47 protein-coding genes (1 of these 47 running past the window's edge) are annotated in these 57,671 nt (G+C 45.4%); 23 read left to right on the forward strand and 24 right to left on the reverse strand.

From position 1 onward, the window contains the following. Positions 1-163 precede the first annotated feature (163 nt). The 3 genes from aroH to QT990_RS20660 form a co-directional block, all read right to left on the reverse strand. Complete coding sequence (aroH, locus tag QT990_RS20650) at positions 164-571, reverse strand: chorismate mutase (RefSeq protein WP_333141973.1); 408 nt, start codon at positions 569-571, stop codon at positions 164-166. A 139-nt stretch (positions 572-710) separates the two neighbouring features. Next, the gene (sppA, locus tag QT990_RS20655; protein ID WP_333141974.1) at positions 711-1,529 is read right to left on the reverse strand and encodes a signal peptide peptidase SppA; all 819 of its coding nucleotides are present in this window, start codon (positions 1,527-1,529) and stop codon (positions 711-713) included. A gap of 39 nt (positions 1,530-1,568) precedes the next feature. Beyond that, the gene (locus QT990_RS20660) at positions 1,569-1,799 is read right to left on the reverse strand and encodes a hypothetical protein (RefSeq protein ID WP_333141975.1); all 231 of its coding nucleotides are present in this window, start codon (positions 1,797-1,799) and stop codon (positions 1,569-1,571) included. 134 nt (positions 1,800-1,933) lie between these two features. Between QT990_RS20660 and QT990_RS20665 the strand changes: the two genes are divergently transcribed. Further along, complete coding sequence (locus QT990_RS20665; RefSeq protein WP_333141976.1) at positions 1,934-3,007, forward strand: DMT family transporter; 1,074 nt, start codon at positions 1,934-1,936, stop codon at positions 3,005-3,007. A gap of 13 nt (positions 3,008-3,020) precedes the next feature. Here the strand turns inward: QT990_RS20665 and QT990_RS20670 are convergent, their stop codons facing one another. From QT990_RS20670 to QT990_RS20685, 4 genes are all read right to left on the reverse strand, one after another. Further along, positions 3,021-3,323 carry a PIN domain-containing protein gene (locus QT990_RS20670; protein WP_333142030.1) on the reverse strand — a complete coding sequence of 101 codons (303 nt, stop codon included), beginning with the start codon at positions 3,321-3,323 and terminating at the stop codon, positions 3,021-3,023. 113 nt (positions 3,324-3,436) lie between these two features. Beyond that, the gene (locus QT990_RS20675; protein WP_333141977.1) at positions 3,437-3,736 is read right to left on the reverse strand and encodes a hypothetical protein; all 300 of its coding nucleotides are present in this window, start codon (positions 3,734-3,736) and stop codon (positions 3,437-3,439) included. A gap of 51 nt (positions 3,737-3,787) precedes the next feature. Next, complete coding sequence (locus QT990_RS20680) at positions 3,788-4,465, reverse strand: phage tail protein (RefSeq protein ID WP_333141978.1); 678 nt, start codon at positions 4,463-4,465, stop codon at positions 3,788-3,790. 1 nt (position 4,466) lies between these two features. Beyond that, positions 4,467-5,606 (reverse strand): AAA family ATPase, encoded by a 1,140-nt coding sequence (locus tag QT990_RS20685; RefSeq protein ID WP_333141979.1) that lies wholly within the window; start codon positions 5,604-5,606, stop codon positions 4,467-4,469. A 47-nt stretch (positions 5,607-5,653) separates the two neighbouring features. Here QT990_RS20685 and QT990_RS20690 point away from each other — a divergent pair, with 47 nt between their 5' ends. Together QT990_RS20690 and QT990_RS20695 are read left to right on the forward strand one after the other, a co-directional pair. Beyond that, complete coding sequence (locus tag QT990_RS20690) at positions 5,654-6,502, forward strand: M28 family peptidase (RefSeq protein ID WP_333141980.1); 849 nt, start codon at positions 5,654-5,656, stop codon at positions 6,500-6,502. A 186-nt stretch (positions 6,503-6,688) separates the two neighbouring features. Beyond that, a complete protein-coding gene (locus tag QT990_RS20695) occupies positions 6,689-10,660 on the forward strand; it encodes a hydantoinase B/oxoprolinase family protein (protein ID WP_333465695.1) in 3,972 nt (1,323 codons plus the stop codon). Between the two features lie 157 nt (positions 10,661-10,817). On the opposite strand, the gene QT990_RS20700 is transcribed toward QT990_RS20695, so the two are convergent. Both QT990_RS20700 and QT990_RS20705 read right to left on the reverse strand, forming a co-directional pair. Further along, entirely contained in the window at positions 10,818-11,759 is a 942-nt protein-coding gene (locus QT990_RS20700) for an XcyI family restriction endonuclease (RefSeq protein ID WP_333103799.1), read from the reverse strand. A gap of 9 nt (positions 11,760-11,768) precedes the next feature. Then, positions 11,769-13,106 carry a hypothetical protein gene (locus tag QT990_RS20705; protein WP_333141982.1) on the reverse strand — a complete coding sequence of 446 codons (1,338 nt, stop codon included), beginning with the start codon at positions 13,104-13,106 and terminating at the stop codon, positions 11,769-11,771. A gap of 344 nt (positions 13,107-13,450) precedes the next feature. Between QT990_RS20705 and QT990_RS20710 the strand changes: the two genes are divergently transcribed. Together QT990_RS20710 and QT990_RS20715 are read left to right on the forward strand one after the other, a co-directional pair. Next, the gene (locus QT990_RS20710; RefSeq protein ID WP_006634336.1) at positions 13,451-14,098 is read left to right on the forward strand and encodes an RNA polymerase sigma factor; all 648 of its coding nucleotides are present in this window, start codon (positions 13,451-13,453) and stop codon (positions 14,096-14,098) included. Between the two features lie 112 nt (positions 14,099-14,210). Beyond that, positions 14,211-14,531 (forward strand): 2Fe-2S iron-sulfur cluster-binding protein, encoded by a 321-nt coding sequence (locus QT990_RS20715; protein WP_333046751.1) that lies wholly within the window; start codon positions 14,211-14,213, stop codon positions 14,529-14,531. Positions 14,532-14,731: 200 nt separating this feature from the next. Here QT990_RS20715 and treS read toward each other — a convergent pair whose 3' ends face one another. Further along, positions 14,732-18,103: a maltose alpha-D-glucosyltransferase gene (gene treS / locus QT990_RS20720; RefSeq protein ID WP_333300529.1), complete on the reverse strand. Its 3,372-nt coding sequence runs from the start codon at positions 18,101-18,103 to the stop codon at positions 14,732-14,734. A 743-nt stretch (positions 18,104-18,846) separates the two neighbouring features. On the opposite strand from treS, the gene QT990_RS20725 reads away from it, so the two are divergent. After that, positions 18,847-19,077, forward strand: a complete 231-nt coding sequence (locus QT990_RS20725; RefSeq protein WP_333306869.1) for a photosystem II protein, Psb35-related — start codon at positions 18,847-18,849, stop codon at positions 19,075-19,077. A 141-nt stretch (positions 19,078-19,218) separates the two neighbouring features. On the opposite strand, the gene QT990_RS20730 is transcribed toward QT990_RS20725, so the two are convergent. Next, positions 19,219-22,170 (reverse strand): AAA family ATPase, encoded by a 2,952-nt coding sequence (locus tag QT990_RS20730; RefSeq protein WP_333141985.1) that lies wholly within the window; start codon positions 22,168-22,170, stop codon positions 19,219-19,221. Positions 22,171-22,261: 91 nt separating this feature from the next. Here QT990_RS20730 and QT990_RS20735 point away from each other — a divergent pair, with 91 nt between their 5' ends. Genes QT990_RS20735 through QT990_RS20745 form a run of 3 tightly spaced genes read left to right on the forward strand, consistent with a single transcriptional unit; the run spans position 22,262 to position 25,007 of the window. Beyond that, complete coding sequence (locus QT990_RS20735; RefSeq protein WP_333308956.1) at positions 22,262-22,570, forward strand: hypothetical protein; 309 nt, start codon at positions 22,262-22,264, stop codon at positions 22,568-22,570. Positions 22,571-22,575: 5 nt separating this feature from the next. After that, positions 22,576-23,991, forward strand: coding sequence for an MBOAT family O-acyltransferase (locus tag QT990_RS20740; RefSeq protein ID WP_333308958.1), 1,416 nt, complete (start codon positions 22,576-22,578; stop codon positions 23,989-23,991). Positions 23,992-23,996: 5 nt separating this feature from the next. Beyond that, positions 23,997-25,007, forward strand: a complete 1,011-nt coding sequence (locus QT990_RS20745) for a DUF459 domain-containing protein (RefSeq protein WP_333308960.1) — start codon at positions 23,997-23,999, stop codon at positions 25,005-25,007. A 96-nt stretch (positions 25,008-25,103) separates the two neighbouring features. Here the strand turns inward: QT990_RS20745 and gloA are convergent, their stop codons facing one another. The 4 genes from gloA to QT990_RS20765 form a co-directional block, all read right to left on the reverse strand. Beyond that, positions 25,104-25,499 carry a lactoylglutathione lyase gene (gloA, locus tag QT990_RS20750; RefSeq protein ID WP_333308963.1) on the reverse strand — a complete coding sequence of 132 codons (396 nt, stop codon included), beginning with the start codon at positions 25,497-25,499 and terminating at the stop codon, positions 25,104-25,106. 110 nt (positions 25,500-25,609) lie between these two features. Continuing rightward, entirely contained in the window at positions 25,610-26,122 is a 513-nt protein-coding gene (locus QT990_RS20755) for a cupredoxin domain-containing protein (RefSeq protein WP_333308965.1), read from the reverse strand. A gap of 19 nt (positions 26,123-26,141) precedes the next feature. Next, a complete protein-coding gene (locus QT990_RS20760; protein WP_333308967.1) occupies positions 26,142-28,397 on the reverse strand; it encodes a heavy metal translocating P-type ATPase in 2,256 nt (751 codons plus the stop codon). Between the two features lie 292 nt (positions 28,398-28,689). Next, complete coding sequence (locus QT990_RS20765) at positions 28,690-28,890, reverse strand: heavy-metal-associated domain-containing protein (protein WP_333103811.1); 201 nt, start codon at positions 28,888-28,890, stop codon at positions 28,690-28,692. Positions 28,891-29,137: 247 nt separating this feature from the next. Between QT990_RS20765 and QT990_RS20770 the strand changes: the two genes are divergently transcribed. The 7 genes from QT990_RS20770 to QT990_RS20800 all read left to right on the forward strand — a co-directional run bounded on the left by QT990_RS20770 (position 29,138) and on the right by QT990_RS20800 (position 35,602). Next, the gene (locus QT990_RS20770; RefSeq protein WP_333141990.1) at positions 29,138-29,641 is read left to right on the forward strand and encodes a helix-turn-helix domain-containing protein; all 504 of its coding nucleotides are present in this window, start codon (positions 29,138-29,140) and stop codon (positions 29,639-29,641) included. 43 nt (positions 29,642-29,684) lie between these two features. After that, positions 29,685-30,233 (forward strand): RNA-guided endonuclease TnpB family protein, encoded by a 549-nt coding sequence (locus QT990_RS20775; RefSeq protein WP_333142031.1) that lies wholly within the window; start codon positions 29,685-29,687, stop codon positions 30,231-30,233. 249 nt (positions 30,234-30,482) lie between these two features. Then, the gene (locus tag QT990_RS20780) at positions 30,483-31,205 is read left to right on the forward strand and encodes a DUF305 domain-containing protein (RefSeq protein ID WP_333141991.1); all 723 of its coding nucleotides are present in this window, start codon (positions 30,483-30,485) and stop codon (positions 31,203-31,205) included. 348 nt (positions 31,206-31,553) lie between these two features. Next, on the forward strand, positions 31,554-31,751 hold the full coding sequence (locus tag QT990_RS20785) for a hypothetical protein (protein WP_333141992.1): 198 nt from the start codon (positions 31,554-31,556) through the stop codon (positions 31,749-31,751). A 202-nt stretch (positions 31,752-31,953) separates the two neighbouring features. Continuing rightward, complete coding sequence (locus tag QT990_RS20790) at positions 31,954-33,897, forward strand: efflux RND transporter periplasmic adaptor subunit (protein WP_333141993.1); 1,944 nt, start codon at positions 31,954-31,956, stop codon at positions 33,895-33,897. Positions 33,898-34,006: 109 nt separating this feature from the next. Then, positions 34,007-34,225, forward strand: a complete 219-nt coding sequence (locus QT990_RS20795) for a hypothetical protein (protein WP_333300771.1) — start codon at positions 34,007-34,009, stop codon at positions 34,223-34,225. A gap of 135 nt (positions 34,226-34,360) precedes the next feature. Continuing rightward, positions 34,361-35,602 (forward strand): ABC transporter substrate-binding protein, encoded by a 1,242-nt coding sequence (locus QT990_RS20800; protein WP_333141995.1) that lies wholly within the window; start codon positions 34,361-34,363, stop codon positions 35,600-35,602. A 63-nt stretch (positions 35,603-35,665) separates the two neighbouring features. Here the strand turns inward: QT990_RS20800 and QT990_RS20805 are convergent, their stop codons facing one another. Beyond that, a complete protein-coding gene (locus QT990_RS20805) occupies positions 35,666-35,824 on the reverse strand; it encodes a hypothetical protein (protein ID WP_333141996.1) in 159 nt (52 codons plus the stop codon). Positions 35,825-36,252: 428 nt separating this feature from the next. Here QT990_RS20805 and QT990_RS20810 point away from each other — a divergent pair, with 428 nt between their 5' ends. Then, positions 36,253-39,366, forward strand: a complete 3,114-nt coding sequence (locus QT990_RS20810) for an efflux RND transporter permease subunit (RefSeq protein ID WP_333141997.1) — start codon at positions 36,253-36,255, stop codon at positions 39,364-39,366. Positions 39,367-39,405: 39 nt separating this feature from the next. Next, positions 39,406-39,909 carry a hypothetical protein gene (locus QT990_RS20815; RefSeq protein WP_333141998.1) on the forward strand — a complete coding sequence of 168 codons (504 nt, stop codon included), beginning with the start codon at positions 39,406-39,408 and terminating at the stop codon, positions 39,907-39,909. A gap of 106 nt (positions 39,910-40,015) precedes the next feature. Here the strand turns inward: QT990_RS20815 and QT990_RS20820 are convergent, their stop codons facing one another. The 3 genes from QT990_RS20820 to QT990_RS20830 all read right to left on the reverse strand — a co-directional run bounded on the left by QT990_RS20820 (position 40,016) and on the right by QT990_RS20830 (position 43,439). Next, entirely contained in the window at positions 40,016-40,969 is a 954-nt protein-coding gene (locus QT990_RS20820) for an FTR1 family protein (protein ID WP_333141999.1), read from the reverse strand. An 87-nt stretch (positions 40,970-41,056) separates the two neighbouring features. Further along, a complete protein-coding gene (locus QT990_RS20825) occupies positions 41,057-42,274 on the reverse strand; it encodes a helix-hairpin-helix domain-containing protein (RefSeq protein WP_333465696.1) in 1,218 nt (405 codons plus the stop codon). A 160-nt stretch (positions 42,275-42,434) separates the two neighbouring features. Next, complete coding sequence (locus QT990_RS20830; protein WP_333465697.1) at positions 42,435-43,439, reverse strand: multicopper oxidase domain-containing protein; 1,005 nt, start codon at positions 43,437-43,439, stop codon at positions 42,435-42,437. 206 nt (positions 43,440-43,645) lie between these two features. Between QT990_RS20830 and rppA the strand changes: the two genes are divergently transcribed. From rppA to htpG, 5 genes are all read left to right on the forward strand, one after another. Continuing rightward, entirely contained in the window at positions 43,646-44,335 is a 690-nt protein-coding gene (gene rppA, locus QT990_RS20835) for a two-component system response regulator RppA (protein WP_333465698.1), read from the forward strand. Between the two features lie 86 nt (positions 44,336-44,421). Then, complete coding sequence (locus QT990_RS20840) at positions 44,422-44,652, forward strand: hypothetical protein (RefSeq protein ID WP_333103822.1); 231 nt, start codon at positions 44,422-44,424, stop codon at positions 44,650-44,652. Beyond that, positions 44,649-44,996, forward strand: a complete 348-nt coding sequence (locus tag QT990_RS20845) for a type II toxin-antitoxin system PemK/MazF family toxin (protein WP_333142003.1) — start codon at positions 44,649-44,651, stop codon at positions 44,994-44,996. The genes QT990_RS20840 and QT990_RS20845 overlap by 4 nt, the downstream gene beginning before the upstream one ends. Positions 44,997-45,016: 20 nt before the next feature. Further along, a complete protein-coding gene (gene rppB, locus QT990_RS20850) occupies positions 45,017-46,348 on the forward strand; it encodes a two-component system sensor histidine kinase RppB (RefSeq protein ID WP_333465699.1) in 1,332 nt (443 codons plus the stop codon). Positions 46,349-46,625: 277 nt separating this feature from the next. Continuing rightward, positions 46,626-48,614 carry a molecular chaperone HtpG gene (gene htpG / locus QT990_RS20855; protein WP_333465700.1) on the forward strand — a complete coding sequence of 663 codons (1,989 nt, stop codon included), beginning with the start codon at positions 46,626-46,628 and terminating at the stop codon, positions 48,612-48,614. A 240-nt stretch (positions 48,615-48,854) separates the two neighbouring features. On the opposite strand, the gene QT990_RS20860 is transcribed toward htpG, so the two are convergent. From QT990_RS20860 to trhO, 5 genes are all read right to left on the reverse strand, one after another. Then, entirely contained in the window at positions 48,855-50,759 is a 1,905-nt protein-coding gene (locus tag QT990_RS20860; protein WP_333465701.1) for a response regulator, read from the reverse strand. Between the two features lie 148 nt (positions 50,760-50,907). Continuing rightward, a complete protein-coding gene (iscB, locus tag QT990_RS20865; protein WP_333147520.1) occupies positions 50,908-52,185 on the reverse strand; it encodes an RNA-guided endonuclease IscB in 1,278 nt (425 codons plus the stop codon). Between the two features lie 452 nt (positions 52,186-52,637). Beyond that, the gene (dpdE, locus tag QT990_RS20870; protein WP_333310290.1) at positions 52,638-56,006 is read right to left on the reverse strand and encodes a protein DpdE; all 3,369 of its coding nucleotides are present in this window, start codon (positions 56,004-56,006) and stop codon (positions 52,638-52,640) included. A 424-nt stretch (positions 56,007-56,430) separates the two neighbouring features. Further along, entirely contained in the window at positions 56,431-57,087 is a 657-nt protein-coding gene (locus QT990_RS20875) for a glutathione S-transferase (protein WP_333310292.1), read from the reverse strand. Positions 57,088-57,215: 128 nt separating this feature from the next. Beyond that, positions 57,216-57,671: the 3' end of an oxygen-dependent tRNA uridine(34) hydroxylase TrhO gene (gene trhO / locus QT990_RS20880; protein WP_333465702.1), read on the reverse strand. It continues 492 nt past the right edge of the window; only the last 456 of its 948 coding nucleotides appear in the window; the start codon falls outside the window, past its right edge; it ends in the stop codon at positions 57,216-57,218.

Here is a 57,671-nt window from a genome sequence, read left to right on the forward strand (position 1 = left end):
TGCCCTATGCCCTATGCCCTATGCCCTATGCCCTATGCCCTATGCCCTATGCCCTATGCCCTATGCCCTATGCCCGCGAGAGCACCTCATGTGACTGAGAAAGGCTATAGGAATGTTTGACTTTTTGAGTTGTCGGGGCGATCGACATTCACAATCGCCAAGTCTAATTTTCCCCAGCCACCGCCACCGCTAAATTCCTATCCGGGCGCAAATTTTGAGCTCCCCGCAAATAAGGATGATAAATTTCAGTATGTGCGGGCCAGTTAACGTGAATTAAAAACCGAATGCAGCGTTCCAAAGCACCCTCTACGTGCATTTGCTGCACGTCCAACAAAGGAACATTACACCAGTGAGGACGTTCGCGGGCGATCGCAGCCGGAAACACAGCATCTAAATCACGAGTAGCAGAAAACGTAGCACTAATAATTAAATCTGGATTTATATCATTTTTTGCTTCTAATTCATCTAATAATTCTCTCACCGCTTCTCGAATTGCTGCCACCGAATTCTCGCTAGCAGTAGTTGCCCCACGAATCCCCCGCACTTGCCAATCCACGCAAAATTCCTCCATTTTAGTCAGTTGTTCAGTAGTCAGTTGTCAGTTGTTAGTTGTCAGTTGCTAGTTGTCAGTTGCTAGTTGCAATTACCAATTACTAATTACCAATTACCACTGCCAACTGACTACTGTCCACTGCCAACTGACTATTTAATCACGGGCGATACATCCACAGCGGCAAACCGCTAGTAGAAAGCTCGAATTCCAGCAAATTATTGTAAGCTGAAAGCCCGGATATATCCAGACTACTCCCCAAGACACGATTTAGGAAAGGTTTTTGTTTTTCTAGCGTGCAAGACTCGGTTTTTTCCGGGTCGAGGCCTGCGAGTTCGGCGGCAAGGCGGCGAGCGTCCTCTTCTGTTCCCAGTCGATCGACCAAACCCAATTCTAAGGCTTGCTGACCAGTAAAAACGCGACCGTCGGCAAAACTTTTCACTTTTTCAACAGCCAAGTTCCGGGCTTCCGCAACGGTTTCCACGAATTGCTGGTAGCTGGTGTCGATCAAATCTTGCAGAATTTGCTGTTCAGGATCGGTCAATTCGCGATCGAATGCCAAGATATCTTTATACGGCCCCGATTTAATCACCTGAAAAGAAACGCCTACTTTTTCTAACAGCCGTTCTAAATTGTTACCCCGGATAATCACGCCAATGCTGCCGGTAATTGTACCGGGATTAGCAACGATATGTTCGGCTCCCATGCCGATGTAAACTCCACCAGAAGCTGAAATATTGCCAAAACTGGCAACAATTTTGACTTTTTCGCGCAAACGCTTGAGCGCGCTGTAAATTTCCTGGGAATCGCCGACAGTGCCGCCGGGGCTGTCTATCCGCAGCAGCAAGGCGGGAAATTTGCGTTCTTCAACGGTTTTGAGAGCTTCTAGCACTCGTTTACGGGTTTCTCCGGCAATGGCTCCGGTGATTTCGATACGGGCGATTTGTTTGCGGTAGCGGGGCTTGAATGGCCAAATCATGGGCAGTGTACAGGCAAGGTGAAATTTTGTAGCTAACTTCTAGTGTGCCTTATTCATCGGGGTAGATGTTGTGCCATTTAGCAACAGGCAAGATGCCTGTTCCACAAGAAATTGCTTGATTGTGGAACGGGCATCTTGCCCGTTCCAGATTGTTGGCAACAGGCAAGATGCCTGTTCCACCTTGATTTTGTGCAACGGGCATCTTGCCCGTTCCAGATTGTTGGCAACAGGCAAGATGCCTGTTCCACCTTGATTTTGTGGAACAGGCATCTTGCCTGTTCCTAATGGCCGAGATTTGTGCGATCGCATTTAACTCAACACCAATATATAATTGTAAAAATTGCTTAACAAAACTACATCATCCCCACGAGAATCAATCTCATCAATTATCTGGAGTCTCCGCCATGCAGCTAAAGCTTACCGATTCAAAACTGCCTTTTGCCCCGCTGTTGCTAATTGCGCCGTTTTTCCTGTGGGGAACCGCGATGGTAGCGATGAAGGGGGTGATGCCACACACAACGCCGCTGTTTGTGGCATTCGTGCGTTTAGTACCTGCGGGCGTGTTGGTGCTGCTGGCGGCGGCATTCATGGGAAAGCCACAGCCGCAGGGTTGGAAAGCTTGGCTGTGGATTTCGCTGTTTGCTTTGGTTGACGCTACTTTGTTTCAAGGCTTTTTAGCCGAAGGTTTGGCGAGAACCGGTGCGGGTTTGGGTTCGGTGATGATTGACTCTCAACCGCTAGCTGTGGCGATTTTGTGTTTGTGGCTGTTTCAAGAAAAAATAGGTTTTTGGGGCTGGTTGGGATTAGTTATTGGCGTTGCGGGCATCAGTTTGATCGGGTTGCCCGATGGCTGGATTTTGGGGCTTTTTCATCCTGAAAACAGGCAGGTTTCTGGGGGTATCGAACAGTTGTTTCAGGGTGGAGAATGGTTGATGCTGTTGGCTGCTTTGTCGATGGCTGTGGGTACGGTTTTGGTGCGCTGGGTTTGCCGTTATGTTGACCCGGTGGTGGCGACTGGTTGGCACATGATTTTGGGCGGTTTGCCGCTGTTGGCAATTTCGGCGGCCACTGAGTCTGAGCAGTTTGTGAATATCGATTTTTCCGGCTGGATGGCGTTAGCTTATTCTACTGTGTTCGGAAGTGCGATCGCCTACGGTTTATTCTTTTATTTTGCTTCGAGTGGCAGTCTAACAAGTTTAAGTTCTCTTACCTTTCTTACGCCTGTATTTGCTTTGCTGTTCGGCAATTTGTTTTTGGGCGAAGTGCTCAATCCGCTACAATCGATGGGAGTTGGGCTGACTTTGGTGAGTATTTATTTGATTAATCAGCGGGATACTTTGGGTGATAAATTGAAGAAAATGCGGCACGGTGAAGCGAGTGCAGAAGTTGAAGCAACAGGATTATTAGAGTCGTCAGAGTTGAATTCTGTAGAATTACCCGTGCAGTTGCGGGTTAGCGAATTGGAATCAGAAGTTTAGCGCTTTAAGAAATTTAGGGAGAATTGGTTAATTCTTGAATTAACTGATTTGGAGTTACAATCCTAGGAGTAGTAACCGGAAAATCTCGCGGGTTGCGGGTGACAATGGCATCAATTAGATTGATGACAGCAGTGCTGTACTGAATCGCATCTTCAAAATCCTTGAAGTTGCAAGTTAATGCCATTGAAATAACAGAGTTATCTACTGTTGCTACTTGACAAAATGTGGCTAACTGCCGCAAAAAATCCAGCGTCCAATCGCGGCCTCTGTCTCTGCGGATAATATAGTAAAGGTCGCTAAAAGTTGAGGCTGAAATATAGCCTTAAATTTTTGCTTCTTCCACAAAAGTTAAAATGCGATCGCTCTCAGCAAAGAAAGGTTCTCGTTCGATCGCAACATCTACTATTATATTGGTGTCTATCAGGATTTTCACAAGTTATGTTTTTCCTTTAAATATTCCCATTTTGCTTGTTTGTCTGGATCGTCAAAATCCAGCGGTTCCGGTACAGCATCTCGATCGAATAAACCTTGAAATGCCTTCACGTTAGTTTTAAACTTTTTTTGAGGTTCTTCAGGTGCGATCGCATTTTCTGACGCGCTGGCTTGTTTAACCGTATCAGGTAGCTGCAAGACGATGATTTCTACATCTCCCGGCGGCATATTCACAGGTTCCACAACTACCAAGTTGCCAGTTGCATCGATTTTACCTCTAAGTTTGTATGCTTGCATGGTAATCTCCGATAACTATGTTTCTATTATATGACATAATAACTTGCTTCCTTACCAATCCTCTTCACCACCAATCTTAATGTCTCTGCTTTGAATCTCTTCTATAAAAGTTTTTAAACTGGGATTTTCTGAGTAATGCTTCATCAAAATTTTATGCTTGCGATATGGTTTTGAAATTATTCGATAATATTCAGGATTTTTAGCATTAGCGTCGATCGTAAACTTGTGTTTTTTCGTAAGTTCCTGATTAAAAGTATCGAGGCAGTTCTTAACTTTAGCTTGTTTCTTCTTGTCTGTATAATACAGGGGCAGCAACCAACACTCAATAGAATGTACGGAGATGGCAAATATAATTTGTTGTTGATATCTGCTGTAAAAATCATCGCCGATCGCATCTCTAAACTTTTCAATAACTTTTTCAATGAACTGCTGAGGAGTAAATTCACCGTTTTCATCTTGTTTTGCTACACCATAATCTTCTGAAACATCCGTATCTATCTGAATAATGATATAGTCAATAAATTGCAATGCTTCTTGAAAATCTCTTGACTTACAATAATCAAAAACTAGAGTCCAGCCGCCGTATGTGGATTTATTCTCATTGTCTTTATCTCTTTCTGGTTGAAGCGGTCTAATATCTAGATCGGGATTCTTGAAATATCCTGCTAAAATATTTTCAATCACAATCTGGTCAGTCAATCCCTCAGTAATTAATCCAAAACTAATCATATTAAAAATTTTTAGGAAGCCCTCCGATATAGCCCCTCAAAAACGCCTCGGATAATTTTACAGGTTCTTGTCCCTCTAGAGGTTTAGGTTTGAGAATGCGTCTAGCTTTAGTGTAACCTAATTGGTTGCGGGAAATCACAAACAGTCGCTGTTCGTCATCATCTAAATCCAAACCGTCCAAAACTGCCGGGTTGTGAGTGGTAAAAATTACTTGTTTGTCGTGTTTTTTTGCTAATTCGACTAATTCTTGGATTAATCGGCGGCATAATCTGGGGTTGAGAGAAGCGTCAATGTTATCTATTGCAAAAAATTTAGGCGTGATATCGCTAATAAATAAAGCGAAGTAAAAAAGCAAGAATAAAAAGCCTTCATTAGAACTTCTTTGATCGAAGTAAGCTAAACCTGGATCTAAGTATCTATCTTTAATTTGGAGAGAGTTTTGAATACTTGATAAATTGGGAGGAGCTTCAAAATCTTGAAACCAATCTATCAATTGCAGTTTTTTATTGATTTCATTAAGCTGCTCCTGGTTATCTGAATTCAAAACTTTTAATAGTTTAAACAAGCCTTCTCCATTAATCCCTAATGGTTGAATTTGCCCTTCTTTTTCAAAAGTACGTAAGGCGATATTTTCAGGAGAGTAAATGATAAATTGCTGTATTTTAAGTGTTCTGATATTTGTTTTGCGGCTAGATTGATATTGTTCATTTCGGCTGTCTAAAAAACTATTATATTCCCAAGCAGGAAGCTGCCTATATGCTTTTTCTAAATTCCGTTCGTATTCTGAAACCCCATAGTAAAAATGATTTCTCCATCGACCATAGGGTGTATTATCGTTATTTAAAATAAAGCTTATTTTTATTGTGTCATTATTTCCTCTAATTTCAATGCTGATATCTTTATCTAAATTTTCCTTTTCAAAAGCCGATCGCATAAATTGAGGTTCTGTCACTCTGATGCCCCGAGAAGCTAAAAACTCGTTATCCAGCTTATCATCTGCCGCAGCAGAAGCAAGGGCGATCGCCTCTAGGATATTGCTTTTGCCACAGCCATTTTCACCAATCAATACGGTGACTCGTCCTAATTCTAGCTTCAGCTTTTGAATGGACTTATAATTTTCGATTCTGACTTCTCCAATCATAATTCAATCCCATATAATCTTAGTGTACTCATTGTATCTCCGATCGCATGAATCTCAAAGAACGCTTGCACAGCCATCTGATTCAAATTGTACGCGATCGCAACCCATACCTCGCATCCGAAGGGCATTTTTATGCCCAGCAATACATCCGCGAACAGTTGGCACAGTGGGGAACTGTAGAAATTGACGATTTTTCCGTGCGCGGCCGAATTCATCACAATTTTATCTTGGATTTACCCCCCTTCGATCAGGCGAGTAAGAAGCGGTTGCCGCCGATCGTAATTGGTGCTCATTACGATACTGTACCCGGATCGCCTGGGGCCGATGATAATGCTACTGGTGTTGCTGTTTTGCTGGAACTCGCAAGGGATATCGCATCTGGGCCGCTCAAATATCCAGTGCAATTAGTCGCCTTTGATATGGAAGAATACGGTTATTTGGGAAGCAGTCATCATGCAGCTAAATACAAGCAACAGCAAGAGTCAATCCGGTTAATGATTTCTTTGGAAATGGTGGGTTATTGCAACCATAATCCTAATTCTCAAAGCTATCCGGCTGGCTTGAAATATTTTTATCCAAATAGTGGCAATTTTATTGCTTTAATTGGCACTTTGCGGACGGTTCCCGATTTGATTAATTTGAGTGGGAAAATTCGCAAGTCTGGTCAGCCCTGCGAGTGGCTGCCGGTGCCGAATCGAGGTTTAATTGTGCCGGATACTCGCCGCAGCGATCATGTTCCTTTTTGGGATAATGGTTATCCGGCTATTATGGTGACTGATACTGCTAATATGCGAAATCCGCATTATCATCGAGAAAGCGATAGGATTGAGACTTTGGATTTGGATTTTCTGGCTGGTGTTTGTCAGGGATTGGTTGAGGCTATTCGATATATATAGCAGTTTTATTTTAACGAACCGCGAAGGCGCGAAGGGCGCGAAGGAATAAGAAAGAAGATGAGAGAGAAACAGATATGAGTTTTATGAGTCTGAGGTTCTGAATTTTATGAAATTTATGAATTGACTTTCCGATAATTTTGTTGAATAATTCGGAATCAGTCAAACAACAAAACTCAGGAAAAAGATATGAATGCTGATTTTTCCGATCGCACTCGCTGGCAATTCTGGATCGATCGCGGTGGCACTTTTACCGATATTGTCGCCCAGAGTCCCGACGGTAAGTTAGTTATTCACAAGCTGCTGTCGGAAAACCCGGAACGCTACACAGACGCAGCAGTGCAAGGAATTCGCGACATTTTGGGAATTGCCGCAGATGTCCCCATACCCGCTGCACAAATTGAAGCGATTAAAATGGGGACGACGGTGGCGACAAATGCTTTACTGGAACGAAAGGGCGATCGCACAATTCTGTTAATTACTAAAGGTTTCGGCGATGCGCTGAGAATTGGCTATCAAAACCGCCCGAATATTTTCGCGCGTCACATTGTTTTGCCCGAGATGCTGTACGATCGAGTTATTGAAGTTGCAGAACGCTACAGCGCTCAAGGTGAGGAGTTAACTGCTGTCAATCCCGAGTTTATCGCGTCTTTGCAGCAAGCATACGATGAGGGAATTCGCAGTTGTGCGATCGTATTCATGCACGGCTACCGCTACTCGGAACACGAAAAACAAGTTGCTAAAATAGCCCGAGAAATTGGCTTTACTCAAATTTCAGTATCTCACGAAGTTAGCCCGCTGATGAAATTAGTTTCGCGGGGAGATACTGCGGTTGTCGATGCTTATTTATCTCCGATTTTACGTCGATACGTCGAACAAGTAACCAGTCAATTATCTGTAGGGGCGGTGCCCCCGTGCCCGCCCTCTTCCTCCCCGTGCCCGCCCTCCCCGTGCCCGCCCTCATCCTCCTCCCCGTGCCCGCCCCCCAAATTAATGTTCATGCAGTCGAATGGCGGCTTAGTGGACGCGGCACAATTTCAAGGAAAAAACAGTATTTTATCCGGGCCTGCTGGGGGAATTGTCGGTGCAGTTCAAACCAGCAAAAAGGCAGGTTTTGATAAAATTATTACCTTTGATATGGGCGGAACTTCGACAGATGTTGCCCATTTTAACGGCGAATACGAACGCGAATTTGAGACGGAAATTGCTGGGGTGAGATTGCGATCGCCCGTGATGGCAATTCACACTGTAGCAGCCGGCGGCGGTTCAATTGTCTTTTTTGACGGGACTCGCTACCGCGTCGGGCCGGAGTCTGCAGGGGCCAGTCCTGGGCCTGCTTGCTATCGCAAAGGCGGCCCCTTGACGGTGACTGATTGCAATGTGATGTTGGGGAAAATTCAACCGGATTTTTTCCCGAAAGTATTTGGATTGAATGGAGATTTGCCGATCGCCCCTGACGTAGTACGGCAAAAATTTGTGCAATTAGCGGGGGAAATTGGGGGCGAGAGGACGGCCCAAGAGGTGGCGGAGGGTTTTTTGGCGATCGCTGTGGAAAAGATGGCAAATGCTGTCAAAAAAATCTCGCTTCAGCGCGGTTACGATGTTTCTGAGTATACATTGTGCTGTTTCGGCGGTGCGGGCGGTCAACACGCTTGTGCGATCGCCGATGCTTTGGGGATGAAACGGGTATTTATTCACCCTTATGCGGGTGTGTTGTCCGCTTACGGTATGGGTTTGGCTGATGTGCGGGCTATTCGCGAAAGGGCGATCGAGCAACAATTAAATGCAGAATTATTACCTGATTTACATTATATTTTAACCGAATTGGAGGCTGAGGGAAAGAGGGAATTGAACCGCAGAGGCGCAGAGAACACAGAGAATGAGTCAGAGGTTTTAGTTGTTAGCAAGTTGCACTTAAAATATCAGGGAAGTGACTCGGTTTTGGCGGTCAATTTTGCTGACAATATTGAGGCGATGCAAGCTGAATTTGAAGCAGCCCACCGACAGCGTTACAGTTTTATTATGCCAGAAAAACCGCTGATTGTGGAAGCGGTTTCGGTGGAAGTTGTAGAAAGAATGGATGTGCCGGAAGCATCCACAATTTCCCCCTCTTGTGGCACAGGCATCTTGCCTGTGCAACCACTTTTGCAGACAATGGATGTGCCGGAAGCATCCACAATTTCCCCTTCTTGTGGCACAGGCATCTTGCCTGTGCAACCACTTTTGCCGACAATGGATGTGCCGGAAGCATCCCAAATTTCCCCCTCTTGTGGCACAGGCATCTTGCCTGTGCAACCACTTTTGCCGACAATGGATGTGCCGGAAGCCTCCACAATTTCCCCCTCTTGTGGCACGGGCATCTTGCCTGTGCAACCAATTTCAACGGTGCAAATGTATGTTGCTGGCGGGTGGCGGGCAACGCCTGTTTATCAGAGAGACGATTTGCGATCGGGCGACTGCATAGAGGGCCCTGCTATGATTGTTGAAGCAACGGGAACTAATATCATAGAACCGGGCTGGGAAGGGGAAATCACCGAAAATAACGATTTAATTTTGAACCGCAGATGCACGCAGATGGACGCAGATAATATCCGCGTTCCTTCGGGTTTATCTGCGGCTAAATCAGATCCGGTTTTGCTGGAAATTTTTAATAATTTGTTTCGGGCGATCGCCGAACAAATGGGCGTCACATTGCAAAACACAAGTTCCTCAGTCAACATCAAAGAACGTCTCGACTTTTCCTGTGCAATTTTCGACAAAAACGGGCAATTAGTTGCCAACGCGCCGCACATTCCCGTACATCTAGGCTCGATGAGCGAAAGCGTTGAAGCTTTAATTTTAGCACAAGGCAATGCGATTCAACCGGGCGATGTTTATGTTTCTAACAATCCCTACAACGGCGGCACGCATTTACCAGATATCACCGTTATTACTCCAGTATTTGCTCATGATTCCTCCCTTCCTTTGTTTTATGTTGCCTCGCGGGGACACCACGCCGACATCGGCGGCATCACTCCCGGTTCCATGCCTCCTAACAGTACAACAGTAACTGAAGAAGGTGTATTGCTTGACAATTTCCTGTTAGTAAGCGAGGGCAATTTTCGAGAAAAAGAATTACTAGAAATTCTGACAGCGGGTAATTTTCCTGTTCGCAATTCCGCTCAAAATATAGCAGATTTGCAAGCACAAATTGCTGCTAACAAGCGCGGCGCAGAAGAACTTCTCAAGAGGGTAGAGCATTATGGATTAGAGACTGTGCAAGCTTATATGGGCTTCGTACAAGACAATGCGGAAGAGTCGGTACGCAGGGTAATTGATGTTTTGCAAGATGGCGACTTTACTTATCCGATGGATAGTGGCGGACAAATTAAGGTAGCGATTACAATTAACAAATCTGCGCGCAGTGCAAAAATAGATTTTACGGGCACTTCTGCTCAACAATCCAACAATTTTAATGCTCCCGCTGCGGTGTGCAAAGCCGCTGTTTTGTATGTTTTCCGCACATTAGTAGATGACGATATTCCTTTAAATGCGGGCTGTTTGAAACCTCTCGAAATCATCAATCCCGAAGGCTGTATGCTGAATCCTCGCTATCCAGCGGCGGTAGTTGCCGGAAATGTGGAAACATCGCAGAATATTACCGATGCTTTGTATTGTGCGTTGGGAGTGATGGCGGCTTCTCAGGGAACTATGAATAATTTTACCTTTGGAAATCAGCGCTATCAATATTATGAAACTATTTGCGGCGGTTCGGGCGCTGGTGCAAGTTTTGGTGGTACGGATGCGGTTCAAACTCACATGACTAATTCGCGTTTAACTGACCCAGAAGTATTAGAATGGCGGTTCCCGGTGTTGTTAGAAAGTTTTGCAATTCGGGCTAATAGTGGGGGGAATGGATCTCATCGTGGCGGTAATGGAGTTGTGCGGCGAGTGCGGTTTCGGGAGGCGATGACGGCGGGAATTTTATCGGGGCGACGGGTGATTTCTCCTTGCGGTTTGAATGGGGGTGAAGCGGGGAAAGTTGGACGGAATTATGTCGAAATGGTTGATGGAAAGGTTGAGGATTTGGGGAGTACGGCGATTGTGGAAATGCAGTCGGGGGATGTGTTTGTCATTGAGACTCCTGGGGGCGGAGGATATGGCGTTTTGTTTAAACAGTAATTGAGAACTAAACTATTGATGCGATCGCACATTTTTGCATGGCAATTCAACAGCAGTAATACCGGGCGCGATCGCATCCTAACAACCACTCGGCAATGCGAATTTACAGTCAAAAGCTTGCCAGAGCGTATTGACTGTCCTAACATAGTGGACGGTTTCACAAACCGAGTAACCTGAACAGTTCTTCTTTTTTGCGATCTTGCTCTACTAATTCTTCCAAAATGAACCAATAATTGACAACATTCTGGGCCGCATTGAGAGCAGATATGGCTCGTGTAGTAACAGAAACACCCGGTAAGATAAGAATCGTTGTTGATTCCGAATTAACTTCTTTAGCTCGACTCAAGCTTTTGAGCGTTGCTCCAAACCGCTCCAAAACGCCAGCAGTATCTATGCCTCCTTTAATTTCAACTGCGACTAGAATCTGTTCATTTCTGTAAACTCCAATGTCAGGTTCGCTGGCAAATACGATTCTCCGCCCATCTTTCAGTTGCATAACTTTTTCGTCAGAGTTACCTGTTTCATTAGAAATCCAGTCTTCCTCACGCAATCTCAACTGCACCATAGCTTTTATGAGAATTTCGACTTTGCTCCCCTTCGCATTCTGCCAGGAACCCTGAGCTTGCGAACCAGCAGCCATTCCACGCCATAAATCAAATTCGCGAGCGTCTATCTGTTCATCAGTTTCAACTAAATGGCTAATGATTTTATTTAAGTGCTGAGCTATATTCCCAGCCACCAACTCATCAGGGAAACCTTTGCCTTGCTCATAGCGAATGCTTGACAGTCCAACTTGCTTCATTGATTTTTGGGAAACCATTGCTAACATTCTGTAGTAGCCTACAGCACAAGATACACTAATCAAAACCTGGGGGTGAGCAAAGACAATCACGGGCTTGATGCCGCGGTGAATTACCTTATTCCAAGCTTTTTGAGAAATGCCCAGATTATCGCATTCCCACGGCAGTGTTTCCCCTTTTACCTGTTCAATTTGAGAGGCTGTCTCCAACATTCCCCATTCGTGCAGTTTTTGGTGAAAAAACTCACTCTTGGACAACTGATCGAGCAACCAAGCTTCGCGCCTATTCGATGATGCCATTACAGTCACCTATTCTTTATGCCAAATGAGCACGCTCTCGCGGACAGGAATTCGACCATATTTACCCATCTGCTGGGAACTGTTACCTTTGTAGCGGGCAACAATTACTTGCTCTACTCGAAAACCCAGCTCTTGGGCCATTTCTGAAAGCACTAAATCGACTGGGACTATCTCGCTGGCAAAACGCACGTTATCCACAACTACCGCTACTTTTGCACCGGGAGCTAGAATTTTGGCCCATTCGCAAATAGCTTTTTGCATATCCACAAAATAGGCTGTCAACATATCAGGAATGCGGGGATTATTTAATGCTTTCCCTTGCTGTCGGAGTATGTCTACAACTTCGGCGATTACAGGATTTGGCGGTTTGTCAAAAGCATCAATTTTTGATTCGATGTGCGATCGCAAAATCCCAAACCTCAACTCCTTTAACTCCTCAAAGTTCTTGACAAAGTTAAAGCACAGTTCCAGCGAATAGGTGCGGGTGTAGTCGTAACGGTTAGGATAGGGTGGAGATGTAATCAAAGCTGTGGGTTGTGTCTCAAAATTCACATTGCTCAAATTCCGAGTATCACCTAACTGAACTGCGGGAAGTGGCGCGGATTTCTTTTGCCCCCACAAACACCTTAAGGATAGAATATCTTCTTCAGCTTCATATACTTTCTGTTGCAGCATTTCCCCAGGATCTGGAATTAACTTATCCTGTTTCATGCGTAAAAATTGACCGTCTTTTGCCGTGTAGCTGCAAGGCTCTAAAATAGCCAAAAACAGCAGTTGAAAAATTTCTCGCAAGGGTGAAGATAAACTTTCAATAGCGCTTTTCCACTGGCGCAATTTGAGCAGCGTTGCTTCTGGAAAAGCGACTTGCATAATCTTGACATCCATTGCCACCTCAGCGGGTTCTGCTTTGTCTGCCTTAGCTTTGAGTTCGGCAAAAGTTTTTCGCAGAGTTTGGGGTTCTACTGAACAGAAAAGGGGTAGCGTCCCAGCAATAAAGGTAGCTATTGGCAGTCTATCTATTCCTAATGCGGGGACATTGTGCTGCATAGCTGTAAATAAAGTTGTCCCCATGCCGCAGAAAGGCTCAAATAAATAATCCTTTTCTGTTAATCCAAAACGGTGAATAAATTGCTTGACTAAAGCAAAGGAAAATGCTTCTTTGTAGCGGAAGAGGCGGAGAACTGGCAAGCTTTTGTTGCCTGCGTAGGATACGAGTTGTCCCAGTCGCAGTTCTTCACTCATGTACGGCGCAAATTTTGCTTCGATGCGATCGCGTTCAGCACAATTGGCAGTTTCCGCAGGACTCGCCATGATCTCTGCTTCTGGGAATAAACTTAACTGTTTCACTGCGTTTTGTCTCCTGATGGCGGACCTCGCCTTTGCTGTGTCTTCTGTCAAGTTTACTGCGAAGTCGCTAGCTTTTTAGAAATTCACCCAACTGGGTCATCTAGAGTAGGACTTACGCATTGCGAACGGTAAATTGTCATTCACAAGCTAAGCGCAAAGAATCTCGGAGCTCCTTCGCGCTTAGCCCTGGATGACATCGGAGTTAGTCCTGTAGAGGTGAAAACTAATGAGATCCATCGCACATCGCCCCGACAAAATCACCCTCAACTCTGGAACATCGAGCGACAAATCGTGTAGAATCGGGCTGCACCAGCATTTATTCCCAAAACCTTTCCAGAACAATTGTGCAAACACCTAATTTTTCAGAACTCAACCATCCTGTGGTCAAATCCCTGTTTCACCACAGTGATCAGGAATTATTGACTCTGTTTCAAAACCATCCCGATCAAGGTAGGTTCTTCACGGCAATTTTTTGCCGCTATGCTCAAATTGTACACTCCCTGATTCGCCATTCCGTGCGATCGCCCGTACAAGGCGATTACCTGTTTGCCCACACTTGGCTGCACATCTATCACGAACTCCGAGGCCTCGATTTGCGCCGCGAAATCCAAGAGTCTGATGGCGGGAATCTCAGTCTCCAAAACTGGCTGATTAATGTCACCGCAGTCTGCATAAATCAAGCTGAATTGCCCCCTGTTGAGTCGATTCACTACTCTTTGCAATCGGCTCCGCCTCCCCTATGGTGTTACGTCAAACAAGCCTTAGAATTGTTAGCGCCGCTGCCGCGTTTAGTGGTGTTGATGGCTCAGACTTTCCGCTGGAGCGAAACTCGAATTGCAGCTTATTTGCAAGCAGAAGGCGAAGCTATTTCGCCGGCTCAGGTAAAGGCTTTGCTGCAAAAAGGATATCAAAGTTTAGAATCAAACTTGCCGGAGGATATTCGGGCTATTTATCTAGATGAAAATCTCGATTATCAAGAAGCACTTGTCTAGATATACACGATATAAATCCGCCCTTTCTAGTTGTAGGGGCGGGTTTTACCCGAAATATTTGGTAGGACTAACAGCATCGTAAACCCGCCCTTTTGCGAGGAAGAAGGAAAAAATGGCAGTTTATCAAGTTCGGTTGGTGAATGAGGCTCTCGCGCTTGATCGCACGATCGCAGTACCAGACGACCAGTATATCTTAGATATGGCAGAAGATGCCGGCATCCGCTTGCCGAATGGATGCAAGCAAGGAGAGTGTTCTGCTTGCGTCGTCAAACTGCTGAGCGGTGAAATTGACCAAAGCGAACAAAAGTTTTTGAAGCCGTCAGAATTGCAAGCTGGCTACGCTGTTACTTGTGTGGCTTACCCGCTTTCTGACTGCACTTTGTTAACCCATCAAGAACAAGTTTTGTATCAAGCAGCTCTTTATTTTAAGTAATACGAAATCGGTGTTCAACCATCTTTTTTTTTAGTCTCTTAGAGAGGGACGGAAGTTTGTAGAGGAGCGAATTCTCTTCCCCCATAAAAGGTTTATCAAAGCAGATTTGGTTCATGTAAGGTGCGTGACTCTCCAGCATCTCGCTGTTAATTGAGTAACTAGAAAGTCACGCACCCTAACGAGTATAGATAAACCCGCCCTTATAAATTCAGCAATTCTACAATCCGCTGAAGCGGAATGTGCGCCCAATCCAAGCGGTAATTAAGTTCGTAGGCTAGCTCGCCAACCGCTTTTTCCAAAATGTAAGCATCTAGCAAAACTTGTAGTTCCGGTATAGATTTGGGCAAGAAATCTGCATCGGCTGCTGTTGCCAAATAGCTCTTAACAAAAGTGAGGCTGACCCAGCGGTGCCAAACGTTCGCCCACTGCTGCATCTCCGGGAGATTTTCAGGGCGAATCATGCCGCTTTCTACTTCATTGCGGAGTGCCAAAGTAACAGCGTAACTTATAGATTGCAGCATTCCTGCAACATCTCGCAGAGGCGACCTCTTCATCCGCCGCTCGCTTAAGGGCCGATCGCGTTCTCCTCCGAAATCAATAATTACGAAGTCTTTGCCTGTATAAAGAACTTGCCCGAAATGAAAGTCCCCGTGACAGCGAATTCTATCGGCCGTGATTCTCAAGTTCAAAATAGACTTGAAACGTTCCATGAGCAAATCTTCGCGGTTGAGCAGCTTTTGCGCCGATTTTTGTATTTCTGGCGGCAGTTTGGACATCCGTTTTTTCAGATCCAGCAAAGTTCTTCCGGCCACATTTCTCATGTATTGATAGATGGAACGCTGGTAAAAGGAGGTGAAGCTTTCTGGGGCAAAAGCGGGATTTTCTGTGTCAGCAGCTAAAGCGAGGTGAAGTTCGGCTGTCCGCTTACCTAAAAGTTCCGCTGATGCTAAGTAAGAGCCGATGAGTTCGCGAGCTAATGCCGGAATTTCTAGGGATAAATCGGCTACTAGCGAGTTTTGCTGCCGCTGGGTTTGTCCGGTCAAAGCGTTCGGCAAATAATTTTCGGGGGCAGTAGATAAATTCTCGCCGGAATGCTTTGCTTCTACTGTCATTACTTGCTCGAAATAGTCGCGCAGTGTGTCTAATGTATAAGACCAAGCATCTACGCTGTCGGGGATTAATTTTTGTAGGATTCCGACTGTAAGGACTTGTTTTGCTGGTGTGTGATATTCCAATGCTCCGGCAATTGGAGCGTAGTGTTGGATCGAGTTGCCCTCTGTTAAAAAGCGTCCGATTTCTAATTCGGGGTTAATTCCTTCCTCGATTTTTCGCAATATTTTCAGGACGAAGCGGTCGCCGTAACCTGCGGATGTATTGCTTTGTTCTTTTTTGAACAGGTGAGGTTCGAGCTGCGCTAACTCTTCTTCTGATTTGAATGCACTGTCGGCAATTCCTAGCAGTTGACCTGCAACACCTCTGTAACTGCGAGAATTGGCGATCGTCCCCAGCAGCGCACTCAGAAAACCTTTGTCCCCAGCAGCATCAAATAGTACCCCGACTTCCTTGTTGGTTTCTGGGAATTGCAGGCGCGCGATCGCCCGATCGTCCACATCGCCTTTAATCTCTTCCCACCCTAAAGGCAAAACGTAAGTTTCCGGCATACCTTCAGTATAATTCAACTGCAAGAACAGAATGTAAACTTGAGATTGCTCCCCCGCACTATCTTTACATTCAACCGGTACAACATCACTTATTTCTAATGATTGAATTGTCCTGTCTGTACCGCTAAACCAGCGATTGCGCCGCAGGTATCCCGGCAAAAGATTAAGCAGCATATCGCTTAACTGACTTGTAGCAAAAGCTGTTTTCCAATTGCCTATCACCGCCAAACTCGGCAAGTCTGTAGGATGACCGTGCAACGAAAAATCTTCGTGTTTAGCAGTAAGAGTAAACCAGTAAAAAGTGTGAGGGCTCAAGCTCAAAAAGTAAGGCTGCTCCCCAACGGCAGGAAACTCAGTGCGACCGAAAATCTCCACCGGAACAGCACCTTTAAAGGGCCCAAGGTCTAATTCTGCCGTCTGGACGAAGCGTGACAAATTAGCCACTACGAGGATGTGTTCGTCTTGATAAGTCCGTACAAAAGCTAAAACTTTGCGGTTTTCCGGGTACAGAAACTCGCAAGTTCCGCGGCCGAATGCTTGGAAGCGCTGCCTAATTGCAATCAGGCGTTTCATCCACCACCAAAGAGAACTCGGATTCGCCCGCTGCGCGTCCACGTTAACAGATTCGTAGTGATATTCAGGGTCAACAATTGGCGGTGCGTACAGCCGCTGCGGGTTCGCGCGGCTAAAACCGGCATTGCGATCGCCACTCCACTGCATCGGAGTTCTCACCCCGTTGCGATCGCCCAAATAGATATTGTCTCCCATGCCAATTTCATCGCCGTAGTAAAGCACCGGCGTACCCGGAAGAGACAGCAGCAAAGCATTCATCAACTCGATGCGGCGGCGGTTATTTCCCATCAAAGGAGCCAAGCGGCGGCGGATGCCCAAATTAATTCTAGCCTGAGTGTCTTGAGCGTAAACCCGATACATATAATCTCGGTCTTCATCACTCACCATTTCCAGCGTCAATTCATCGTGATTCCGCAAAAACAATGCCCACTGACAGTTATTGGGAATCTGCGGAGTTTGCTGGAGAATATCGCTAATTGGGAAGCTATCTTCCATATACAAAGCCATAAATAAACGCGGCATCAGCGGAAAATGAAAGTTCATGTGACATTCATCGCCGGCAGCGTAATATTGAACTGCATCCTCCGGCCACTGATTCGCCTCAGCCAGCAGCATCCGGTTCGGGAAATTCTCATCTACGTGCTTCCGCAATTGCTTCAGGAATACGTGAGTTTCTGGCAGGTTTTCGCAGTTAGTACCTTCGCGCTCGTACAGGTAAGGCACCGCATCCATTCGCAGTCCGTCTACTCCCAGTGCCAACCAGAAATCTACCACATCTAAGATGGCTTGGCGGACGGCCGGATTGTCGTAATTCAAATCGGGTTGGTGGGAATAAAAACGGTGCCAGTAATAAGCTTTTGCTACCGCATCCCAAGCCCAATTAGATGTTTCAAAATCTTGGAAAATAATCCGAGCATCTTGATATTTTTCCGGCGTGTCGCTCCACACATAAAAATCTCTTTCGTTACTGCCTTTTGGGGCGCGGCGTGCTCGCTGAAACCAAGCGTGCTGGTCGGAAGTGTGGTTGACAATTAACTCAATAATGACGCGAATTCCCCGCTGGTGCGCTGCTTCTAAAAGGTCTTTAAAGTCCTCTAATGTGCCGTAAATCGGGTTGACGGTAGTATAGTGAGATGTATCGTAGCCGTCGTCTCGGAGCGGCGACGGAAAAAATGGCAGTACCCAAATTGCTGTTACTCCCAAGTTTTGCAGGTAATCCAGTTTTTCTGTCAGTCCTCTAAAGTCGCCGATCCCGTCTGCATTGCTGTCTGCAAAAGCGCGAACTGGTACTTCGTAAATAATCGCGTCTTTGAACCACAACGGGTCGTTATTTAACATTGAGTTTGGCATGATTTGTAGCGATGATTGGTAATTAGTAATTTGTACTTAAAATTTGGTAATTGGGATTTGTTAGTTCCAATCCAAACTGATAAATCATAACTCATAATTTGGCCGCTATTCCTCATGCCAGCGGCAGACTTTTAATCGTAATTTATTAACGCAAAACTTATAATTTCTTAACTATAAACTCTCAACAATCTGTTTTGCTATTTCGGATACAGTTCACAATCCGGGTACTGTGCTAGCTACCGATGCGCGGTGCCCACCCTACCAAGGCGTGTCAACTTAAGCCTGAAACCCCTCTGTATCTCTCGCTGGTAGCCCAGTCTAGATCCCCCTAAATCCCCCTTGATAAGGGGAGTAGGGGTTGACTTTGAGAACACTCTTGTCCCCCCCTCTTATTAAGGGGGGCGGTTTCATTCTCACCAAAATCAGGCTTTTGTAGGGGCGATGCCCCCGTGCCCGCCCCCACCCACAGACGATTTCACAGGCGTTTGGGACATGGGGGCAACCACAGGGGGATTGCCCCTACCGAGAATGAAACCGCCCTGCTCTTATGAAGGGGAGCTAGGGGGGATCGAGCCCTTGTTGACACTAAGCACACCCTACAGACTCAGGATTAGGTGCGGTATTTACTACCTGCCGGACGGTTGCCACGACATTACAGTACCTTGACGTTTATTACTAATTTTTGTTACATTTATTTACATAAAGCAACAAAAGTTAAAGGAAAAGTAAAAATGACTATTGTAATCGCTCTTTTAATCGTCGGTTGGGTAGCAGCCTCAGTAATTGGCACTCAAGCATATTTCCTGGGCGAACAGTCAAAGCCTATCCACGAGCGGAATTGGAACGATGAGTCTTTTGAACAACTGGCAAAATCAGTGACGGGAACAGAAGTTGATTACCGCGTTCGCGTTCCCGCCTACAGCATGGATGCCTATGCGAGCCGCACCATCTCGAATTCTTGATATCAAGTAACAGGTTTCACCATTTTCAATAACAGGCATGATGCCTGTTCCTAATTTTCAATAACAGGCAGGATGCCTGTTCCACAAGAAAATGGATGGTTTGTGGAACAGGCATCTTGCCTGTTCCCAACTATTCGGCAACTACAAACTGTTACCTGTCAGCGCTGGGCGAGACTCTTTTTTGCGAAATTGCAAAGAGTTATTTTCACAGTCGATCGCAATTGTATCACCCTCCACAAACGCATTTTCCAGAATCTTGTTAGCCAGCGGGTTTTCTAGCTCCCGCTGGATGGCACGTTTCAAGGGACGAGCGCCGTAAACCGGGTCATAACCAACATCTGTGATATGATTTTTCGCCGCATCGGACAGTTCCAAAGTGATTTTTTGCTCTGCCAACAAACGCTCGATCCGCTTCACTTGAATGCTGACTATTTGCCGCAGTTCGATCTTGCTCAAAGTGTGGAACAAAATTATCTCGTCCACCCGATTGAGAAATTCGGGCCGGAAGTGCGATCGCAGCGCTGCCATCACCCGTTTTAACATCTGTTCGTACTCTTGGTCTGTCTCCCGTTCTTGAGTCAATAAATTGTCATTTTCACTCTTGTTCTCAGTCTTGTTTTCACTCTTAGTTACAGTATCACCATCGACTCGCTGGGCCGACACCTCAACAGTACCGTCTGCAGCCACTTTATAATCTGTCTTTTGACTTGACAAATCTTTCGTTTCCTGCTTCCGGCTAGCAGGTTTTTTGACGGTTTTTTCCTTCTTAGTAAACACGTCTAAAATGTGATCGCTGCCGATATTGCTAGTCATCACAATTACGGTATTTCTAAAGTCAACCACTCGACCTTGAGAATCGGTAATTCTGCCGTCATCCAACACTTGCAGCAAAATGTTAAATACGTCCGGGTGCGCTTTTTCCACTTCGTCAAACAGCACTACCGAATAAGGATGTCTCCGCACTGCTTCGGAAAGTTGTCCCCCTTCATCGTAACCGACATATCCGGGAGGAGCTCCTACCAACCGAGAAACGCTGTGCTTCTCCATGTATTCCGACATATCGATGCGGACGATCGCATCGTCGCTGTCAAACAAAAACTCCGCCAACGCCCGCGCTAACTCAGTTTTTCCGACGCCTGTCGGGCCCATAAACAAGAAAGAGCCGATCGGTCTGCCGGGGTCTTTCATACCCGCCCTAGCGCGCCGAATTGCCGCCGCCACGGCTGTTACAGCTTCCTCTTGACCGATAACTTTTTGGTGCAAATGTTTTTCCAATTGCAGCAATTTTTGGCGTTCGGACTCTAACAACCGGTTAACCGGAATGCCCGTCCATTTAGCGACAATTTCCGCAATATCGCCCTCAGTAACTTTTTCGCGCAGCAGGGAAGAACCTTGAGCTTGCTGTTTCAAAAGTTCCGCTTCTTTGGCTTCGCGATCGCGCACCGCAGTTTCCAACTTGCCGTACTTTAACTGGGCGGCTTTATTCAAATCGTAAGCCCTTTCTGCTTGTTCGATTTGGACTCGCAGTTGGTCTTCTTCTGCTTTCAATTTATTGATTGCATCCAACAACTGCTTTTCGCCCAACCACTGAGAGGACAATTTTTCCTGCTTGACTTTTAAAATGTCAATCTCAGAGGTGATGCGTTCGACGCGGAAGCCGAGCCCAGGGGCTAGAGCACCTTTTCCTTCCCCTTCGATCGACAATTTTTCCATTTCCAACTGCATCACCCGGCGGTCAATGCCTTCCAATTCCACAGGTTTAGAGGTAATCTCCATTTTCAAGTGGGCGGCCGCTTCATCTACAAGGTCGATCGCCTTGTCTGGCAAAAAGCGATCGGAAATATAGCGAAAAGACAGAGTTGCAGCAGCTACCAGGGCCGAATCAGTAATTTTTACCCCGTGGTGGCGTTCGTAACGGTCTTTCAATCCGCGCAAAATGGAAACAGTATCTTCAACGCTGGGTTCGCCGACAAATACTTGTTGAAAGCGGCGTTCCAGTGCAGGATCTTTTTCAATATTCTTGCGGAATTCGTCGAGAGTTGTAGCGCCGATGCAGCGCAATTCGCCTCTGGCCAACATGGGTTTTAACAAATTTCCCGCATCCATTCCCGAACCGGAACTGCCACCGCCGCCAGTGCCTACAACCGTGTGCAATTCGTCAATAAATAGGACAATTTGCCCGTCGGAATCGATGACTTCCCGCAGAACAGACCGCAATCGTTCTTCAAATTCGCCCCGGAATTTTGCCCCAGCAATTAAACTGCCCATGTCGAGGCTAAATAGCTGGCGATTTTTCAAAGATTCGGGTACGTCGCCGTTGACAATTCGTTGGGCTAAACCTTCGGCGATCGCAGTTTTTCCGACTCCGGGATCGCCAATTAACACCGGATTGTTTTTTTGGCGGCGGGAAAGAACTTGTACCACGCGGCGGATTTCCTCGTCGCGGCCGATTACTGGGTCGAGTTTGCCGGCTTTGGCGGCTTCTGTCAAATCGCGGCCGTACTTGCTGAGGGCGTCGGAGTTAGCTTCGCCATCTTGATCTTGGGCTTTAGCGCTGCTGCGGCTGCCTTTCCCCGTTTCGGAATTTTTTTCTTGGGCTTTAGCAGTGGCGCGGAAAGATTTGATGGCTTCTTCGAGTTTTGGTCGATCGAGTGTACCGGCTGGGGGTTTGCGATCGTAACCGGGGCGACCTGGCGGGCCGTCGCCTTTTGTCAGCAACCTGCGCCCGACTCGTTCGTCTTCTACTAAACCAATTAATAAATGTTCAACGGCGATAAAATTATCTTGCCAAGTCGCCCTGGTGGCCTCGGCAACATCTAACATCACTTCTAAGCCGCGACCGAGGTATAGTTGGTCAGCGTTGGCAACTCTGGGCTGTCGTTTGGCAAAAGCATCTAACTGCTGGGCCAAGCGGGGGGCATCGACTCCAGCTTTGCTGAGAATGCTGTTGGCCTGGCCTTGCTGTTCGAGAAGGGCGATGGCTAAATGTTCAACCTCTAGCTGCTGATTGGCAAAGCGGCGGGCTACATCCTGGGATTTGACAATGGCTTCCCAGGCTTGATCTGTAAATTTGCTAGGGTCTGTTGGCTGCACGTTGGTTCCTCGCAATCAAGGGGATTCCTGTTGTTATCCGTTAATACATCGTCTCACAACCATCATAATCTTTAAACAGGATTATGAATTTATGAGTGCGGTTAACTACGGCGCAAGTTGTGACCTAATTGACAAGATTGCAAAAGCTTACAGTCCGCAATCCACCCCGAAATTTGCTGCGGTGAGACTCACATCTTGCGCCATTCTCAAGAACGGGCAAGATGCCCGTTCCACAAAAGATAAATTTTCTTGTGGAACAGGCATCTTGCCTGTTCATAAAAGGCTAACTGACAATGGTGCAACATATGAGTTCAGACCGACTCTGGCGATTCCCTTGGGGATAGGTTCGCTGGCCGTACTTATAAAAATATTGCCACAAACAAGATTTTTTAGCGACTGAGATTTATGCTATTTCCCACTTACCAATTTTTAGTATTTTTCCTAATTATTTTTAGCCTGATCGTCTCGGTGAAACCCCAAGTCGATTTGTATAAAATTGTCTTGTTAGCTTCGAGTTTATTATTTTATTCGTTTTGGAGCTTTGACTTTCTCTTGCTCCTCATTTTCTCTACCGTATACAATTATATCATTCTCCGGGTGATCTGCAACAGTAAGTATAAAAAAATTGCTTTCATCTCCGGCTTAGTTTTCAACATTGGCTATCTCGGCATCTTTAAATATTGCAACTTCTTTGTAACTTCTTTATTTGAGGTACTGAACCAGCTACAAATTCCCGCCAACTTTCCCGTTTTGCAAATAATCGCCCCCGTCGGCGTGTCTTTCTACACTTTTAGAATGATTTCTCATTTAATCGATTGCTACCAGCAAAAAATCCCTTGTCCGAAATTTGTAGACTATGCCGCCTACATTACCTACTTTCCGCAAATTGCCTCCGGGCCAATCTCGCGAGCTCGCGAATTTTACGGGCAGCTAAATTCACCGGAAAAATACGACTATAAAATTGAAGAAGTTATAGTTTTGATTTTGTCGGGACTCTTCAAAAAATATACTTTATCGAGCTTTTTGTTTAACTTCACTGACTTGCCATTCAAAGTCCCCCAGCAGTACAGCAGCATCGATTTAATCCTCGCGGCAATTTCCTATTCCTGTTTAATTTACGTAGATTTCAGCGGCTACTCGGATTTAGCCAACGGCATCTCCTGTTTGCTGGGTTTTAAACCCATTGCCAACTTTAATATGCCATACCGATCGCTGAGCCTGCAAGAATTTTGGAAAAGGTGGCACATCAGTCTTTCCGAGTGGCTGAGGGATTACGTTTACTTTCCCTTTGGCGGCAACAAATACGGTAAGTTGAGGAAGTACGTAAATTTACTGATGACAATGGCGATCGGCGGATTGTGGCACGGCGCAGGTTTAAACTTTATTTTCTGGGGAGCAATTCACGGTTTAGGATTAATTGTCAACCATTTATGTAAAGATATCCCCCAAGCTATCCACTTTAAATTAGACTATGCCTTTCCCAGATTTGCTAAATTTTGCAGTTGGCTGCTAACATTTACTTTTGTTACTTGTAGCTGGGTATTTTTCGGCACTCCCAACTGGGAAACTGCGATGAGTTTTTTTGAAGGAATTTTCCATCCAGCAGTCGCCACTTTTCAATTTAACTTTTGGCAATTGTATTTAGTAATTGCAGTCATTGGCGCGATCAACTTGTGGGGCGATCGCATCGCGAAACTATTGCAAACCGTATTGTCATTAAAAAACATTTTCTTTCGGGTTGTCTTAGTTTCACTGCTCGTGTATACTATCTTGATGTTGGGACCGAGTACCATGCCGCCTTTTATTTACTTTAATTTCTAAGAAATATGAAAGACCGGGAAATTTTGCTGATTGTTACTTCTGTAATTCTCACTTTAATATTTTCAAACTTATCATTATTTCTAAAAAGCTTTGCTTCAACTCCTTTCGCCAGTCCAGAAATCAAAGAAGCAGCGCGCCAGATCGAAATAGACGGTTTCAGAAAATCCGAACAAGCTTTTTGGAGCAAAATTAAAGATATTAACTTCGATAGCCTCCCCAAAGAATCAGAAATTCCTCCTGTCACAACCGAAACAAAAGCCGCCGTTGAACCCCCAAAGCCTGCTAATGCTAAAAAACCAACCCCAGCTAAAAAACCAACCCCAGCCAAACCTAAACTGACCAGACCTTATCGCAGATTTTTATTTATTGGAGATTCCGTAATGTTCGACTTAGGAATTCAACTCCAGTACACTCTTAAGACAAAATACAATATCGCCGATACGAAAATAGACTACAAGGTCTCGACCGGATTAAATCGGATAGATTATTATGATTGGTATGCCAGAACTCGCCAAATTATTAATAATTACCAGCCGGATGTAGTGATAGTTATGTTTGGAACCAATGACCGTCAAAATATCATTGATTCTCAAGGAAAAGGCTGGGCTGTTATGACCAAAGAATGGCAAAAAGCTTATCAAGAAAGAGTTGAAAAATATGCAAATTTACTTGATTCGTCATCCGTGAGAAAAGTGTATTGGGTCGGTCAATCGATGCCTAACAAATCTTCGTATCTCAAAGCTTTTCCCATCATGAACAATATTTATAAAGCTGCCAGCAAATCTTCATCCAAAATAGAATTTATTTCTACTTGGGAGACATTTGGACAAGGAGGAAAATTTGTTCCAGTAGTTGCTAATAAATCTGGTAAGCGAGGCTATGTAAAAAATAATGACGGCTTGCACTTTACCTCCCACGGAGCTCAGATTATCAGCGAATTAATCGTTGATAAAATGGGGAAGGACAACATCTTAAAATCTCCCCAACCTCCCCAATCTCCCAAAAAGAAACCCTAAACTTTAATAATTGGTTCCCATTGGGAGTCAGAAACCGGGTTTCTTCACCAAGTCTCGATGAGGATGCCAAAATTATCGCAGAAACCCGGTTTCTTTCTAGTCGCGTGGATTTTGCAGTTGAATTAATTCAACTTTATATCCATCTGGGTCTTGTACAAAAGCGATGACAGTTGAACCGTGCTTCATCGGGCCGGGTTCCCGACTAACTTTACCACCGCGAGCTTTAATTTCTTCGCAAGTACCGTAAATGTCGTCAACGCCGATCGCAATATGACCGTAAGCATCCCCCAAATTGTACTCTGTGACGCCCCAGTTGTATGTTAACTCCAAAACTGTAGTGTCGGATTCATCGCCGTAGCCCACAAAAGCCAGAGTAAATTTACCGTCTGGATAGTCCTTTTGTCGCAGCAATCTCATGCCCAGAACCTCGGTGTAAAATTTGAGGGACTCTTCCAGGTTGCCGACTCGGAGCATCGTGTGTAGTAGTTGCATTTAGCTCACTCCAAATTTTTTAAGCTTTCATCTATTTTAGCTATTTCCTGCGGAAAAAACTCGCCCCTCAACCGTGGCAGTTCCCGCAGGTTGATAACTGTCTATTTGATTTAGCTTTGTACTTCCACCACACCCCGAAACATATTCATGCCGCACGTAAATAGGTATCGTCCAGGTTTGTCAGGGGTAAATTCAACAGCCGTTACCTGATTGAGAGGTAATTCTCGCACAATGTGAAAATCTGGTAACAACACTTTTTCAAGACAACTATTGGGGTCGCGCCTCAAGAATTTGAGCCTGACTAATTGACCTGCGTTCACAACTACAGTGGCAGGCTCATAACCCCCGTCTACAGTAATAGTCAACTCTTGTATCCCCTGACTAGATTCAGCTTGCTGCCCTTTAGCTTTACTGAATAAAAACCACCACAATTCCAAACCAATTAATGTCAAACCACCTATTGTTACGCCAACTTTTAAACCTAGTGGCTGTTCAATGCTGCGGAATTGAGTCGTTGAAGTAGAATGCTGGACGGACATTTTGGAAGCTTGAACTCCCGATGCCATTCCCATCACAAGCCCTAAACTCGCGAGACTTCCCAAAATTTTACGATGGTGTAACATTTTTCTAATTTCTCCAAATTTATGCACTAGATTTGGCTTTAAAATTTCGCAATCGCAAAGCATTAGTAACTACAGAGACTGAACTGAAAGCCATTGCTGCACCGGCGATAATTGGATTTAGCAGCCAGCCAAAAATGGGGAACAAAATGCCCGCCGCGATCGGGATTCCAGCGATGTTGTAAATAAACGCAAAAAACAGATTTTCGCGGATGTTCCGCATGGTGGCGCGGGAAAGTTTAATTGCAGTAACTATGCCTTGCAAATCTCCTGAAATTAAGGTAATGTCGCTGGCGGCGATCGCGACATCTGTGCCGGTGCCGATCGCAATTCCCACGTCTGAAGCGGCCAAAGCCGGTGCGTCGTTAATCCCGTCTCCCACCATCGCGACAATTTTTCCTTCCCCTTGCAGGGCTTGAATTTGAGCTGCTTTTTGGTCGGGTCTAACTTCGGCAAAAACGCGAGTAATGCCTACGGATTGGGCGATCGACTCCGCAGTCGCGCGATTATCCCCAGTCAGCATCGCCACCTCCAAACCGAGCTTTTGAAGCGCTTTCACCGCCTGCGCTGACGAGGGTTTGAGGGCATCCGCAATGCCCAGAATTGCCTCTATTTTGCCTTCTACAGCCATCCAAACAACCGTTTTGCTCGCAGCTTCCAAAGCTCTCCCGCGCAGTTCCAGATATTCAGTATCGCCGCCGAGTTCCTGCATCCACCTCAGCGTTCCCAGGGCGATCGACTTTCCGGCTACAACCCCTCGAACACCACTCCCCGCGATCGCCTCAAAATCCTTAACATCCGTCAAATTAACCTCTTGAGATTGAGCGTATCTAACAACAGCTTCCCCCAAAGGATGCTCCGAATTTCGCTCTACAGACGCAGCCAATTGCAGCAAGTTTAACTCATTGCTGTTCGCCGTTCCTCTAACAGTCACAAAATCAGTTACAGTCGGCTTGCCTTCTGTGAGGGTTCCCGTTTTATCTAACACGATAATTTGGATTTGGTGAGCCAATTCTAAACTCTCGGCTCCTTTAATTAAAATCCCATTTTCTGCACCTTTTCCCGTTCCCACCATCACAGCAGTCGGAGTCGCCAAACCCAAAGCACAGGGACAGGCAATAATCAGCACCTCCACCATTGTTACGGTTGCTAAAGTGATATTTCCAGTCGCGTTAAACCAGATAATAAAAGTAGCTAAAGCGACGGCAATTACTACAGGAACAAACCAACCCGTCACTTGGTCTGCTAACTTTTGGATCGGTGCTTTTGAACCCTGTGCGTCCTGCACCATCTTGACAATTTGAGCTAAAAATGTATCTTTGCCAACTCTTGTCGCCCGAAACTTGAAACTGCCAGTTTTGTTAATTGTGGCTCCGATAACTTCGTCGCCAAGCTGCTTTTTGACAGGCAAACTTTCTCCCGTAACCATTGCTTCGTCTACTGTGGAAGAGCCTTCAATAACATCTCCATCTACGGGGATTTGCTCTCCCGGCCGCACCTGCACGATGTCGCCAATTTCCACTAGGGCGATCGGCACTTCCAACTCTTCCCCGTTGCGAATTATCCGAGCAGTTTTTGCTTGCAAACCCATGAGTTTGCGAATGGCTTCGGAAGTCTCTCCCTTCGCCCGATTTTCTATGGTTTTTCCCAACAAAATTAAGGCGATAACACTGGCCGCAACTTCGTAGTAAACGCCATGATTTAAACCTTTGGCTGTGAATAAACCTGGGAAAAATGTCACAAATACAGAATAAAAGTAAGCAGCACTTGTACCCAAGGCAATCAGGGTATCCATTGTTGCTACACGCCGTTTTAGGGATTTCCAAGCTCCCACATAAAACGATTTGCCGCACCAAAATTGTACGGGTGATGTCAGCACTAATTGCAGCCAATAATTGTGCAGCCACGCGGGAATAAATGGCAGGTGCAAGCCGGTCATCGCTGGAATAGCGCCCACAACTAGCAGGATGCTGATGATACCTGCTGTCCAGAGTTTCCGCTGCAAGGTTTGAGATTCAGATTTGCGATCGGCTTGTTCGGAATCATCCTCTGGCGCAGCCATTTCTTGAAGCGGCAAAGCTTCGTATCCCGCATCATCAACAGCAGATTGAATTGTTTCTAAGTTGGTTTGCTTGGAGTCGTATTGGATGGTTGCTTGTTCCATCCCAAAATTGACATGACACTCAATTACGCCGGGAACAGATTGAATTGCTTGTTCGATAGAGGAAGCACAAGAAGCACAACTCATGCCCCGCAATTTAAGTGTGAGATTGTCCATAGATGCCCTCCTAAATTATAAAGTTACCTTATGTCTTCAAAGGACCGAAAGCCCCCGGATTCATCCGTCCAGAAATAAAAAACCTGTATCCGAGAAAATTGCCCCCCGAATTTATCCGTAGGGTCAATGCTTCAATCTAAAATCTAAAATCTAAAATCTAAAATCGATTGACCTCGCCTAAAAACGGATAACGTGCGACGTACTCCTGTCGTGGAGAATCAAAAATTTTAGACTCTTGTTAAATCTCCCAGATTCAAAGCTGCAAGTAAATCTAAAATCTAAAATCTAAAATCTAAAATTGACTTGTTGGATAGCCCGCCGATGCGATCGCTTTCCTAACTTCACTTTCCGACTTAGCGGTTTGAATCGTGACCAATTTTGTCTTGAGATCCGCCTCAACCGTTGAGGCTGAGTCAATGGCTTGGACTGCTTTTGTGATTGTAGTCGCACAAGCAGAACAAGCCATCTTAGGCACTTTTAGCTGTAAAGTCATAATTTGAACCTCAGCAGAAACTACTCTGCTCAATCAATGAATTAACTTTATTGTAAAGTCTCCAGTCCACAGGAGAGTCAAGGGGAATTGCAAAATAAATCAGGAATTCTGAAAAAACTGGTTTGACACGCTATCCATAGGGGTAAGGCGCGCACTGTGCACCCTACATAATTAGGTTGTGAGTAAGACTTAAGTGTCAAATAGTTTGCTAAACTTGTCCATAGTTAATCGCCATTGAGGAAGTTTTATGTTTGCCATTAAACGAGCGCTCAAATTAAATAACAAGGAAGCGACCTTGATGGCGAAACACGCAGGGTTCCGGCGCGTAGTTTTTAACTTTGGGTTGAGCTTGCGGACTCAAATGTATGGCGAGGGAAAATTTACCGACTCGAAGGTGATCAACGAAGTCAAGAAAGTTCTCACCAACCATGTCAAGAAAAAGCCTGAATTTGCTTGGATGAACCAATTGTCTAGCCGAGTCTACCAAAATGCTTTGATCGATCTCAAAGATGCGTTTAGTCGCTACCGTTCTGGGAAAGCAGGTCATCCAAGATTCGCTAGTCGCAGGGACGGTCAATCTTTTACGGTCGATTCGTCTCACGGCAAAGTTTTGCTAACTGCTGGCAGAACGATTAAGATTCCTACATTGGGAACTTTTAGGCTTTTTGAACCCCTAGAATGTAGCTTCCTCTCTCAAACTTTCACGATTTCAAAAGAAGGAAATCGCTGGGAAAGTCTCCTTTTGCGTTGATGCAGAACGCCTACCTGTTCAGCCGTCTGAAAGTTCTGTAGGAATAGATCTCGGTATTAAGTCTTTTGCCACGCTGTCAACCCAGCAAACTTTTGATGCACCAAAGCCGTTGATAGCCAGTGCGAAAACCAAGCTTGCCACTTTGCAGCGCAAAGCATCAAAGCAGGTGCGAGGCTCTCAAAACCAGCGTAAAACCTACAGTAAAATCAGCCGACTCCATGCGCGGATAGCTCGCATTCGCTTAGATTTCCTTCACAAGTTGACAACTTACTTAGCTAAAACATTCAAGTTAATTAAGATTGAGAACTTAAACGTTCATGGAATGATGGCGAATCACAAGTTAGCTGGAGCAATATCTGACCTTGGATTCTACGAGTTCAAACGTCAACTTGACTACAAGTGTCAAATGTATGGAGCTAATTTAGTATTGGTAGACCAGTGGTTTCCTAGTACCAAGACTTGTTCCAATTGTGGCACCAAAAAAGATATGCCACTAAGCATTCGGACTTTTGACTGTCCTGCTTGTGGCATATCTTTAGATCGGGACTGGAACGCAAGTCTAAATATTTTAAATTGGGAACCCTCGGCTTGAGGGGGATAGCCTACTTATCTTGGGATTAGCCGTCTACCCAACAGCGTAGGAAGTAAGCACAAACTGTGTCTAAAAATGAGTTTAGAGAAGTTTAGGTAAGTTTTACAAAGCAGTTCTGTAAATCTTAACTTTGAGTGCGATCGACGGCAGAGCAATAATTCTTTACAAGTTCGCAGCAAAAATTTCATCCTAATTTCATTTATATGTGGAAAGCTGAAGATAAATGGCAGTTTTAAGGATATAAGCTCTATGAAACCAATTTCATTAAAAACAGGCTTTGCAGCGCTGATGTTGACCGCCACAGCCGCTTTAACCAGCGGAGTGCTTGCAGCTTGTTCAAATGCCCCTTCCAGTGAAACTCCCGCCCCAAATGTTACGGCTGCAACCGAAGCAAACAACAAGCAAAACGTGGCACAAGGCGGTGGCATGGGTGGCATGGAGCATCATGGCATGAATCACGATATGTCAATGGATTTAGGCCCTGCTGATGCCGACTACGATTTGCGATTTATTGATGGCATGACAGTACACCATCAAGGTGCTGTAAAAATGGCTCAAGATGTGCTTAAACAATCTAAACGCCCGGAAATGAAAAAACTTGCCACTGATATAATTGCTGCTCAAAACCGCGAAATCAATCAAATGAAAGAGTGGCGAAAAACTTGGTATCCCAAAGCCAGCAGTACCCCGATGGCTTATCAGGCTCCAATGGGTCGCATGATGGCCATGACTCCCGAACAAATGCACCACATGATGATGAGCATGGATTTAGGGGCGGCTGACGACCAATTTGACTTGCGATTTATCAATGCGATGATTCCTCACCACGAAGGAGCTTTAGTGATGGCCCAAGATGCTTTGAAGAAGTCAAAACGCCCGGAAATGAAGAAATTGTCTCAAGAAATTCTGACTTCGCAAAAGCAAGAAATTGAGCAAATGAAACAGTGGCGGCAAGCTTGGTACAAAAAGTAATTTAGCTCACCTCAACAAAACGTGACCAAAATCATGAAAATAAGTGACCTTAATCACAGTAGTTCGATAGTTAAGAAAATACTTGGTTCACAAAAGCAAGAAATTGAGCAAATGAAAAAGTGGCGACAACCTTGGTAGACAAAGTAATGTAGCTTGACTGTGGCTGTCAGCATTGGTCTGACTCCACCTCAGTTTCCTGAGAGTACCTACACAGACTGTAGATAATTGAGCCGCCCTAGCTCTAAAGTAGTAGAAAGTTACGTAAGAATACTGTAGACAATTGCTCAGCCATACCTCTAAAGTAGTAGATAGGTCAGCAAAAAGCTAGATAGATAGAGAGGGTAGTTTATGATATTGAATAGCTTGGAATTAAACACCACTTATAAATCAAATGCAGCCGTAGATGAGCTAGTGAGCGCATTGACCAACGAAATTGCAGCGCCAGCAGAGATAAAAAAACCGGCAAAAAATCTACAGCCAAATCGCTTGTCACTAGGCGCAACTTATATGGGTATTTTAGCAGCCGGTGGGTATCTGGGCTGCTGAGGCGAAATTTCATCCTAATTTCATTTGACCGTGAAATACTAGGTTGAGTAGAGCATTTCTAGCTCTTGGTCATTGCTTAGCAGTCGCTTCTTGGAAAATGCTAATAAGTAACTTTACTTAATGGGTATCACTTACTTACCTTGGCAAAATACCAACTGCTAAACCTGTGGCACTCAACCTGATTTCAAGGACATTGCCAACGATGATATTCCACAAATATGCTCAATATCCGGCAATTATTAGCAGCTTTTCGGGAAGTTTGTTCAGCCTAATTTTGCTAAGTTCTCCTGCCGCTGTTTTTGCCCACGCTGGCCACGGAGATGAATTTCACCAAAGCGGCGAAACAACTGAAACTCCTGCTGCTATTTCTGTCGATGCCGAAACAGCAAAACGATTAGGTATTAAAGTCTCCCCTGCCTCCCGCCAGCGACTAGATATCGGCATCAAAACCACAGGACAAATTGAAACTTTACCCAACGAAAAAGTTGAAGTTACGGCTCCTGTTGCTGGGAAAGTAGTAGAGTTGCTGGTTAAGCCTGGGGACAAAGTATCAAAAGGTCAACCGGTGGCGGTTTTATCGAGTTCAGAATTAGGACAGTTGCGGGTTGAATCTCTCTCGAAACGTGCCGAAGCTGAGGCAGATTTGCAGCAAGCGGAAGGCGATCTCAAACTAGCACGAGAAAATTACGATCGCCAAAGTCAAATATCCGCAGCAGAAATCGCCCAAGCCCAAACCCAATTGGCAGCGGTAACTAAGCAGTACCAGCAAGAACAAGAATTAGTAAACAAGCGTTCAGTTGTACAAGCCGCTAAAGAAAACTATCAGCGTCAAGTTGAAATAGCGCAAGCCGAAATAGCACGGGCAGAAACAGAATTAACTGTTGCCAAAGAACAGTTCGATCGCGACAAAGAATTAGTGGCATCAGGGGCGATCGCGCGGCGCACAATGCTGGAATCGCAAGCCCACTTCGCCGAAGCAAAAGCCGCTGTTGCTAAGGCAAAAAGCCGTCCAGAAGTTATCAAAGCCCAAACCGAAATTAAACAAGCCGAAGTAGACCTCCCAATGCGGGAATTGCGGGAATCTCAAGGCAGAGTAGCGGAAGCAAAAGCTCAACTTACCAGAGCTCAGAGCCGCCGGGAAGTCCTAGAAGCCGAGAACCAACTCAAACGCGGCAAAACTGCCGTCGAAGTCGCTCAGTCGCGGATTCGCTTGGCTGACGCAGCCTATCAAGCGCGACTCCAACAATTAGGAACTGTTGCCAACGATCGAGGACTCGTTACCGTAGTTGCTCCGATTTCCGGGACGGTAGCCGATCGCGAAATCACCCCAGGAGAGTCAGTAAACGCTGAAAAACCGTTGATGAGTCTGTTAAATGACAGCCGCGTTTTTGCCACAGCCAATATTTACGAAAAAGACCTGAATAAAGTAAAACAGGGTCAGGAAGTGAGGGTAAAAGTCGCTAATTTACCCGATCGCACTTTCAAGGGAAAAATCGCCTTAATTGGGTCATCCGTGTCAGGAGAAACGCGGGTGGTGCCGGTGAAAGCAGAACTAGATAATATTAACGGTGAATTAAAGCCCGGACTGTTTGCGGAGTTGGAGATTTTAACCGACAAAACTGCAACAAATATTTTAGCAATTCCCAGTGCGGCGGTAGTGGATGTTAGCGGTAAAAAAACCGTTTACGTCCAAAATGGCAATGCTTATCAAGCTGTTGAAATTGAACTCGGTCAAACGGCCGGAGATTTAGTTGAAGTGAAGAGGGGTTTATTCGAGGGAGATTTGATAGTAACGCAGCGAGCACCTCAACTTTACGCACAATCTTTGCGGGGTGGCAGCAAGCCATCAAAAGACGAGGAAAAGAAAGACGCAAATCCCAAGGCAACAGAGGTTAATTTTAATAATTTACCCGTGTCTTTATGGTGGGCGGGAATAGGGGGAGGAGTTGCGATCGCATCCCTGACTTTCACAGCCGGCGTGTTGTGGGGAAATCGGCGCAAATTGCCAGCAATAGCAGCGGCTCCTGGAAACAATGCTGCAAATAATGGTTTTTCCGCCTCTACATCGGCGTTGGACAATGAACTGCTGTTACACAATGACAACCATCACGTTAAAAATGCAGAGACAGAAGTCAATCGATTTTAGATTTTAGATTTTAGATTTTAGATTGAAGCATTGACCCCACGGATAAATACGTTCGGCAAGTTTCATCGAATACAGGTTTGTTATTTCTGGGTCCTGAGTCTGCGAAGGAATGAATCACGTGGCGGGTATCCTGGATGCTTTCGGTCAAGAGTTTGAAGTAACAGCACGACACGGAAGTAACGGATACACGGATAGTTGTTTTTATCAATGCCCAATGCCCAATGCCCAATGCCCAATGCCCAATGCCCAATTCCCAATTCCCAATGCCCAATGCCCAATTCCCAATTCCCAAATTATTAAATGTTCAGCACTATTCTTAGATGAGTAATTAACCGCCGCTGGCTAGTTTCGCCTTATCCCAGTTGGCGAAAGTTCGGAGTAAGATAGAATTACCAATTACCAATTACCTAACTAAATGTTCAGGACTATTGTAGTTGCACATACTCACTGCGGAAGTCCTAAGATGTTTAAGAAAAGTATCTTTACTCACATTCTCACCTCGTTCATCACTTTTATACTGGTTGTTGCTTGTAGTCAAACCAATCAACCTACCACCACCACCACTAATACTCCGAGCAATACACCAGCAGCAGCTACACCCAATTCAGCTACTGCCCTTCCAATTGGAGCAGCATTCTCGCAAACCAGCAACTATGCTCTTTTAGCTCAGGAATCAGTGGGTGGTGTCAAAATTGCTGAGAAATATTTCAACGACAGGGGAGGTGTTAATGGTACTCCTATTAAAATGGTGTTTCAAGACACTGGAGGAGATGAAGCAGGAGCCATCAACGCCTTCCAAACTCTAATTAATCAAGATCGAGTGGTTGGCATTGTTGGGCCATCGTCTTCTCAGCAGGCATTTAGTGCCAATCCAATCGCAGAACGAGCAAAATTGCCAGTCATTGGCGCATCGAATACTGCCAAAGGGATTCCTGAGATTGGTGAGTATATTGCGCGTGTCTCTGCACCTATTTCGCTTGTAGCTCCCAATGCAGTAAAGGCAGCGCTTAAGCTTAATCCTAAGATTAAAAAAGTCGCTGTCTTTTATGCTCAAAATGACGCTTTCACCACATCGGAGACAGAAATTTTCCAGCAAGCGATTAAAAACCAAGGGCTTGATATCGTCACCGTCCAAAAGTTCCAAACTACTGACACGGACTTCCAAGCTCAAATTGGTAATGCACTCGCTCTCCAACCCGACTTAGTTGTTATTTCAGGATTGGCAGCCGATGGGGGTAACTCGATCCGGCAACTGCGGGAACTGGGTTATCAAGGTACCATCGTTGGCGGCAATGGTTTGAACACGTCTAATATCTTCTCGGTGTGTCAAGCACTCTGCGATGGTATTATCATTGCTCAAGCCTATAGTCCCGAAGCCCCCGGCGAAATCAATGCTGCCTTCCGCGATGCTTATGTAAAGCAAAACAAGAAGGAACCACCGCAGTTTAGTGCTCAAGCCTTCACTGCCGTACAAGTATTCGTGGAAGCCTTGAAAGCTTTGGATAGTAAAACCAAACTCAGCGTGTTGTCATTGGCAGAGTTACGCACAAAGCTGAATCAGCAAATCCTAGCTGGAAAGTACAATACCCCTCTCGGTGAAATTTCCTTTACCCCTGAAGGTGAAGTTGTACAGAGCCAGTTTTACATTGCTCAAATCAAGATGGATGTAGATGGAAATAATGGCAAGTTCATCTTTTTGAAGTAAGTCAAAAGGGTACATCCCTATTTTGCAAAATAGTTGATTAATTTACCTGCACCCAGAAAGGCTCTACGATCGTTCTTCATCGAAAATATACGGCAGAGGTTTTTTACGCCCTTTGAACTGAGCGCGCATGATTACCCGTTCCGAGCGCTTTGGCGGTACTGGATTGTAGTCTATTTCGCCAATGCTTTCTAGAGTTTGTGAGGAGTGTTTTGGTGCTTGCATAATAACTATTCTGATATCTTGCACTATTGTCAAGAACGGGCAAGATGCCCGTTCCACAAAGAATGAGTTTTCTTGTGGAACAGGCCGAAAAGCCTGTTCCTAAACAAGTAATTGAGAATGGTGCAAGATGTGAGTATTGTTGTAAGCTGCATTGTCAAAAATAGCAACGCAGGTTATATCATTTTAGATTTTAGATTTTAGATTATAGATTTTACATGACTTATGAATTCGGGTTGAAAGTTAAAATATTTCATCCTAATTTCATTTTTGGGTGTCAAGCTAAATAGAATGGCTATTTAACACTGTTCAGCCAAGGAATCGCGGGAAAAGCTACGGCAGCCGGAGCATTTAATATTGGCTAAATTTTATTGTTAAATGGTCGATCGCCCAACGGTGGCTGGTAGTCATCACCTCTATAAAATCATAAAATGTTCAGCACTATTCTTAGATGGGTAATTAACCGCCGCTGGCTAGTCGTTGTCGCCACCATTATTGTTAGTCTTTGGACATTGTATATCATCCCCCAAATGTCCCTTGATGTCTTCCCTCCTTTTGCACCCCCGCAGGTGGAAATTCAGACGGAAGCACCGGGGCTCGCGCCGGAAGAAATCGAGTCTTTGGTAACACTACCGATCGAAAGTGCGATTAACGGAACTCCTGGGGTAACAGCAGTGCGATCGTCTTCCGCTGTGGGCCTTTCTTCGGTTAAGGTAATCTTTGATTGGGGAACTGAAATTTATCAAGCGCGCCAGTTGATAACAGAACGGTTGCAGCAAGCTCAAAGCAAACTCCCGGCTGGGGTAGAAACACCGCAAATTTCTCCCACAACTTCTCCTGTCGGCACTGTTATTACCTATGCTTTTACCTCGGAAACTACTCCTTTGATGGAAGTGCGCCGTCTGGTTGATTGGCAAGTCACAAATCGGCTTTTGGCAGTGACAGGCGTTGCTCAAGTGGTGGCATACGGCGGCGAAGAAAGGCAGTATCAAGTATTAGTAGAACCTGCCAAGTTAAAAGCTTTTAATGTGTCGTTGCAGCAAGTAGCTGAAGCGGCGGCGGCTGCGAATGTTAACGCGCCGGGGGGGTATTTAATTACGCCGGATCGAGAAACTTTAATCCGGGGGGTGGGGCGGATTGAGTCTGTGGAAGATTTGCAGCAATCGGCGATCGACTCTCGCCACGGAACACCCGTCAGAATTAGTGATGTGGCTGAGGTCAAGATTGGTGCTGCAATCAAGCGGGGCGATGGCAGTTTTAACGGCAAAAAAGCTGTGATTGTGATGGTAAACAGACAGCCAGTTGCTGATACTCCGACGGTAACGAAAGCAGTTGAGGCAGCAATGGCTGAGGTGCAGCAAGCTCTGCCCAAAGATATTAAAGTTACTGTGACTTTCCGCCAGGAAGAGTATATCAATTCCTCGGTGGAGAATGTGCGATCGGCTTTAATTGAAGGCAGTATCATTGTCACCCTTATTCTCATCCCGTTTTTGATGAATTGGCGCACTCTCGCGGTTGTTTTGCTGGATTTCTTTCTGACTTGGCTGTTGGCGCTGCTGGCGATGAATTGGCTGGGGCTGGGATTAAATACGATGACTTTGGGGGGTTTGTCGGTGGCGATCGGCACTGCGATCGACGATGCGATCGTCTATGCCGAAAATACCTACCGCAATTTGAGAGAAAATAAGGCTTCTCTTCATCCTCGCCCGGTGATGGATGTGATTTTTGATGGCAGTCAAGAGGTGCGCGATTCGTTAATTGGAGCGACTGTTATTGGGATTGTTGTTTTTTCTCCAATTTTTACTTTGCCCGGTGTAGAAGGTCGAATTTTTACGCCGATGGGGATTACTTATTTGGTAGTTGTTGTGATTTCTAGTCTGGAATCGCTGTTAATATCTCCGGCCCTTTGTGCTATCTTGTTGCCTACCAAACGCATGAGTGCTGCGGAACCTTGGCTGCCGAGATTTTGCAAGCGTATATATCATTTTTCGATAAATTTGTCAATGCGCTATTCGGGGATTATTTTAGCTTTAGCGGCTGCTAGCATGGTGGCTGCATTAATTATTTTGCCTTCCTTTGGACGGGTGTTTTTGCCAGAGTTTCAGGAGCAAACTTTGGTGAATACTATTATGCTTTATCCGGGGGTGTCTTTGGAGACAACAGATAGCGCTGCTTTTGCTATTGAAGATGCACTTAAGGATGATACCAGGTTTGAATACGTGCAAGTGCGATCGGGCAGAGCTCCGGGTGATGCTGATGCTGCGGGAGTTAATTTGGCTCACATTGATATTGGTTTAAGCGAGGAGGGCATGAAAAACAGGCCAAAAACTTTGGAAGCGCTGCGGCAGGAGTTTGGTAAATTGCCGGGAGTTGCACCAAATATCGGCGGTTTTATTTCTCACCGGATGGATGAGGTTTTATCTGGTGTCAGAAGTCAGATTGCTGTCAAAATCTTTGGCCCGGATTTGGATCAACTTCGCAGCATCGGTGCCAAAGTTGAAGAGCAAATGAAAACAGTGGAAGGCATTGTGGATTTGCAACTCGAACCGCAGGTGCCAGTGCCACAAATTCAAATTAAGTTTAACCGCCAAGCTGCGGGTAGATACGGTTTGAAAATCGGAGAGCTTTCTGAAATAATTGAGACCGCTTTAAACGGCAAAGTTGTTTCTCAAGTTTTGGAGGTTCAGCAAACTTTTGACTTAGTTGTTTGGTTGCAGGCTGAAGCCAGAAACAACCTAGAAACTATTCAGAATTTGTTGGTTGATACTCCAAGCGGCAACAAGATTCCCCTCGCCCAAGTTGCGACTGTTAAATACGGTACGGGGCCAAATACGATTAACCGCGAGAATGTTTCCCGGTTGATTGTGGCGGCGGCGAATGCTAAAGGTAGGGATTTGCGATCGGTTGTGAATGAAATTCAAGCTAAAGTCAAACGAGAGGTGCAGTTGCCTTTTGGCTATTTTATCCAGTACGGCGGTCAATTTGAAGCAGAACAAAGAGCTTCGCAAAATATTATGATATTTAGTGCGATCGCCTTTTTGGTAATTACAGTATTGATGTACTTGTCCGTCAAGTCAATTCCTTCAACTGCTATGATTATGATTAATTTGCCGATCGGATTAGTAGGAGGAGTAATTGCGGTAGCTTTGACTGGCGGCATCATCTCTGTAGCTTCCCTGGTTGGCTTTGTCACTTTATTTGGCGTTGCCACCCGCAACGGCTTGTTATTAGTAGACAACTACAACACTAAATTTGCCGAGGGAATGGCTTTTAAGGAAGCAATTATTAAAGGCTCGATGGAACGGCTAAACGCTATCCTGATGACCGCTTTAACATCAGCTTTGGGTTTAGCACCTTTAGTCTTAGAAGGCGGCCCGGGAAAGGAAATTTTGCAACCGCTGTCAGTCGTAGTTTTAGGAGGGTTATTTACTTCTACAGCCTTAACTCTGTTAGTTTTGCCAGCTTTGTATGCTCAATTTTGGCATTTTTTACGACCTCAACAACCTCAGCCAGTTATTGAAGACGGCAAGGTAGTTAATGTGTGATATTTTCCAATTATTGTCAGTCAGCAAGGAGTCAAACAAATGAAATCGCTTAAGTCAAATTTAATTGTTCTAGGTAGTGTTGGATTGCTGTTTTTGGGAGCTTGCAGTCAAGGCGAGAAAGCCAGCGATCCAAATAACAGCCCGACATCCAATCCAGCAGCCTCTCAAACTGAGCCTTCACCTCCAAATGCTTCCCCGGCAGCAACAGCTAAAACAGAGCATACGAAAACATCTCAAGGAGGTCAAGTTGTCGAGTCTGGAGCTTATTACTTAGAGTTTATAACTCAGAAACAAGCAACCGGAACTCACTTAGATCTTTATTTGAAAAAAGGGGACAAACGCGAACCCGTTACCGACGCCAAAGTCATCGCTCAAGTGCAGTTAGCGAATGGAAAACTACAAACTATGGAACTCAAATACGACGCTGAGGGCAAACATTACTACGGGATTTTTCCAGGTACAGAAGCCGGACAATATCCAGTGAAAGTGATAGCGGATATTAAGGGAGAAAAAGTTGACGGTCGTTTTACCTTCAATCAATAGATGGCTGATTTCCTAATGCGCTCTAACTTAGGAGCGCATTAGTTATTAGCCACAAACAACTGCCTCCTGCATTTCGACTACAAAGCCGATCGCGTTTCGATCGCACTTAATTTCTTATTTCGTTACCTGAGTTTTTTTTGAACGGGAAAAACACTCGACCCGCCAAACTTTGAAAATAAATCCCGCCCACGGTAATTAAAAAGACGAAATAAGCGATCGCCTGCACGACATAGAGCTTATCCGTGTAGCCAAACAACGCACTCAACAGCAAACCGGGAAACTTGTCTTCTGGAACCAGTTTCGAGGTATTCCAGACCATTGGGCCGAGAATACAAGAGTGGATTTTAGTAAATCTTTCGTAATAGAAACACAGCGCTGCTGACTCGCGATTTGCTTGCGATAAAATATTCACCGCGCTGTCAAATAATCCCAAAGTAGATACCACTAAACCCGCTACAATGAAGAGCAATAAAATGCCCATATATTTAAAAAACAGGCGGATATTAATTTTGACTCCCCATTTAAACAGCAGGACACCAAGTCCGGTGGCTGAAAGTATTCCTCCCAAAGCGCCGATGGCTGGAATAATGCCTTGTTGAAACTTGGCGACGACAAACAAAACAGTTTCAAACCCTTCGCGCAAAACGGCAATAAAAACTAAACTAAATACGCCCCAACCGGCATGAGAGTTTTGCGTTAAGGCGGCACTCACAGCGCCTTCGACTTCGGCTTTCATAAATCGCGCTTGCTTAGTCATCCAAATCAGCATCCAGCTCAGCATTGCTATTGCTATAACCCCAAAGGTGGCCTCTAGCAGCGATTCCATAATCGGTGCAAAAGGCTGATTGGATGCGGACAAAATTTGCATAGTCCAGCCGAAAAGTACACCTATCAAAGCGCTGGCAATAAGTCCAACCCCAACACCGCCGAAAACCCAAGGACTTAAATAACTTTGTCCTGATTTTTTGAGGCAAGCTAGAACGATGCCGACAACTAAGGCGGCTTCGACTCCTTCGCGGAGAGTAATTACAAAGGTGGGCAATGCTTCGCCAAAATTCATTTTTTTATGGTAGGAATGGGAGTGGTTAAGGAGCGAGGTAATTGGCAGATTATTTACCAATTACCGCTCTTGATGAGAAGTGATTTTTTAGGAGGCTGGTTTGAGAACTTTTTGGCTGTCGCTTTCGATAGTTTTAACTAGCTTGGTGACTTCTTCGGTTGTTTTTACGGGCGCGGGGGGTGCGATCGCCGTTGGCCAATTTGTCTTCAGTTCAGTCATGTTGGCAACAATTGCTTTGTCAATTTCCGGGCTAGTTTTAGCCACTTGCTCGGCGATATCTTGGTACAGGTTTTCCGCGTACATGACAAAACCCCGCGAATCTTGATATTCAATAATTGCGGAAATTTTGCCGTTAGCAACTGCCGCTCCGTATTCGGAATTAGCTGTATCCAGCAAGCCGTTAATCACTTGCAGCACGAATTTCGGATCTTTTCGCTGCGCTTCGGGAAGAGCGGCAATTGCTCCATCTACAGCTTGCATCGATGTGTCAAATTCCGCAGTCACTTGAGCCGGGTCTTTTGCACCCGCTTTAACTAAATCCTGCAATTTAATTAAAGTAGTCTTAAATTCGGGAATTTTACGCTCGTTTAGCTGATCTTCCACATCGGCATAAATTTCTTCGACTGGATGCCCGATGTGAGGTTCTGCCTGGTCTGGTTTGCCTTGATCCAAGAGTTCTTTTGCTACGATAAGATGCCCTTTCATCAATCCCATTTTAGTCATGAAGTCTACATCTTTGGCTTCACCTGTGAGGACGACATCTTCAATAGTCACCATGTCTTTAATTTCGTCGAATTGGGGTTGAGTAATGACATTTTTTGATACCAATTCTTCGACTTTCCCGTAAGGACGGCTGGCTTGAATTTTGTTAGAAAGTGCCGGTATTCCTAACTTGGCTTCGAGTTTATCTAACTCTGAAAGAATGGCAGTATTGATGTTGATGCCGCCTTTGCCGCCGTGATTCCCGCTGTGACCGCTTGTGGCTGCGGGACTGGCTGTAGCAGCGGGTGAGGGTGTGCTGTCGGTGTTGCTGGCTGTGGGGGAAACGCAACCGGCCAGAGCAACGAGGATGGCTGTAGCAGCGGCGGTAGATAATAAACGATATCTTGCAACATTTGCAACAACCCTGCTACGGGCGGGCGAGACGCCCACCCCACAAGAAAAGTCATTGTTTGTGGAACAGGCATCTTGCCTGTTCTTGGGGACGCCCACCCCACAAGAAAAGTCATTGTTTGTGGAACAGGCATCTTGCCTGTTCTTAAGAAGGGTGCAAGATGTGAGTAATAAACGAAATGTTGATAACATGGCTGTTGCTAATTTTTACGTTATGTGCATTTTGATTCACAAGTTATTAAGAAAGATTCTCAATTATTTGCGAGTTATTTATTCTACCTATTTGCGATCGAGCTTGTCAAATAATTTCATACTTTATTTGAATCGGCGCACCCTGGTAGCAGGATTTGGTTTAAGTGATGACTTCAAATACACCCATGCAGCCAGCTTCGGCGATCGCATCTTGATGGGGATGAAACATATATTTTCCGGCGTAGCCGTAGGTAAATTCTAAAATATGTCTTTCAGCTACTCCCATTGTGATCACATCAGTTCTTTCACTGGGAGTTAAAGTCATTCCCGTGCGATATACGTCAAAAAAATTACCGTGCAAGTGGAACGTTACTGCTGCTTCGTACTCAATCAGGTTGAGAACGTAAAGCCGAACTAGCTGATTTTTATAGATTGAAATAGGGTGCTTCATGTAATAATTTGGCAAGCCGTTAAAAGCGTAAAGTTCATTCTTTTCGTCCTCGTTTACGTCATATCCTCCCATGATTAACATGATTTCATCGGCGGGAGGACGGGGTTTGGGCGGATCGATGATGAACATTCCATAAAGTCCTTTACCGATATGGCGAGTTACAGGAGCAATGTGGCAGTGATATAGATGCACTCCGTAAGGCTGGGCATCGAATTCATAAATAAATACCGAACCGTTTTTCACAGGTTTAACGCCATCCATTTCGCTGGTATGAACGCCGTGAAAGTGCAGCGAATGAGAATGTCCGGCTTTGTTATAAAAGATGACGCGGATACGATCGCCCTCAGTTGCCCTCAATGTCGGCCCCGGCACGCGATTGTTCACGTTCCAGGTGTTGAAGGTGACGGCGCTGTTAAGTTGGACGATCGAAGTATTAGCTTCCATGCGAAATTCGCGTACCGTGCGCCCGTTTTCGCGCGTCACCGTGCCGTAATCAAAATCCCGCGCAATTTGCATGGGGTTGATATTGCTGATGGTGACTGCATCTGCGGGCATTGGCGGTACTCTCGCGACTGATGTCGGTTTGCGAGTCAAATTTTGCAATGCGATCGCGCCGCCCGCTACCCCAGCCCCAGCTATTCCTAGCTGTAGCAGTTGGCGGCGACTCCAGCGCCCCGGCTTTTTCATGGGGGGACGATCGGATAAATCTGTCATACTTATTGAAAAAAATTATCAAAAATTTGATTGCGTTTGAGTATAAGACATTTCCAGCTTGTTGTCAATAATTGTCAACTATCATCTTTTTCTGCGAAATTAGAAAATTTCATGCTGATTTCATCTCAGTATGTGAGGTTAGATGTTGGGGTAGATGCTGCCGATCGCTAACAATGTATAAGGATTTACCGCTATAAATTAGAGTTATGAGAGTTTTGCTAGTTGAAGATGAGCCCGATTTAGGGAAAGCGATCGAGCGAACCCTAAAGCAGGAAAAATATATAGTTGATTGGGCCCTAGATGGCAATGAAGCTTGGGAATATTTAGACAGCCAGTGGACGCAATACACCCTCGCTATTTTTGACTGGTTGCTACCAGGATTGTCAGGATTGGAACTGCTGCGGAGATTGCGTGCCAAACATAGCGCACTGCCCGTTTTGATGCTGACAGCAAAAGACCGAATGGAAGATAAAGTTGCGGGACTAGATGCCGGGGCTGACGATTATTTAGTCAAGCCGTTCGGGATGGCGGAACTGTTAGCAAGGTTGCGGGCATTGCAGAGGCGATCGCCCCAAATTCAGCCCCAACAGCTACAAGTAGGAAATCTCGTTCTCGACTGCGGAAATCGCACTGCTTGTCATCTCGATACCCACGGCAAAAACCAGATAATTTCGCTGACAAACAAAGAATTTCAACTGTTAGAATATTTTATGAAACATCCGAACCAAATTGTCACCACCGACCAAATTCGGAATCAGATATGGGAAGCAAGTGCAGATACTTTTAGCAATGTAGTAGCCGCTCAAGTGCGCTTGCTGCGGCGCAAACTCGAATCAGTTGGCAGCGCGAATTTAATTGAAACTGTACACGGCGTCGGATACCGGATGAAAAATTAAAGTAGTAGGGGCAACGGCGGGGGGAATATACCTCGTTTCCAGTATCTAGCTATAATATAGAAAACTCGATCGGAAAAATGACTGCCATGAAAGATTTAATCCAACAAGAGTTAGAAAAGCTCGATATAGAACAACTCAAACAAGTATTTGAATTTATTGCTTTCCTGAAATTTCGTGCCAAATTAGTTACTATTCCAGCAATCGATGAAACTAACTTAGCTGCACTCTACAGCGAATTTGCCGAAGAAGACCGACAACTTGCGGAACTCGGAATGAGCGAATATGCAGAACTCCTAAAACATGAGGATTTGGCATGACAGTCAGACGGGGTGAAATCTGGATTGCAGCCCTCGATCCTACGCAAGGTTCCGAACAGGCAGGTGTACGTCCCATAATTATTTTCCAGAACGATACTATTGCGAGATACACGACTACTGTTATCAGTATTCCTCTAACAACTAATCTGCGCCGTGCCTCTCTCCCTTCATCTGTTTTCATACCCAGCGGTGAGGGAGGATTGACTCAAGATTCCGTTGCCTTGTGCCATCAAATGCGAGTTTTGGATAAAACACGATTGCGAAATAAAATTGGTGAAGTTAATCCAGAAATCTTGGTACAATTAGAAAATAATGTATTATTTACCTTGGGATATTTACCTTAAAAAAGAGCGCTCGAATCAATGTGAATCAAAATAAACTCTTTAACCGAACTCGCTGGCAATTAGCTCTTTCCTATGCAGCAGTAATGGGTTTGATTTTAAGCTTGTTGGGATTGGGCGTATATAAGTCGATCGCCCACGCTCACTGGGTAGCCATAGACCGCGAATTAGAATCGGTAGCGGGGACGCTACACGACAGCCTAGAAACAAAATTGCAGCAGCCCGGACGCCTAGAACCAATAGTCAATGAGCTTTTGCCCAACCTCCGCCTAATGGGAGTTAAAGGCATTAAAGAACAGTTGCCAAGCCGCCATATTTTAAGCGCTATCAACCAAGGCTATTACTATATTCGTTTATTTGATGAGTCGGGGAAATTAATTGCTACCGCCGGCGCTTATCCAGAAGAATTACCAGCCGAATTCAACTCCCAATACTGGCAAACAATAACTGATACTAAAGGTAATGTTTTTCACCAAATTTCTGTAGCGCTCCACACCCAAACACAGCAAGATTGGGGATATTTTCAAGTTGGTCGGAGCCTGCAAGACTTTAATGATTATCTCAGTACAGTGAAATGGGTTTTAAAATTAGGATTGCCTACAGCATTGATTTTGATAGGCTTTGCTAGTTGGTTATTGGCAGGATTAGCCATGAAACCGATTTATTCTTCCTACCGACAAATTCAACAGTTTACAGCGGATGCTGCTCACGAATTGCGGACGCCTTTAGCGGCTTCGCAGGCGACAGTAGAATCAGCGCTGTTGACGCCTCAATTGGATGAAAAAGAGGCGCGGGAAATTTTGCGAACTGTAGAGCGCCAAAACCGACGATTAACTCAGTTAGTGGCTGATTTGCTGCTACTGGCTCGCATGGATAATCAAGCGATACGCGATCGCCCTCAATTGTGTTGTTTGAATGACCTTGTTAGCGATTTAGTAGAGGAATTGGCAGCTTTGGCGATCGCCTCAAAGGTAGCGCTAACATCCGAAATGCGCGTACAACAGCAATTAAATGTTGTCGGCAATTCCGACCAACTTTATCGCTTAGTTGCTAATTTAATTGTTAATGCCATTCAATACACTCCGGCGGGCGGGAAAGTAACAGTTATTTTAGATTGCAATCACATTGAGGCGATTGTTCAGGTTCAAGATACCGGTATTGGGATCGCGGCGGCAGATTTAGAGCGAATATTCGATCGATTCTACCGAGTCAACAGCGATCGATCGCGCCATACCGGCGGTTCGGGACTGGGATTGGCGATCGCCCAAACCATAGCCCGCGCGCACCGCGGCAGCCTCAGCGCCCGCAGCGAATTGGGCTGTGGCAGCACCTTTTTCCTGCGATTGCCTTTGTGAGTTACCATGTGAGGGAAACCGAATCAGTTATTTCGGGTAATCCCTTTGGCAAAAGGTAGCACGATCGCCGAAAATCATTAAATAGTCATTAGTCCTCAGTCAGTAGTCAGTAGTTAGTAGTTAGTAGTTAGTAGTTAGTAGTTAGTAGTTAGTAGTTAGTAGCTAACAACGTATAACAGGAAAATTCAGCTCGACTAACAATTAATAACTAATGACCAATGACCAATGACCAATGACTAATCACGGTTCATTACCGACAAATACCTAGCGAAAAATTATGACAGTTTTAGAACAGGGAACAATTTCAATCCATACCGAAAATATTTTCCCGATTATCAAGAAGTCGCTATACACTGACCACGAAGTCTTCTTGCGGGAACTAATTTCTAACGCCGTCGATGCCATTGCCAAACTCAAAATGGTTTCTCGTTCCGGCGAATACAGCGGCGAGGTGGGCGAACCGCAAATCAACATAGCGATCGACAAAGAAAACAAAACCCTCTCAATTTCCGATAACGGCATCGGCATGACCGCCGATGAGGTAAAAAAATACATCAACCAAGTCGCTTTCTCCAGCGCAGAAGAATTTATTGAAAAATACCAAGGCAGCGGCGAGGACGCAATTATCGGTCACTTCGGCCTAGGTTTCTACTCTTCTTTCATGGTGGCGAAGAAAGTAGACATTGATACTCTTTCTTACCAAGAAGGCGCGCAAGCCGTACACTGGTCTTGCGACGGTTCTCCCGCTTTTGAACTATCAGAATCTTCCCGCACCGAACGCGGCACTACTATTACTCTTACCCTCCAAGATGAAGAACAAGAATATGTAGAACCCACTCGCATTAAGCAGTTAATCAAAACTTACTGCGATTTCATGCCCGTTCCCATCAAATTTGAGGGTGAGGAACTCAACAAGCACAAAGCAATTTGGCGGGAATCAGCCAGCAATTTGCAAAAAGAAGATTACTTAGAACTATACCGCTACCTTTACCCCTTCCAAGACGAGCCACTGCTGTGGGTACACCTGAATACAGATTATCCTTTTATTGTCAACGGCATTCTTTACTTTCCAAAACTGCGCCCGGATGTCGATGTTACCCAAGGCAATATCAAGCTATTCTGCAACCAGGTTTTTGTCAGCGACCACTGCGAAGAAATTATCCCGAAATTCTTGATGCCGCTGCGGGGAGTTATTGACAGTACCGATATTCCGCTGAACGTTTCTCGCAGTTCTTTGCAAAGCAATCGCACTGTGCGGAGAATTGCTGATTATATTGCGAAAAAAGTGGGCGATCGCCTGAAAGAACTCTACCGCGACGACCGTGACGAATACATCCGCTGCTGGCAAGATATCGGCACTTTTGTAAAGTTTGGAACTCTCAACGATGACAAGTTCAAAAAGCAAGTCGAAGATATCTTAATCTACCGCAGCACCTACGAACCAACAGCGGACAAGCCAGAAACTGTAACGCCAGAAGTTCAGGTGCAAAGTGAGGAAGGAGATTTGTGGCAAGATGTCACTCCGAAGTCGGAAAATTCTACTTCGACGCAACCTTACACGACGCTGAAAGAGTATTTGGAACGCAATCAAAAACGCCATGAAAATCGGGTGTTTTATTGTACCGATCCGGCGTCTCAAGCAACTTACGTGGCAATGCACAAAAGCCAAGGTTTAGAAGTGCTGTTTATGGATTCTTTCATCGACACGCACTTTATCAGTTTCTTGGAACGAGAATACTCAGATGTCAAATTCTCGCGGGTTGATTCCGACATCGACGAAACGCTAATTGACAAAGAGAAAGAAGCGGAAATTGTCGATCCGGCGACGAATAAAACTCGCAGCGAACAAGTTCAAGAAATGTTCCAAAAAGCTCTCAACAAGCCGAAAGTGAACATTCGCACAGAAGCTTTGAAGTCTGACTCTGCGGAGGCGACGCCACCTGCGATCGTACTTTTGCCGGAAGCTTTGCGCCGGATGCGGGATATGACGGCGCTTTTGCAGCAGCAAGCGGCCGAATTCCCCGAAGACCACGTTTTGCTGGTGAATACCTCTCACCCGCTGATTCAAAATCTGGCGAGTTTGAGTCAGGGTGCGATTATTCAAGGCGGCGGCGAGTCTCCGTCGGCCCAGTTGGCGAGTATGATTTGTCACCACGTTTACGACTTGGCTTTGATGGCCCAGAAGGGTTTCGATGCTGAAGGGATGAAGGATTTTGTCGAGCGATCGAATCAAGTCTTGACAAAATTGACTGAACGTGCCATGTAATTACCCCCCCCACCCCCCCTTGCTAAGGGGGGGCTGTTTCATTCTCTTGTAGGGGCAATCCCCCCGTGGTTGCCCCCATGTCCCAAACGCCTGTGAAATCGTCTGTGGGTGGGGGCGGGCACGGGGGCACCGCCCCTACAAAAACCTTTTGGTGAGAATGAAACCGCCCTGCCCTTATTAAGGGGGCGCCGGGGGGATCGGATTCTACGGGGCCTCATAAAAAATTGGTATAAGTTGTATTTAAGTATTCCCACCCTGAAGTAAAGGACGACTGCGCCTGATTCGGCTGAGGACCCGCGTGACTAATTCAGGCCCTAGTACCGGCTTGGTAATAAAATCATCGGCTCCCGCTGCAAAGGCTTGTTGCAGAGATTCTGGATCGGTATGGGCTGTCACCACCAAAATCGGTAAATTTTCCCATTGGATATCCTGTCGGACGATCTGACACAATTCTAAGCCACTGACGATCGGCATTTCTAGATCCAGCACTACTAAATCGGGCTCAATGGTAATTAACACCTCCCAAAATTGCTGTGGTTCTTGGAGATTTGTCACCTCAAGTCCCCAAGGAGTCAGTAACGCTGATAATTTAACCAGCATCACAGGGTCATCATCTACGATTAAGACTTTGGCTTCTGAAGTTTTGGGACTGGGTAGAACACGGGCGATGGCTCGAAAAATTTGCTCGGTGGTTGCAGGTTTGTGCAGAAATTGCTTAGCACCTAAGCGCGATACTGCCAAGCGATCGGCAAGACTATCTCGTCCGGTAAAGACAATTATAGGAAGAGTAGGCGATCGCTCGGTGAGTTCTCGCAGTAGCGTCAATCCATCTTCCTCTGTCTCTGCAAAACTTAAATCTAGTAACATCACATCGGGCATTGACAAAGCAAGACGCGATCGGGCAGCAGTAATATTCGGCGCAATTTTCATCCGCAATCCCCAAGCTTCGGATTCTACTTTCAATCGCTCCGTTAATGCAGCATCATCATCAACTACCAAAACCCGATAGTTGAAAGTTGAAATAGTAGAAACTGGTACAGCCGTTGATGTAATCGGTGTTTTGGCTAATTCCTGCTGTAATCCTGTCACCAATTCCGAGAAGCGGGTAATTTCCTCAGCAGTCAAAGAGCGATATTTTATTAGCAAATGCTCTGCCGAGCGTGCCAATTTCGAGCCTTCGGGATAACCAAAAGATCCCAGAGAGCCAGCTAATTTATGAGCTTCATGTTTGGCCGCGTGCTGTAATTCTGTTTCTAAATTTCCTGCTAATAGAGCAGTTTTTGCCTGTTCCAATACAGCAATTTGTTGGTTGAAGCATCCCCGAAACCGCTCTAACACTTTGTAGCTTTCGGACTTATCTACCCCGTGAGATTGATGTTTTTTGGTGCGCTCAATCCCAAGATTATTTGAACTAGACGATGCAGATTGGGTGTACGGTTTCAGTCGATAGCCCATGCCATAAACTGTTTCGATGATTTCTTCAGTTAAGCCGCCGGCCTTCAATTTCTTTCTGACATCCTTAATATGAGTGATAATGGCGCGATCGGTTGGTGCGTCATCAAATCCCCACAAACGATCCAAAATAGCACTGCGACTAAAGATGCGATCGGGATTTCGCAGTAATAATTCCAGCAGATTATATTCGGTCGGTGTCAGTGAAATTATTTGTTCGCAAAATGTCACTCTACCAGACTCTAAATCTAAACAAAGCTCTCCCCAAGTCAATGTATTAGCCGCTGACTTCTGAGTAGAACCTCCTGGGTAAAGTGCTTTACTGCGTCGCAATAAAGTTCGGATTCTTGCCAGTAATACTTCCGTAGCAAAAGGCTTGCTGATGTAATCATCGGCTCCCGCATCGAGAAGAGCCACCACCTCCGCATCTGAATCCTTTGCCGTCATTAACAGGATCGGTTTGTGGTAGCCTTGCGATCGAAATTGCCGACATAGACTAATTCCATCGAGTTTGGGAACCTGCACGTCTAACACAATTAGATCGTACTCAATTGCTGCTGCCAAGTCTAGGCCCACTTGTCCATCATTTGCCCGATCCAACCCGTAATGATTTGCTTCCAACACATTTGCCAGTGTTGCTCTCAGCCCTCCATCGTCCTCTACGAGCAGAATTTTTATTTGAGACTTCTTCATTTTGGCTGTGCGGTTTAATTTCCATGCGATCGACGCGCTTTGATGTCAGGCCGAAGCGTGGCTTTTAACTAAATCACCAAAAAACGAGCGACAAGCCCCGGGCTACCGACATGGGGAGGAAAGCGGCTGCGACTTCAGTCGCCTTGAATCAAAATCCATAGGAATAGCCATCTTTTTTGTGAATAGGTTTGCAATATTTATGGCTAATTCCTGCTACTCTTCCCTTCATTGTAGCGATGTCGAACGAACCGGATGCACGGCAAAGAACTCGTCCCACGTAGGAACCGACTTTCTTGCCTGCGGTGACGGTAGCGCTGATAATATCGCCCGTTTGAAAACCAAAATGGATCTGCTTTTTCGATCTGTGTCGAACTGGGAAGCCAAACCTATTTGTGCCACACATATGTCGAGTACCGTGTCCGGCTGCTTTTATTAACAGCGGTTGAAAAGTCAGCACCTTTAATTCTTCGACTTTGCCTACGCAAGCAGCATCTAACCAGTGGGATTTAGGTAGCTGCAAACGAGTGCGATTAAATTTTGTTAAGCCACCACTGCCAGTAGAAACTGGTAAACCAGTCGTCAAACGGAGTCCGTTAAACAACGCCCAGCGAGTTGAATTAACTGCTGCTGCATCTTTTAAGGAACGTTTTGCTTGGGAGAGAATCCGCTTTAAAATATCGGGCTTTTTAGATAGGAATTGCTCAATATCTTGAGTGCCTTTCTTTTTGTTGCAAGTATCACAAGCAAGGCACAGATTAGAAATTCGATTAGATCCGCCTTTGGCTCTGGGATGAATGTGTTCGACTTGTAGTGGCATATCCGTAATTCCACAATACGCGCACTTTCTGTCCCATTTGTTCAATAAATATTCGCGGATCTCGTAGCCGTATAGAACGCCTTGCTGGTACTCCAGTCCACTAATTTCTGGGTTTTCTGATTGTTGCAAGTCGAACCGCACAAGTTCTTGCGAAACAGAAGCAATGGGAGCAACTTTCCTCAATCTCTTTACCCAAGTTAAGGTTGTTTCTACACGATGTTGCAAGCTTGGAGCCAACCACCCTTTCGAGCGAGTTCTGTTTAATAATCTAGCTTTTCGGTAGCGGGTATGACGATTTCTTCTGCCTCTACGCAATGAACGGCGAGACTCCAGACCAGCTTTAATAGCTTGACCTCGGTGAGCTAGTTCTGCACCAAAGATTACGTCTTTTCCTTGCACTAATGCGATTCCAGTAGCCTTGGAGCCAGGGTCTAATTTAAGAGTGATTGGTTCCTGGGGTGCTGTTATCTCTACCGTGAGAATGAGTGTGAATGGATATCTTTTAAAAACAGCAGCTTTGCCAGTGGTTAGCAATTTGCGAGCCAATCCTGGACGAATTGGATTGAGCGGTCGTTTGTGGATATCAAGTACAAAAACGAAATTAGACACAAAGTCCTCCATTGCTGGGTAAAGTTCGCTCCCTTGAATGTTTTAGGAGCTTGTTATGCCAAAAGCACTGGTTTAACCCCGTTAATCCTGTTTAACTTTTGGCGATAGAGCGGAAAACTAGCGTCGCATTTTCCGGTATCATGACTCTAAAAACGTAGGTCTAATCCTGTCTCTGGTAAGGTTCGGGCTTTCTTCTTGCACCGCTGGCGATCGAGCCGGACTTCCTAAAAGCCCCCGCTTTTAAGCGTGGGGTTCCTTACTGCTACTCATTACTACTGCTTTTATCTTATCATTTTTGCAGTCCCATAACCTAAAAATTGCTGTCACTTCCCCAGTTTAGATAAAACGGATCGCCCTTTCCTTCATCTGCGTCCATCCGCGTTTATCCGCCTGCATCTGCGGTTGCTAAAAAGCGATCGCCCCCAAAAAGAGCGATCGCCCTCCCAAACAAATTATCCCTCATCCTCCGACTTTACAGGAGGACGCCCAGAAATCACCATAAATCCCACAGACTCAAGAGTCATGTGCGGGCGGCGAATCCCAGCTAAAACCGCTTGACTCAACAAACTTTCCGTACTAATTTCATCAGCCAAAACCGATTCTAAAAGTTGTTCGGATTTAGAAAGTCGATTCAACCGCAATTGCAATTGATTCACCCGGTTTTCTAGTTGGATAGCAGCAGTAACAGCAGATCGATCGCACATTTCCACAAAAGCCGATCGCCCGCGCAGCAACTCCTCCGATACCACCCGTCCCTTTTGACAAAAATCATCCCATTCTAGCGGATCGACAAAACTGTCAATCAGCGACGTGCGATTTTTCGACAAATTATAATCCCGATTCGGCCCACCTTTCCCCTTATAATCCCGCTGCAGAATCGCCAGAAGTTCCGCATCTTCCACCAGAGACATCTGCTCACTGCGAGCATCTACAAACACAGTTTCAAATATTGGGATAAACAGAGCATCAGCGCGGCGCTGCAAAGCTTTCAAGTTGTAATTTTCGATGTTTTGTGCTTGCAAAACTTGCTTGGCTGGCTGCACATCAGTCTGGATTGAATAATTAAACTGAAAGCCGAACCACTCCTTCCCGGGCTCCGCATCCCAACTTTCATCATGCCGCCACATGGCAAAAGCTTGACCGCGATCGTCCCAGCGAATATAAGAGCTAATTGCATCGATCAACCCCTCACCAATGCGGTAAAGAGCGACATCCGCATTCTGATAAGCAATGCGGCGATTGTAACTACCATATTGCTGGCAATAAGGAACCAATCTGGTCATCAAATCGTTCGAGGGAATTAACGTTTTTTGAGTAGGTTTATAGCGCATCAACCCCGATATACTCGGATGTTCGATTTGTTTGAAGTGAAGAGCTTGACACAACCAACCTTCAGTAGCCCGCTGCATTTCTTTATGCTTAGCATCGCAGTTGTCGAGAGATTCAAAATACTGAGATGCACTGTCATCCAGAGTATCAATTTCATCGAGAACGTACTGTTCGTCAATTTTGATTTTCTCTTGTGCGATTTCAGTTTTAATCGCTTCAATTTCGCTGGATAAGCCCTTGCCTCCCTCAGCAAACAACTTTTCTTCAAGTTTGAGAAGTTTTTCCTCAGCATAAAACTGAAGGCTGGCAATAGATTTGTTGAAGATATCAAACCCATCTTTTAAAACTTGAAACCAAGCTTCGTGGGGACTCTCTGGCAAATCCGGGCCTGCAAACAAACAAAATTGCACTCCCATTTTGCTGCCAATGCGATCGACTCTGCCGAGTCTTTGTTCTAACTGGTTGGGAAACCACGCCAAATCGAAGTGAACTAACCAATCTGTCAATTGCAGATTTACCCCTGCTTCGGCCGATCGATCGCACACTAAGATAAAACAATGCGGCTCAGTCTTAAACCGCTTGAGACTAGCCTCAACATCATCAGCCGATTTGCTCGTGTCATGGCTGGCGATCGCATTTTTACCAAAGATTTTAGCTAAATTTTCCGCAATCTCTTTACAAGTTGCAGTAAAACTGGTAAAAATCACAATTTTCGGGAAACGCTCGCCCGGAATCGGTCGTTTAATTTGCTGTTGAATTCTCGACAGCAAATCGCGAGGTTTGCTGTGATACTCGCGCGGAACCTTCAAAGCAACTGCCAGAAATCGGAGAACCGCGATTCGTAACAAACTCAGTCGATCCAGCCCTTCCTGGGGCTTTTCCAGGGTATTGAGCAAGGTTTCCAGCATTTCCCTTTCTTCGGGAAACAGCGCAGTTTTGGTCAAAATCGCCGTGTCATTTTGTCCAAATTCGCGATCGAGTTCTGGAGTCGATTTTTTCTGCAAACGAGCTTTGACAACCCGTTCTAAAACATTCAGCCAAGTACCAGAAGCGCGGAAAAATAGCAGAAAAATTCTCTGATATTCGCTCGACTTGGGAGCCACTGTGCGCCATTTATCGAGTACGGTTTGAATTTCCGACCACTGTTCATCATTCAGATCGTACTCAGTTTTGGGGACAGCATCTCGCTCGAAAATCACATCTTCAACCGCATCCCGGCGGTTGCGAAGGATGCGACGATGGAGGCGGTAGGTATCGCTAACGTGAGTGCGAATAGTTCGGACAAGCCGAGCCTGTTCTGCTGTTTCTTTAGTTTTCAAACAACTTTCTAACTCTGTTGCTAATCCGATTAAATAATCATCTTTGGCAAAAATAGTGCGAAGTTGAGCGAGTTTTGTTTGCAAAACAGCAGGCTGGGAATTTTCTCGGAAATCTAGCAAAGCGCGGCCGATTTCTTGACGGTTTTGCACCTGTTCCTTGAAGCTTTCCAGGTCATCAAGACGGTAAGTTGTGGGATCTAGCAAGTGCAGCATCGTTAGAAAATCTTGCTCGTGGCCGAGAACTGGCCTTGCAGATAATAACAATACATTTTTGCTTTTCTGAGCTAGTTTCTGACAGAGTTCAAAGGACTGCTGCTGAGCGCGATCGCTCGAATTTGCCATTGCCGCCACATCATGCGCTTCATCAACAATCAGAAAATCCAGGTTAGCGTTGCGGCTAATTTGATTGATTTCGCTAACAGCAACAAGCTGCACTCGGTCAGCAAAATGAGACAAATAGAATTTATTTTCCAACTCCTGCCGCCACTGTTCGAGCAAGTATTTCGGAACCAGTACCACAGCGCGTCCGTTGGGTTCATCTAGCAGGAATTGGCGGAGAATTGTGCCGGCTTCTACTGTTTTTCCCAGTCCTGGTTCGTCTGCCAATAAATAGCGCACGATTGGGTCTTCTAGGACGCGCCGCACGACTTCAACTTGGTGCGGATAGAGGTCTATGTTAGCAGAAATTAAACCGGTCATGCCGCGGCTGACGGCCCGCTGTTCGATCGCAGATTGAACAAATGCCAATCGGCGATCGTGAAAATACGGCGTTTCTTGGCCTTTGACTGCTAAAATGTCGATCGGATCGGCGATCGGGATATTGCAGCGAACGTAAAGTTCGGTTTCAACAGCTTGCAAACTTTGGCTGTCGGGCAGGTCAATTTCGTACTCTAATTTATCTTCATCCCAATCATAAACTCGCCCAATTATCCATCTTTCCTGAGTGGTACTCCAGAGGTAGCAGCGGGTTTGGCGCTGAAGTCTAGCTTCTTGCAGTAGACTTAAGGGCACGGTTTTGCGGATGCGATTTTTAACTGAGCAAAAATATTCAACTACCGCCTCGATACGCGATACCTCAACAACTTTTCCGACTCCCAAATCGTTTCTGGGCGATCGAACTAACGAACCAACATCAATCATAATTTCAGCCTGACAATACTTACTAGAATACACTAACGCCTTTCAAGTTAAAAATTTTAGCAAAATGCGATTTTTGCCGCCGTCACTTTTCTAGTCAAATGACAGTCAATCGATTTTAGATTTTAGATTTTAGATTTTAGATTTGAAGCATTGACACCACGGATAAATACGTTCGGCAAGTTTCATCGGATACACGTTTTTGATTTCTCCGTCTTGAGTCTCCGAAGGAATGAATCACGTGGCGGGTATCCTCGATGCTTTCGGTCAATCTGGCATTCGGAAAACAATAAGTTTAGCATGGTAACTAACATTTTGGGCATTGAATAAATATGCTGACAGCGAATAAGTATAATAGGACTGACGCACCTACTACCATTTTCTGTCCCAAGAAAACCTAGTGAAACAATCTCAAACCCTTGATTCAACGCCCTTGAGTCCGTAAGTCCTGAATAACTAATTACGAGGAAGGAAAAATAACGCCTAGATTCCCGGATTCCCATTTCGGATATTTCTGCATCACACTGCTATAAATTTCCGACTCTGTGAACCCTGCTAACCAAGCTTGTAGCCCAGGCCAAGGCTGTTCGTTGAACCAAGTTTGATCTGTATGAGCAAATTGACGAACAAAAGGTGCGATCGCCATATCAGCCAATGCTACATTGTTACCAAACAAATATTTAGTGGCACTTAACTGTGAGTTGAGTTTTTCCAGGAATAAAGAACCCTCATAACGATGTATTTGGGCATCAACACCTGGATAACGATCCGGGTACTTATAACGGTCAAGATGATATTTAAACCTATCATCAAATAGAGCGATTAGTTCCAGCATTTCTGTAACAGAACCTTGCTGTGGCATCAACCATTTGTCAGGATCGTGTTGTCTCAATGCCCACAACATGATATCGATACTTTGATCGAGTACACGCCCGTCAACATCAATCAATATTGGTACTGTACCTTTGGGAGATACCTCCAACATCTCTGGTGGTTTCTCTCGCAAAACAACTTCCCGTAACTCACACACCCGATTGCTAACCATCAAGGCCAAGCGCGCCCGCATAGCATAGGGACAGCGGCGAAAGGAATACAAAATCGGGTATGTTGCTGACATATTATATGTTTAGTCGATCGCACGATCGGGTTTTTCGGGTCAGAAACCCGGTTTCTTTCGATATTTCTCGTCGCCAAACAAGATTTTTCGTAGAAACTGGGTTTCTTTGAGCTTAGTGAATAATAATATTAGTCGCAGGCCTCATCTACTTTTTCCTTCGCATCGTAGCGCGCGCCTATATGTACTTGGTTGCGACGCTTAGCAAGCTCAATCTGACGTTGACGTTCAGATAAAGCTTGTTTTTTGGTTTCAGTTTTTGAGTCATGACAATGAGGACAACTCACACCAAGTACAAAGAATTCAGAAGCCTTATCTTCCTGACTAATCGGGTGACGACAACCGCGACAAAGTTCATAGTTACCAGGCTTTAAGTCCTGACCAACAGAAACCCGTTCATCAAAGACAAAACATTCACCTTCCCAACGACTTTCTGCTTCCGGCACCGTTTCCAAATATTTTAAAATTCCGCCTTCGAGATGATAGACTTCCTCAAAACCTTGACTACGCAAAAAAGCAGTAGATTTCTCGCAGCGAATACCACCCGTGCAAAACATTGCCACCTTGGGTTTATTGCGTAAAGCAGT

Source organism: Microcoleus sp. T3_B1, assembly GCF_036700445.1.
Taxonomy (GTDB): domain Bacteria; phylum Cyanobacteriota; class Cyanobacteriia; order Cyanobacteriales; family Microcoleaceae; genus Microcoleus.

Bases quoted from the DNA above. Each gene is read 5' to 3' on its own strand.
- aroH (WP_333141973.1), bottom strand. From the start codon at position 571: ATGGAGGAATTTTGCGTGGATTGGCAAGTGCGGGGGATTCGTGGGGCA.
- sppA (WP_333141974.1), bottom strand. From the start codon at position 1,529: ATGATTTGGCCATTCAAGCCCCGCTACCGCAAACAAATCGCCCGTATC.
- QT990_RS20660 (WP_333141975.1), bottom strand. From the start codon at position 1,799: ATGCCTGTTCCACAAAATCAAGGTGGAACAGGCATCTTGCCTGTTGCC.
- QT990_RS20665 (WP_333141976.1), top strand. From the start codon at position 1,934: ATGCAGCTAAAGCTTACCGATTCAAAACTGCCTTTTGCCCCGCTGTTG.
- QT990_RS20675 (WP_333141977.1), bottom strand. From the start codon at position 3,736: ATGCAAGCATACAAACTTAGAGGTAAAATCGATGCAACTGGCAACTTG.
- QT990_RS20680 (WP_333141978.1), bottom strand. From the start codon at position 4,465: ATGATTAGTTTTGGATTAATTACTGAGGGATTGACTGACCAGATTGTG.
- QT990_RS20685 (WP_333141979.1), bottom strand. From the start codon at position 5,606: ATGATTGGAGAAGTCAGAATCGAAAATTATAAGTCCATTCAAAAGCTG.
- QT990_RS20690 (WP_333141980.1), top strand. From the start codon at position 5,654: ATGAATCTCAAAGAACGCTTGCACAGCCATCTGATTCAAATTGTACGC.
- QT990_RS20695 (WP_333465695.1), top strand. From the start codon at position 6,689: ATGAATGCTGATTTTTCCGATCGCACTCGCTGGCAATTCTGGATCGAT.
- QT990_RS20700 (WP_333103799.1), bottom strand. From the start codon at position 11,759: ATGGCATCATCGAATAGGCGCGAAGCTTGGTTGCTCGATCAGTTGTCC.
- QT990_RS20715 (WP_333046751.1), top strand. From the start codon at position 14,211: ATGGCAGTTTATCAAGTTCGGTTGGTGAATGAGGCTCTCGCGCTTGAT.
- treS (WP_333300529.1), bottom strand. From the start codon at position 18,103: ATGTTAAATAACGACCCGTTGTGGTTCAAAGACGCGATTATTTACGAA.
- QT990_RS20725 (WP_333306869.1), top strand. From the start codon at position 18,847: ATGACTATTGTAATCGCTCTTTTAATCGTCGGTTGGGTAGCAGCCTCA.
- QT990_RS20735 (WP_333308956.1), top strand. From the start codon at position 22,262: ATGAGTGCGGTTAACTACGGCGCAAGTTGTGACCTAATTGACAAGATT.
- QT990_RS20740 (WP_333308958.1), top strand. From the start codon at position 22,576: ATGCTATTTCCCACTTACCAATTTTTAGTATTTTTCCTAATTATTTTT.
- QT990_RS20745 (WP_333308960.1), top strand. From the start codon at position 23,997: ATGAAAGACCGGGAAATTTTGCTGATTGTTACTTCTGTAATTCTCACT.
- gloA (WP_333308963.1), bottom strand. From the start codon at position 25,499: ATGCAACTACTACACACGATGCTCCGAGTCGGCAACCTGGAAGAGTCC.
- QT990_RS20755 (WP_333308965.1), bottom strand. From the start codon at position 26,122: ATGTTACACCATCGTAAAATTTTGGGAAGTCTCGCGAGTTTAGGGCTT.
- QT990_RS20760 (WP_333308967.1), bottom strand. From the start codon at position 28,397: ATGGACAATCTCACACTTAAATTGCGGGGCATGAGTTGTGCTTCTTGT.
- QT990_RS20765 (WP_333103811.1), bottom strand. From the start codon at position 28,890: ATGACTTTACAGCTAAAAGTGCCTAAGATGGCTTGTTCTGCTTGTGCG.
- QT990_RS20770 (WP_333141990.1), top strand. From the start codon at position 29,138: ATGTTTGCCATTAAACGAGCGCTCAAATTAAATAACAAGGAAGCGACC.
- QT990_RS20780 (WP_333141991.1), top strand. From the start codon at position 30,483: ATGAAACCAATTTCATTAAAAACAGGCTTTGCAGCGCTGATGTTGACC.
- QT990_RS20785 (WP_333141992.1), top strand. From the start codon at position 31,554: ATGATATTGAATAGCTTGGAATTAAACACCACTTATAAATCAAATGCA.
- QT990_RS20790 (WP_333141993.1), top strand. From the start codon at position 31,954: ATGATATTCCACAAATATGCTCAATATCCGGCAATTATTAGCAGCTTT.
- QT990_RS20795 (WP_333300771.1), top strand. From the start codon at position 34,007: ATGAATCACGTGGCGGGTATCCTGGATGCTTTCGGTCAAGAGTTTGAA.
- QT990_RS20800 (WP_333141995.1), top strand. From the start codon at position 34,361: ATGTTTAAGAAAAGTATCTTTACTCACATTCTCACCTCGTTCATCACT.
- QT990_RS20805 (WP_333141996.1), bottom strand. From the start codon at position 35,824: ATGCAAGCACCAAAACACTCCTCACAAACTCTAGAAAGCATTGGCGAA.
- QT990_RS20810 (WP_333141997.1), top strand. From the start codon at position 36,253: ATGTTCAGCACTATTCTTAGATGGGTAATTAACCGCCGCTGGCTAGTC.
- QT990_RS20815 (WP_333141998.1), top strand. From the start codon at position 39,406: ATGAAATCGCTTAAGTCAAATTTAATTGTTCTAGGTAGTGTTGGATTG.
- QT990_RS20820 (WP_333141999.1), bottom strand. From the start codon at position 40,969: ATGAATTTTGGCGAAGCATTGCCCACCTTTGTAATTACTCTCCGCGAA.
- QT990_RS20825 (WP_333465696.1), bottom strand. From the start codon at position 42,274: ATGTTATCAACATTTCGTTTATTACTCACATCTTGCACCCTTCTTAAG.
- QT990_RS20830 (WP_333465697.1), bottom strand. From the start codon at position 43,439: ATGACAGATTTATCCGATCGTCCCCCCATGAAAAAGCCGGGGCGCTGG.
- rppA (WP_333465698.1), top strand. From the start codon at position 43,646: ATGAGAGTTTTGCTAGTTGAAGATGAGCCCGATTTAGGGAAAGCGATC.
- QT990_RS20840 (WP_333103822.1), top strand. From the start codon at position 44,422: ATGAAAGATTTAATCCAACAAGAGTTAGAAAAGCTCGATATAGAACAA.
- QT990_RS20845 (WP_333142003.1), top strand. From the start codon at position 44,649: ATGACAGTCAGACGGGGTGAAATCTGGATTGCAGCCCTCGATCCTACG.
- htpG (WP_333465700.1), top strand. From the start codon at position 46,626: ATGACAGTTTTAGAACAGGGAACAATTTCAATCCATACCGAAAATATT.
- QT990_RS20860 (WP_333465701.1), bottom strand. From the start codon at position 50,759: ATGAAGAAGTCTCAAATAAAAATTCTGCTCGTAGAGGACGATGGAGGG.
- QT990_RS20875 (WP_333310292.1), bottom strand. From the start codon at position 57,087: ATGTCAGCAACATACCCGATTTTGTATTCCTTTCGCCGCTGTCCCTAT.